The organism is Aeromonas sp. 25-AL00135 (assembly GCF_054052385.1).
This window is the reverse complement of the sequence record NZ_JBSTYQ010000015.1, coordinates 1-57,351: the sequence shown is the minus strand read 5'-3', so window position 1 is coordinate 57,351 and position 57,351 is coordinate 1. Positions and strand designations below refer to the sequence as shown.

At 61.3% G+C, this 57,351-nt stretch carries 50 protein-coding genes and 1 rRNA gene (1 of these 51 only partly in view); 16 read left to right on the top strand and 35 right to left on the bottom strand.

The features are described from left to right. Positions 1-1,186: the 5' portion of a DNA recombination protein RmuC gene (rmuC, locus tag ACW5XC_RS14775; protein WP_042054860.1), read on the bottom strand. Its footprint begins 155 nt before the window's first position; only the first 1,186 of its 1,341 coding nucleotides appear in the window; the start codon lies at positions 1,184-1,186; its stop codon lies off the left edge, out of view. Next, on the bottom strand, positions 1,183-1,398 hold the full coding sequence (locus ACW5XC_RS14770; RefSeq protein WP_005356194.1) for a hypothetical protein: 216 nt from the start codon (positions 1,396-1,398) through the stop codon (positions 1,183-1,185). Before ACW5XC_RS14770 ends, rmuC begins: the two co-directional genes overlap by 4 nt. Before the next feature lie 140 nt (positions 1,399-1,538). Between ACW5XC_RS14770 and ACW5XC_RS14765 the strand changes: the two genes are divergently transcribed. Then, positions 1,539-2,060, top strand: coding sequence for a ferredoxin-type protein NapF (locus tag ACW5XC_RS14765; RefSeq protein WP_005339657.1), 522 nt, complete (start codon positions 1,539-1,541; stop codon positions 2,058-2,060). A gap of 71 nt (positions 2,061-2,131) precedes the next feature. Here the strand turns inward: ACW5XC_RS14765 and ACW5XC_RS14760 are convergent, their stop codons facing one another. The 6 genes from ACW5XC_RS14760 to ACW5XC_RS14735 all read right to left on the bottom strand — a co-directional run bounded on the left by ACW5XC_RS14760 (position 2,132) and on the right by ACW5XC_RS14735 (position 8,763). Beyond that, entirely contained in the window at positions 2,132-2,584 is a 453-nt protein-coding gene (locus tag ACW5XC_RS14760) for an Rrf2 family transcriptional regulator (protein ID WP_042054862.1), read from the bottom strand. Between the two features lie 346 nt (positions 2,585-2,930). Next, positions 2,931-3,770 (bottom strand): PfkB family carbohydrate kinase, encoded by an 840-nt coding sequence (locus tag ACW5XC_RS14755; RefSeq protein ID WP_042054864.1) that lies wholly within the window; start codon positions 3,768-3,770, stop codon positions 2,931-2,933. Positions 3,771-3,876: 106 nt separating this feature from the next. Next, positions 3,877-4,848: a LysR substrate-binding domain-containing protein gene (locus ACW5XC_RS14750; protein WP_005339651.1), complete on the bottom strand. Its 972-nt coding sequence runs from the start codon at positions 4,846-4,848 to the stop codon at positions 3,877-3,879. A gap of 183 nt (positions 4,849-5,031) precedes the next feature. Continuing rightward, positions 5,032-5,760 carry a glutamine amidotransferase-related protein gene (locus ACW5XC_RS14745; RefSeq protein ID WP_005357481.1) on the bottom strand — a complete coding sequence of 243 codons (729 nt, stop codon included), beginning with the start codon at positions 5,758-5,760 and terminating at the stop codon, positions 5,032-5,034. Positions 5,761-5,853: 93 nt separating this feature from the next. Further along, positions 5,854-7,350 carry a CoA-acylating methylmalonate-semialdehyde dehydrogenase gene (locus ACW5XC_RS14740; protein WP_042054865.1) on the bottom strand — a complete coding sequence of 499 codons (1,497 nt, stop codon included), beginning with the start codon at positions 7,348-7,350 and terminating at the stop codon, positions 5,854-5,856. A gap of 81 nt (positions 7,351-7,431) precedes the next feature. Then, a complete protein-coding gene (locus ACW5XC_RS14735) occupies positions 7,432-8,763 on the bottom strand; it encodes an aspartate aminotransferase family protein (RefSeq protein ID WP_042054866.1) in 1,332 nt (443 codons plus the stop codon). A gap of 186 nt (positions 8,764-8,949) precedes the next feature. Between ACW5XC_RS14735 and ACW5XC_RS14730 the strand changes: the two genes are divergently transcribed. The 6 genes from ACW5XC_RS14730 to ACW5XC_RS14705 all read left to right on the top strand — a co-directional run bounded on the left by ACW5XC_RS14730 (position 8,950) and on the right by ACW5XC_RS14705 (position 15,464). Next, positions 8,950-9,492, top strand: coding sequence for a cupin domain-containing protein (locus ACW5XC_RS14730; protein WP_005339643.1), 543 nt, complete (start codon positions 8,950-8,952; stop codon positions 9,490-9,492). 124 nt (positions 9,493-9,616) lie between these two features. Further along, positions 9,617-11,113, top strand: a complete 1,497-nt coding sequence (locus ACW5XC_RS14725; protein ID WP_042054867.1) for an aldehyde dehydrogenase — start codon at positions 9,617-9,619, stop codon at positions 11,111-11,113. A gap of 126 nt (positions 11,114-11,239) precedes the next feature. Then, positions 11,240-11,410 carry a hypothetical protein gene (locus tag ACW5XC_RS14720; protein WP_005341999.1) on the top strand — a complete coding sequence of 57 codons (171 nt, stop codon included), beginning with the start codon at positions 11,240-11,242 and terminating at the stop codon, positions 11,408-11,410. 125 nt (positions 11,411-11,535) lie between these two features. After that, a complete protein-coding gene (gene rarD, locus ACW5XC_RS14715; RefSeq protein ID WP_042054869.1) occupies positions 11,536-12,432 on the top strand; it encodes an EamA family transporter RarD in 897 nt (298 codons plus the stop codon). A gap of 180 nt (positions 12,433-12,612) precedes the next feature. After that, positions 12,613-14,232: a methyl-accepting chemotaxis protein gene (locus tag ACW5XC_RS14710; RefSeq protein WP_074042663.1), complete on the top strand. Its 1,620-nt coding sequence runs from the start codon at positions 12,613-12,615 to the stop codon at positions 14,230-14,232. 122 nt (positions 14,233-14,354) lie between these two features. After that, positions 14,355-15,464 (top strand): YeeE/YedE thiosulfate transporter family protein, encoded by a 1,110-nt coding sequence (locus tag ACW5XC_RS14705; protein ID WP_178378373.1) that lies wholly within the window; start codon positions 14,355-14,357, stop codon positions 15,462-15,464. Between the two features lie 79 nt (positions 15,465-15,543). Here the strand turns inward: ACW5XC_RS14705 and ompA are convergent, their stop codons facing one another. From ompA to ilvG, 6 genes are all read right to left on the bottom strand, one after another. Continuing rightward, the gene (gene ompA / locus ACW5XC_RS14700) at positions 15,544-16,638 is read right to left on the bottom strand and encodes a porin OmpA (protein WP_042055328.1); all 1,095 of its coding nucleotides are present in this window, start codon (positions 16,636-16,638) and stop codon (positions 15,544-15,546) included. Between the two features lie 301 nt (positions 16,639-16,939). Next, on the bottom strand, positions 16,940-18,460 hold the full coding sequence (gene ilvA, locus ACW5XC_RS14695) for a threonine ammonia-lyase, biosynthetic (RefSeq protein WP_042055330.1): 1,521 nt from the start codon (positions 18,458-18,460) through the stop codon (positions 16,940-16,942). A gap of 3 nt (positions 18,461-18,463) precedes the next feature. Then, positions 18,464-20,305, bottom strand: coding sequence for a dihydroxy-acid dehydratase (ilvD, locus tag ACW5XC_RS14690; RefSeq protein ID WP_042055333.1), 1,842 nt, complete (start codon positions 20,303-20,305; stop codon positions 18,464-18,466). A 143-nt stretch (positions 20,306-20,448) separates the two neighbouring features. Further along, positions 20,449-21,393 carry a branched-chain amino acid transaminase gene (locus tag ACW5XC_RS14685; RefSeq protein ID WP_042055335.1) on the bottom strand — a complete coding sequence of 315 codons (945 nt, stop codon included), beginning with the start codon at positions 21,391-21,393 and terminating at the stop codon, positions 20,449-20,451. 12 nt (positions 21,394-21,405) lie between these two features. After that, positions 21,406-21,684, bottom strand: coding sequence for an acetolactate synthase 2 small subunit (gene ilvM / locus ACW5XC_RS14680; protein WP_005342011.1), 279 nt, complete (start codon positions 21,682-21,684; stop codon positions 21,406-21,408). Further along, complete coding sequence (gene ilvG / locus ACW5XC_RS14675; protein ID WP_042055337.1) at positions 21,681-23,327, bottom strand: acetolactate synthase 2 catalytic subunit; 1,647 nt, start codon at positions 23,325-23,327, stop codon at positions 21,681-21,683. The genes ilvM and ilvG overlap by 4 nt, the downstream gene beginning before the upstream one ends. Positions 23,328-23,711: 384 nt before the next feature. Here ilvG and ACW5XC_RS14670 point away from each other — a divergent pair, with 384 nt between their 5' ends. The 3 genes from ACW5XC_RS14670 (at position 23,712) to ACW5XC_RS14660 (ending at position 27,224) form a co-directional block, all read left to right on the top strand. Beyond that, positions 23,712-25,226: a YifB family Mg chelatase-like AAA ATPase gene (locus tag ACW5XC_RS14670; protein WP_042055339.1), complete on the top strand. Its 1,515-nt coding sequence runs from the start codon at positions 23,712-23,714 to the stop codon at positions 25,224-25,226. Positions 25,227-25,352: 126 nt separating this feature from the next. Further along, positions 25,353-26,252 carry an acyltransferase gene (locus ACW5XC_RS14665; RefSeq protein ID WP_042055342.1) on the top strand — a complete coding sequence of 300 codons (900 nt, stop codon included), beginning with the start codon at positions 25,353-25,355 and terminating at the stop codon, positions 26,250-26,252. A gap of 6 nt (positions 26,253-26,258) precedes the next feature. Then, positions 26,259-27,224 carry an acyltransferase gene (locus tag ACW5XC_RS14660; protein WP_042055344.1) on the top strand — a complete coding sequence of 322 codons (966 nt, stop codon included), beginning with the start codon at positions 26,259-26,261 and terminating at the stop codon, positions 27,222-27,224. Here ACW5XC_RS14660 and ACW5XC_RS14655 read toward each other — a convergent pair. Together ACW5XC_RS14655 and ACW5XC_RS14650 are read right to left on the bottom strand one after the other, a co-directional pair. Next, positions 27,149-27,655: a DUF523 domain-containing protein gene (locus ACW5XC_RS14655; protein WP_042055345.1), complete on the bottom strand. Its 507-nt coding sequence runs from the start codon at positions 27,653-27,655 to the stop codon at positions 27,149-27,151. The genes ACW5XC_RS14660 and ACW5XC_RS14655 overlap by 76 nt on opposite strands. After that, on the bottom strand, positions 27,652-28,302 hold the full coding sequence (locus ACW5XC_RS14650; protein ID WP_005339607.1) for an NUDIX hydrolase: 651 nt from the start codon (positions 28,300-28,302) through the stop codon (positions 27,652-27,654). The genes ACW5XC_RS14655 and ACW5XC_RS14650 overlap by 4 nt, the downstream gene beginning before the upstream one ends. Positions 28,303-28,376: 74 nt before the next feature. On the opposite strand from ACW5XC_RS14650, the gene ACW5XC_RS14645 reads away from it, so the two are divergent. Together ACW5XC_RS14645 and pncB are read left to right on the top strand one after the other, a co-directional pair. Then, positions 28,377-29,012 carry a nicotinamidase gene (locus ACW5XC_RS14645; protein ID WP_042055347.1) on the top strand — a complete coding sequence of 212 codons (636 nt, stop codon included), beginning with the start codon at positions 28,377-28,379 and terminating at the stop codon, positions 29,010-29,012. Between the two features lie 101 nt (positions 29,013-29,113). Next, complete coding sequence (gene pncB / locus ACW5XC_RS14640; RefSeq protein ID WP_042055350.1) at positions 29,114-30,292, top strand: nicotinate phosphoribosyltransferase; 1,179 nt, start codon at positions 29,114-29,116, stop codon at positions 30,290-30,292. Positions 30,293-30,365: 73 nt separating this feature from the next. Here the strand turns inward: pncB and ACW5XC_RS14635 are convergent, their stop codons facing one another. The 9 genes from ACW5XC_RS14635 to rph form a co-directional block, all read right to left on the bottom strand. Then, on the bottom strand, positions 30,366-30,974 hold the full coding sequence (locus tag ACW5XC_RS14635; RefSeq protein ID WP_005339604.1) for a thiol:disulfide interchange protein DsbA/DsbL: 609 nt from the start codon (positions 30,972-30,974) through the stop codon (positions 30,366-30,368). Between the two features lie 229 nt (positions 30,975-31,203). Next, complete coding sequence (locus ACW5XC_RS14630) at positions 31,204-32,193, bottom strand: serine/threonine protein kinase (RefSeq protein ID WP_042055352.1); 990 nt, start codon at positions 32,191-32,193, stop codon at positions 31,204-31,206. Between the two features lie 103 nt (positions 32,194-32,296). After that, entirely contained in the window at positions 32,297-33,748 is a 1,452-nt protein-coding gene (ccoG, locus tag ACW5XC_RS14625; protein ID WP_042055355.1) for a cytochrome c oxidase accessory protein CcoG, read from the bottom strand. A 156-nt stretch (positions 33,749-33,904) separates the two neighbouring features. Then, on the bottom strand, positions 33,905-34,168 hold the full coding sequence (locus tag ACW5XC_RS14620; protein WP_005339598.1) for a YihD family protein: 264 nt from the start codon (positions 34,166-34,168) through the stop codon (positions 33,905-33,907). A gap of 30 nt (positions 34,169-34,198) precedes the next feature. After that, positions 34,199-35,353: a GGDEF domain-containing protein gene (locus ACW5XC_RS14615; protein WP_005339596.1), complete on the bottom strand. Its 1,155-nt coding sequence runs from the start codon at positions 35,351-35,353 to the stop codon at positions 34,199-34,201. A 127-nt stretch (positions 35,354-35,480) separates the two neighbouring features. Further along, positions 35,481-35,870: a Cu(I)-responsive transcriptional regulator gene (cueR, locus tag ACW5XC_RS14610; protein ID WP_005356117.1), complete on the bottom strand. Its 390-nt coding sequence runs from the start codon at positions 35,868-35,870 to the stop codon at positions 35,481-35,483. Continuing rightward, a complete protein-coding gene (locus ACW5XC_RS14605; protein ID WP_042055358.1) occupies positions 35,871-38,300 on the bottom strand; it encodes a heavy metal translocating P-type ATPase in 2,430 nt (809 codons plus the stop codon). 180 nt (positions 38,301-38,480) lie between these two features. Continuing rightward, entirely contained in the window at positions 38,481-39,134 is a 654-nt protein-coding gene (gene pyrE / locus ACW5XC_RS14600; protein ID WP_010676102.1) for an orotate phosphoribosyltransferase, read from the bottom strand. Between the two features lie 75 nt (positions 39,135-39,209). Beyond that, entirely contained in the window at positions 39,210-39,926 is a 717-nt protein-coding gene (gene rph, locus ACW5XC_RS14595) for a ribonuclease PH (protein ID WP_005339589.1), read from the bottom strand. A gap of 147 nt (positions 39,927-40,073) precedes the next feature. Here rph and ACW5XC_RS14590 point away from each other — a divergent pair, with 147 nt between their 5' ends. Next, positions 40,074-40,937, top strand: coding sequence for a YicC/YloC family endoribonuclease (locus tag ACW5XC_RS14590; protein WP_042055361.1), 864 nt, complete (start codon positions 40,074-40,076; stop codon positions 40,935-40,937). A gap of 113 nt (positions 40,938-41,050) precedes the next feature. Here the strand turns inward: ACW5XC_RS14590 and ACW5XC_RS14585 are convergent, their stop codons facing one another. Next, positions 41,051-41,956 (bottom strand): LysR substrate-binding domain-containing protein, encoded by a 906-nt coding sequence (locus ACW5XC_RS14585; protein ID WP_042055364.1) that lies wholly within the window; start codon positions 41,954-41,956, stop codon positions 41,051-41,053. Between the two features lie 120 nt (positions 41,957-42,076). On the opposite strand from ACW5XC_RS14585, the gene ACW5XC_RS14580 reads away from it, so the two are divergent. Continuing rightward, positions 42,077-43,204: an S-(hydroxymethyl)glutathione dehydrogenase/class III alcohol dehydrogenase gene (locus ACW5XC_RS14580; protein ID WP_042055367.1), complete on the top strand. Its 1,128-nt coding sequence runs from the start codon at positions 42,077-42,079 to the stop codon at positions 43,202-43,204. 48 nt (positions 43,205-43,252) lie between these two features. After that, the gene (gene fghA / locus ACW5XC_RS14575; RefSeq protein WP_042055369.1) at positions 43,253-44,089 is read left to right on the top strand and encodes an S-formylglutathione hydrolase; all 837 of its coding nucleotides are present in this window, start codon (positions 43,253-43,255) and stop codon (positions 44,087-44,089) included. 50 nt (positions 44,090-44,139) lie between these two features. Here fghA and ACW5XC_RS14570 read toward each other — a convergent pair whose 3' ends face one another. Continuing rightward, positions 44,140-44,862 (bottom strand): head GIN domain-containing protein, encoded by a 723-nt coding sequence (locus ACW5XC_RS14570; RefSeq protein ID WP_042055372.1) that lies wholly within the window; start codon positions 44,860-44,862, stop codon positions 44,140-44,142. A 363-nt stretch (positions 44,863-45,225) separates the two neighbouring features. Between ACW5XC_RS14570 and ovoA the strand changes: the two genes are divergently transcribed. Beyond that, entirely contained in the window at positions 45,226-47,376 is a 2,151-nt protein-coding gene (gene ovoA / locus ACW5XC_RS14565; RefSeq protein WP_042055375.1) for a 5-histidylcysteine sulfoxide synthase, read from the top strand. Between the two features lie 79 nt (positions 47,377-47,455). Here ovoA and ACW5XC_RS14560 read toward each other — a convergent pair whose 3' ends face one another. The 8 genes from ACW5XC_RS14560 to rrf all read right to left on the bottom strand — a co-directional run. Further along, positions 47,456-48,406: a bile acid:sodium symporter family protein gene (locus tag ACW5XC_RS14560; RefSeq protein WP_042055377.1), complete on the bottom strand. Its 951-nt coding sequence runs from the start codon at positions 48,404-48,406 to the stop codon at positions 47,456-47,458. 293 nt (positions 48,407-48,699) lie between these two features. Next, on the bottom strand, positions 48,700-50,145 hold the full coding sequence (locus tag ACW5XC_RS14555; RefSeq protein WP_042055380.1) for an amino acid permease: 1,446 nt from the start codon (positions 50,143-50,145) through the stop codon (positions 48,700-48,702). 166 nt (positions 50,146-50,311) lie between these two features. Beyond that, the gene (locus ACW5XC_RS14550) at positions 50,312-50,650 is read right to left on the bottom strand and encodes a tRNA-binding protein (protein ID WP_005342042.1); all 339 of its coding nucleotides are present in this window, start codon (positions 50,648-50,650) and stop codon (positions 50,312-50,314) included. A gap of 76 nt (positions 50,651-50,726) precedes the next feature. Continuing rightward, positions 50,727-52,172 carry an amino acid permease gene (locus ACW5XC_RS14545; protein ID WP_042055383.1) on the bottom strand — a complete coding sequence of 482 codons (1,446 nt, stop codon included), beginning with the start codon at positions 52,170-52,172 and terminating at the stop codon, positions 50,727-50,729. A gap of 103 nt (positions 52,173-52,275) precedes the next feature. Beyond that, on the bottom strand, positions 52,276-52,731 hold the full coding sequence (locus ACW5XC_RS14540) for a beta-galactosidase subunit beta (RefSeq protein ID WP_042055386.1): 456 nt from the start codon (positions 52,729-52,731) through the stop codon (positions 52,276-52,278). Next, positions 52,728-55,802 (bottom strand): beta-galactosidase subunit alpha, encoded by a 3,075-nt coding sequence (gene ebgA, locus ACW5XC_RS14535; RefSeq protein WP_042055388.1) that lies wholly within the window; start codon positions 55,800-55,802, stop codon positions 52,728-52,730. The genes ACW5XC_RS14540 and ebgA overlap by 4 nt, the downstream gene beginning before the upstream one ends. A gap of 321 nt (positions 55,803-56,123) precedes the next feature. Continuing rightward, positions 56,124-57,089, bottom strand: a complete 966-nt coding sequence (gene ebgR, locus ACW5XC_RS14530; RefSeq protein ID WP_005342046.1) for a transcriptional regulator EbgR — start codon at positions 57,087-57,089, stop codon at positions 56,124-56,126. Positions 57,090-57,254: 165 nt separating this feature from the next. Then, a 5S ribosomal RNA gene (gene rrf, locus ACW5XC_RS14525) occupies positions 57,255-57,351 on the bottom strand; the annotation flags it as partial.

The window sequence follows — 57,351 nt, the reverse complement described above, 5'->3', positions numbered from 1 at the left end:
CCTGCGCCTTGTGCAGGCTGCCGCCCATCTGCTGCATCTCCTCGACAAACAGCCGCAGCTTTTCGTAGAGACGACCGGCCCGCTCGGCAATCTGGCGGGCATTCTGGTTCTGCCGCTCGTAGCGCCACAGATTCTCGATGGTGCGCAGCGCCACCATCAGGTTGGTGGGGCTCACCAGCAGGATGTTGTTGTCGAGGCCGTAACGCACCAGCGAGGGATCGGCTTCCATGGCTGTGAGGAAGGCGGGCTCCACCGCCACGAACATCAGCACATAGTCGAGGGTGCGCACCCCGGGCAGCTGCTGGTAATCCTTGCGGCCCAGCTCGCGGATATGGTTGCGCACCGAGGCGACATGCTCCTTGAGCGCCACCGCCTTCTCCAGCTCGTCATCGGCGTTGTACCAGCGTTCGTAGGCGGTCAGCGACACCTTGGCGTCGATGATGATGTCTTTTTCCTGCGGCAGGTGGACGATGACATCGGGCTGGTAGCGCTTGCCCTTCTCCACCTCGATATTGACCTGGGTGTGGTACTCGTGACCCTCGCGTAGACCGCATTCGCTGAGGATCCGCGCCAACACCACTTCCCCCCAGTTGCCCTGCTGCTTGCTGTCGCCCTTGAGGGCGCGGGTCAGGGCGGCCGCCTCTTCGGTCATGCGGGCATTGAGCTCGGCGAGGCGCTCCAGCTCGAACTTGAGGCTGTGGCGTTGGGCCGTCTCCTGCGCGTGGGTCTCGCCCACCTGACGGCGAAAGCCCTCCAGTTGCTCTTTGAGTGGAGTGAGCAGCAGATCGAGGCTGTTCTGGTTCAATTCGCGGAAGTTGCCGGAGTTTTGCTCGAAGATCCGGTTGGCGAGATTCTCGAACTGCTGGCTGAGGCGCTGCTCCGCCTCCTGTTGCAGTTGCAGCTTCTCGGCGGCGGCCAGCCGTTCGCTGCGCAGGGTCGCTTCCGCATCCTTGAGGCGAGCGGTGAGCTTGATCAGCAGGGTCTGCTGCTGATCCAGCTTCTGCTGACCCTGTATCCGCTCATCCTGCAACTCGTCGAAGCGATCCTGCAGCGCCTGATAACGCTCCTGCGCCAGCATCAGCTCCTGAGCCTGCGCCGTGGCGGTACGCCGCCCGATCAGCCAGCCAAGCCCGAGGGCCAGCACTGCGGCGGGCAACAAGATCCCCCAGAGCCCGGGGTCGATCATTTACGGCTCCGCTGACGCAGGAAGAGTTCGAGATAGCGGTTAACCAGAATCCAGATCACCACGTAGATGAGGTAGGCGGCCAGCACCACCCACTTGTGGGTGTTGACGCCGGTATCGAGCTCGGCGAACTCGATACCCTTGATGCGGCAGTAGGCCCACATCAGCAGGGGAAAGACATAGAGCAGGGACGCACGCCAGAGAAATAGCCACATATGTTTTCATTCAACCACGTAAAAAGACCCGCCTAGCTTACACAAGGGCAACTGCGCTTGCGATCCTGACGGCCGCTATTCTCTGGCCTGCTTCCCGAAACTTCGATAAAATTAACCCCTAATAGGTATCAGGGGCGAGCATGACTCACTATTTCCTCCGTTGGCTGACACAAGGTTGGCAAGCTTCCCGCAAACCCGCCGTGGTTTGCCATGAAGCGCGCCCGCCGTGGGCCATCGAGGAGTCCCAGTACCTCTCCCTCTGCACCCGCTGTGGCGAGTGTTTCAAGGCCTGCCCGCGCGGTCTGCTCAAACCGGCCACCCAGGAGGAGTACGAGGGGAGTCCCATCGCCGGTACGCCAGTGCTCGATCTCGCCTGCGGCCAGTGCAGCTACTGCGGCAGCTGCGCCAGAGCCTGTCCCACCGGCGCACTCGACCTGCAGCTGGGTCGTCAGGTGCAGACCCGGGTACAGATTGAAGAGAGTTGTCAGGCACGGCAGGGCTTCTACTGCCTGCTCTGTGAAGATGCCTGCCCGCAACAGGCGATCAAGGCCACCGCCGACGGCATCAACGTCAACATGGATGCCTGCAATGGCTGCGGTGCCTGTGGCCTCGCCTGTCTGCACGGCGCCATCACCCTGATCCGCCAGCCAGGCAGTCGTTAAAAACCACCTGCGTACAAAAGCAAAAGGGGCCATCAGGCCCCTTTCACATCTTATTCGATATCCACGCCCCGTCAGGCCATGGTCACAATAGTCTCTTGCTCGATACCCAGCAGGTGGCAGAGACGATTGGGATCGCGCACCGCATCGGCCAGAGTGTACTCACCCAGCACTTCGAGGAAGGCGTTCATGGCGCGGCGCAGAATGCCCTGAATGCGGCAGCCACCGGAGAGACGGCAGTTTTCGCGCTTGCAATCGACCGGACAGAGCACATGCTCCATGTCCATCACCACATCCCGCAGGTTGATGGAGACTGCAGAGCGACCGAGGCGGATGCCACCGTGCTTGCCGCGTACCGTCTCGATATACCCCTTGATGCCAAGCTGGTGCACAATTTTGACCACGTGGTTGCGAGAGATGCCAAAGGTATCGGCCACTTCGGTAATGGTCGACAGACGATCCCCCGGCTGAACCGCCTGGAAGGTCAGGGTACGCAGGGCGTAGTCGGTAAATCGTGTCAGTTGCATGGTCGCACTTGCCTCTTACTACAAGCCAGGAATCAGGACGACAACATTGAGCTAAGAGGCAGGAGACAACCGGTTTGCCTCTGTTTGCCCATTGGTTCGCCAGAGGGGGGGCCTGTCTCTTAATCTGAGTTGCGGAGTGACAGGTTAAGAGCAGCACAACCGGGTGTCGATGAAGATGCACATAAATCGACACTTTCTTTGATTGATCGCAAACTTGCCGGGTTAGCCCGGCGTTTACCCGCTTTATAGCGGGTAAATCTCCCGAATAGTCCCCCTCGCCAAGCCCCTTCGACCAGCAGCCAGATGGCCTGCGAACCGCCCCTCAATCGACCGTCAAAGAGATGGTTCAGTGAGGTTGTTTCAGCCAGTTTTTCAGGGCAACCGAGGGGATGGAGCTCTCTGAGGCGACGGCAAATGCGCCCCAGTCCACCGCGCACTGCAACGCATCCTTGATGGCCATGCCTCGCGCCAGCCCATGGATCAATCCGCCAGCGAAGGCATCCCCCGCCCCCGTGGTATCGACCACAGATACTGGCCGGGCGGCGACCCGGATCTGCTCGTCACCATGGATGGCTACCGCCCCCGCTTTGCCTTCGGTCAACACCAGCCATTCAAGCTGCTCCCCCGCCAGCTGGCGGGCATGCTGCCAGGGGTCGCTCACCTCGCCGAGATCGGAGCGGGAGGCCACCAGCACGTGACAGGGGCGGCGCGCTTGGCCGCCCTTGGGATACTGGGCCACCACGAAGCTCTTGCCGAGCATCTGGCGCATGTAGCTGATGATGGCGGTGCCGGGATAGTTCACATAGAGGCAATCCACCCCCTCTAACGGCAGATCGCCCGGCACATCCGGGCGCCGCGGCCGACGCAGTATGGTGCGCTCACCGGTGGAGTCCACCAAAATGAGCAGTTCACCGGTCTCGCCACCAAAGCGTTCCACCTGGCTACAATCCAGTCCGTAACCGGCCGCCTGCTCCAGCAGCCAGTCACCGGTCTCGTCCAGCCCGATGCGGGAGGCGATGGTCACCTCGTGGCCCGCCCATACCAGCCCGATGCCGGTGTTGGCGGCGCCGCCCCCCAGCCTGCGCCCCTGATCCACATATTGCAGCCGGGCCCCCGCCACCAACGGTTCGGAGAGGGAGAGCACATGATCACAGTTGAGATTGGCAAGCAGCAGAATGCGGGACATAGAGACCTCGGACGATGGAGATAGCCCAAAAGAGACAGGCTGAACCCCGAGTAGAGCCCAGCCTGACAGAAGAGACAACCGGCAGCGATCGGGAATCCGATCGGGATCAATAGATGGGCAGTTCCACCCCGGCCAGCAGCTCGTCGATGCGCGCCTGACTCGGCTGCTGCATCACGCTCTGGATCACCTCCTTGGTGAGGTGGGGCGAGAAGGAGCTGATGAAGTCATACATGTAGTTCTGCAGCAAGATGCTCTTGCTGAAACAGATCTGCGCCGGACAGGGCTTGAACAGGTGCTCCAGATTGATGGAGACCAGCCCGGGGCTGTCGGTGTCGTTGGCCACCAGCGAGGAGATGATGCCGATGCCAAAGCCCAGCTCCACGTAGCGTTTGATCACTCCGGCATCCATTACCGTCATGTAGTAACTCGGGGTCAGCCCCGCCGCCTGAAACACCTCGTCCTGCACCTGACGACCGGTGGCGCCGCTCTCGTAACTGAGGATCGGGTAGTGGCAGAGCTGCTCCAACGTCGGCTTCTTCACCTTGGCCAACGGGTGATCCTGCGGCACCACCAGCGAGAGAGTCCAGAGGTAGGCGGGCAGCGCGATCAGCTCCTTGTCGAAGCCAATCTCGTGGGCAACGATGGAAAAATCGGAGTAACCCTTGCTGATCTGCTCCTTGCTCGCCGACATCACCGGATGGAGGTGGAACGAGATCTTGGGGTACTTCTTGGTGAAGTAGGTAACCGATTTGGGCAGCAGATAGCGGGCAATGGTGTGGGTGGTGTGAATATTGAGGGTGCCCACCGTCGGATCCAGATACTCGCGGGAGATCGCCTTGATCTTGCTCTCGATGTTGAGCATCGCCTCGGCACACTTGATGATCTCCTCACCCACCGGGGTGATGCGGTGCAAATGCTTGCCACGGCGCTCGAAGATCCGCACTCCCAGCTCGCTCTCCAGCAGGCCAATCTGTTTGCTGACCCCCGGCTGACTGGTGAAGAGCGCATCGGAAGCCACGGACACATTGAGGTTGTGGTCCCGGATCGCGATCAAATACTTCAATTGCTGTAGTTTCAAGGCGTCACACTCTCACACTGGTTTGGCTCAGACAGGTTTGGCTCAGGCCGGGACGGCAATCAAGCCAGACAAACAGGCCGCCACATGGGCGGCCAGTGTACCATCCGATCCCGACATCTCAGCGCTTGATCCTTCATTTTGCTACAAAATCTAGCATCCGAAGGGGTGGCTGACAAACCGGGCTCAGGCCGCGCCAGCCCGCAGCGGCAGGATCCCCAGAAACTGCAGCAGCCACTGCATCATGGTCGCCGAATCCACCTCCCCCTCCAGCGAGGAAAGGCTGCTCTGGTAGCGCTCGTCGGGCAACAGGCCGCGGCGCCGCTCGATCAGCGCCCGGTTGTACTCCACCGAGAACTCCGGATGCCCCTGAATGGCGACGATGTGATCACCCTGCAAAAACATGAAGTTGGGACAAAAATCGTTGCCCGCCAGTCGGGTCGCCCCCGGCGGCAGCAGGGCCACCTGATCCTGATGACTGGCCAGAATGCGGATCTGATCCCGCGCTGGCGCCATCCAGGGCTCATCTGCCAGCATGGGATGCACCGACACTCCCAGCCCCCATCCCTTGGTGGACTTCACCACCTCGCCACCTAGTGCCTGGGCGATCACCTGATGACCGAAGCAGACACCGGCCAGCTTGACGTCGGCATCGTGCGCCTGACGGATCCACGCCCGCAGTGCCTGAATCCAGGGGATATCGCTGTAAGCATCGTGGCGCGAACCTGTGATAAGCCAGGCATCGCACTCGTGCAGATCCTCCGGCAGCTCCCCATCGAGAGCCGACCAGACCCGAAATTCCAGTTCGGGGGCCAGGGCCGCAAAGCCCCTGATAAACATCTCGGAGTAAACGGGGCCAAAACGATCAGCCAGATCGGGATCGAGCCGGTCACAATCGAGAATTCCCAATCGCATCTGTTGTTCCTTTACAGAGTTCGCCCCCGCCAATCATCGACCGGCGGGGGCAAGAGGTTAGGCCATGAGCACGTGCCAGCACGTGCCAGCACGTCACTTCATGGTCGGCATGGAGAACTCGGCACCACTGCGCAGGCTCTGGGGCCAGCGCGCCGTCACCGTCTTCATCCGGGTATAGAAGCGAACCCCGTCCGGCCCGTGCATGTTGAGCGGCCCGAAGATGGAGCGCTTCCAGCCGCCAAAGCTGTGAAACGCCATCGGCACCGGAATGGGGACGTTCACCCCTACCATACCGACCTGCACCCGCGCCGTGAAGTCCCGCGCGGTGTCGCCGTCGCAGGTAAAGATGGCGGTGCCATTGCCGTACTCATGTTCATTGATGAGTCGCAGCGCCGTCTCGTAGTCCGGCACCCGCACGATGGAGAGCACAGGGCCGAAGATCTCCTCGCGGTAGATGCGCATCTCGGGGGTCACCTCGTCAAACAGGCAGCCCCCGATAAAGTAACCCTCGTCGTGGCTCAGCGTGCGACCATCGACCCGCAGCGCGGCCCCTTCGGCCACCCCCTGATCCACGTAGCCACGCACCTTGGCCAGATGCTCCTTGCTGATGAGCGGCCCCATTTCGTTCTCCGGGCTCTGGCCCAGCCCCGGGCCCACCCGCAGCTGTTCCACCAGCGGCGTCAGTTTGGCCACCAGCGCATCGGCGGTCTCGTCACCCACCACCACGGCCACAGAAATGGCCATGCAGCGCTCGCCCGCTGCCCCATAAGCAGCCCCCATCAGGGCGGAGACCGCCTGATCGAGATCCGCATCCGGCATCACCACCATGTGGTTCTTGGCACCGCCCAGCGCCTGCACTCGCTTGCCGTGGGCCGAGGCGGTGGCATAGATGTACTGGGCGATGGGGGTGGAGCCGACAAACGACACGGCGCCGACCCGCGGGTCGGTCAGCAGCACGTCCACCACCTCCTTGTCACCGTTCACCACGTTGAGCACGCCGTCCGGCAGACCGGCCTCCTTGATCAGCTCGGCCATCCGCAGCGAGAGAGAGGGATCCTTCTCGGAGGGTTTGAGAATGAAGGTGTTGCCGCAGGCAATCGCGACCGGGAACATCCAGAGCGGCACCATGGCCGGGAAGTTGAACGGGGTGATGCCGGCGCAAACCCCGACCGGCTGCATCATGGAGTAGCTGTCTACCCCGCGACCGACGTTGAGGGAGTGCTCCCCCTTGAGCAGATGGGGAATGCCGCAGGCAAACTCCACTACCTCCAGCCCGCGGGTCAGCTCACCCTGCGCATCGGAGAAGACTTTGCCGTGCTCGCGGCTGATGAGCTCGGCCAGCTCGTCCCTGTGCTGCTCCATCAACTCTTTGAAGCGGAAAAAGACCCGAGCCCGCACCAGCGGCGGGGTTTGCGACCAGTCGGCAAAGGCACGCTCGGCAATGGCGATCGCCTCCTGACACTCGGCGGCGCTGGAAAGCCCGACGCTCCCCTGCTGCTTGCCGCAGGCTGGGTTGAAGATGGCGCCCTGGCGCTCGCTACGACTCTCCTGCGGCTGGCCGTTGATGAAGTTGCTGACCCTGTATGTCATGTATCCTCCGTGATAACTGATGTGGTAAATGCGCTGAGCAAACCAACGCAAGGCCCCGCCAGTGCGGGGCCATCAAATGGGTTAAGGTTGTGCCTGCAGGGCATCCTGCAGCAGGGTGAAGAGATCGTCGATCTGGCTGCGCTCGATAATGAGAGGTGGCGAAAGAGCGATGATGTCGCCGGTCACCCGGATCAGAGCCCCCTTCTCGAAGCAGCGAACAAACACCTCATAGGCGCGCTTGCCCGGTGCATCCGGCATCGATTCCAGCTCGATACCCGCCACCAGCCCGTAGTTGCGTACATCCTTCACATGCTTGCAGCCCTTCAGCGCATGGGCCGCCTCCTCCCAGTAGCCAGCCAGATCGGCTGCGCGGCTGAGCAGGTTCTCGTTGCGATAGATCTCGAGGGTCGCGAGCCCCGCAGCCGCAGCCACCGGATGACCGGAATAGGTGTAGCCGTGGAACAGCTCTATGGCCCCCTTGCCTGCCGCCATCATGTCGTCATAAATGTGCTTCTGCACCAGCACCGCGCCCATGGGGATAGCGCCGTTGGTCAGCCCCTTGGCGCAGGTGATCATGTCGGGGATGACATCGAACTCCTGTGCGGCGAAGGGGGAGCCAAGGCGACCGAAACCGGTGATCACCTCGTCAAAAATCAGCAAGATGCCGTGCTTGGTGCAGATCTCCCGCAGCCGCTTGAGGTAGCCTTTGGGGGGCATCAGCACGCCGGTACTGCCAGCGATGGGTTCGACGATCACCGCCGCGATATTGCTGGCATCGTGTAGAAAGACGATCTTCTCCAGCTCGTCGGCCAGCGCCACATCCTCCTCGGGCAGCCCTTTGGTGAAGGCGTTTTTGGCGATGTTGAGGGTGTGGGGCAGATGATCCACCCCGGTCAGCAGGGAGCCGAACCACTTGCGGTTGCCGGGAATCCCCCCCACCGAGATGCCGCCAAAGCCGACCCCGTGATAGCCACGCTCGCGGCCAATCAGCCGGGTGCGGGTGCCCTGACCGCGAGCCCGCTGCCAGGCCAGCGCAATCTTGAGCGCAGTATCGACCGACTCGGAGCCGGAGTTGGTGTAGAAGACGTGACCAAAGCCCTTGGGGGCGATCTCCACCAGCCGGTTGGCCAGCTCAAACGGCAGGGGGTGACCCATCTGGAAGGTGGGGGCAAAATCGAGGTGGGAAATCTGCTGGGAGACCGCCTCGGCAATCTCGCGCCGACCATGGCCCGCGTTGCAACACCAGAGTCCGGCTGTGCCATCCAGTATCTTGCGGCCATCCTCTGAGTGATAATACATCCCCTCTGCCGACTTCAGGATACGCGGCGCCGCCTTGAACTGCTGGTTGGCGGTGAACGGCATCCAGAACGCGGACATGTCGGAGGGCGTATTGATGTCGCTGATCGGTTTCATGGTCACCTCATCCTTAAGGTGTTTAGCAACTGTCGGCCAATGCCTATTAAATTAAACACCTGAATCCATAAAAAAGGGCCCGTTATCGCCCTGTCTGGTGCCACCCCTAGCTAGACGCATCAGCAGGGTGGTATAAGATATTTAACACAATTTTAATAATAGTAAACAGTCAAGGAGTGTCTATAGATGGATATCGGTCACCGCCTCAAGGCGGTTCGCACCAAGGCGGCCCTCTCCCAGCGCGAGCTGGCCAAGCGCTCCGGTGTGACCAACGGATTTATCTCCCAGATCGAGAAAAATCAGGTGAGCCCCTCTGTCGCCTCCCTGCGCAAGGTGCTGGAAGGCATCCCCATGTCGCTGGCCAGCTTCTTCACTGAAGAGACCGAAATGGGCACCGAAGTGATCTTCCGCGCCGCCGATATGCCAGATCTCGGCACGCATCCCATCAGCTACCGGCTGGTTGGGCACAGCCGCGCCAACCGCGCCATCGGCATGTTGCAGGAGGTGCTGCCACCTGGCGCCGACACCGGCGACGACATGCTGAGCCACGAGGGTGAAGAGTGCGGCATCGTCATCAAGGGCGAAGTTGAAGTGACCGTGGGCGAGCAGATCTACCTGCTGGGCGCCGGGGATGGCTACTACTTCGACAGCCGCACCCCCCACCGTTTTCGCAATAGCGGCGAACAGGAGTGCGTGCTGATCTCGGCCAACACCCCCGCCAGTTTCTGACATTCAGACGCGCATCGGCAGGGGAGCAATGTTTAATGAATTGTTACAAGATGGATTTACAAGCGGCAGGATGTTTAGCATATTGATACGCGGAAACTGACTTTTGCCGGTTCAAGGAGTGAACATGAGTGACCTGACCCTGGCCCAGTGGCAACACAAGGCCGCCCATCTGACCCTGCCCTCGCAAGCCTTTATCAACGGCAGCTATCGGGATGCCGTCAATGGCGCCACCTTCGATTGCATCAACCCGGCCAATGGCAAGCTGCTGACCAAGGTGGCTGCCTGCGATGCCGCCGATGCCGAACTGGCGGTACAGGCTGCCCGTGACGCCTTCAACGACAAGCGTTGGAGCGGCCTGCCACCGAAACAGCGCAAACAGATCATGCAGCGCTTCGCCGAGCTGATGCGCCTCAACAAGGTGGAGCTGGCGCTGCTGGAGTCGCTGGATATGGGCAAACCCATCGGCGATGCCATGGGCTATGACGCCCCCGCCGCCGCCAACTGCATCGCCTGGAACGCCGAAGCGATCGACAAGATCTACGATCAGGTCGCCCCGGTGGAGGAGTCAGCACTGGCGCTGGTGACCCGCGAAGCGCTCGGGGTGGTTGCCGCCATAGTGCCATGGAACTTCCCGCTGGTGATGGCCTGCTGGAAGCTGGGCCCGGCGCTCGCTACCGGCAACTCGGTCATTCTCAAGCCTTCCGAAAAATCGCCCCTGACCGCCCTGCGTATCGCCGGTCTGGCCAAGGAGGCGGGTATTCCGGACGGCGTGTTCAACGTGCTGCCGGGCTTTGGTCATACCGTGGGCGAGGCGCTGGCCATGCATATGGATGTGGACTGCATCACCTTCACCGGCTCCACCAAGATCGGCAAACATCTGGTGGAGTGCTCCGGCAAGTCCAACCTCAAGCGCGCCTTTATGGAGTGCGGCGGCAAGAGCCCCAACATCATACTGGCGGATGCGCCGGATCTGGACGCCGCGGCCAAGAGCGCCGCTGGCGCCATCTTCTACAACCAGGGCGAGGTGTGCACCGCCGCCTCCCGCCTGCTGGTGCAAAACAGCATCAAACCGCAATTTATGGAGCGACTGCTGGCCCATGCCCGCGAGTGGATCTCGAGCAACCCGCTCGACCCTGCGACCCGTATCGGCGCCATGGTGGATCACATCCAGATGGAGCAGGTGCTGCGCTATATCGAGATTGGCAAGCAGGAGGGGGCCAAGCTGCTGCTGGGTGGCAACCGCACCAATATGGAGAGTGGCGGCTTCTATATCGAACCCACTATTTTCGACGACGTGACCCCGCAGATGCGCATCTTCCGCGAGGAGATCTTCGGCCCTGTGCTGGCGGTGACCGGCTTCGATACGCTGGAGGAGGCCATTGCGCTGGGCAATGACACCGACTACGGTCTGGCCGCGGCGATCTGGACGGCGGATCTCAACAAGGCGGTGAAAGGCTCCCGCGCCCTGCGCGCCGGTACCGTGTTCGTCAACAACTGGGACGGTGGTGACATGACCATGCCATTTGGCGGCTTCAAACAGTCCGGCAACGGTCGCGACAAGTCACTTCATGCGCTGGAGAAGTACACCGAGCTGAAAAGCACCTGGATTCAGCTGGAATAACACGACAAATCAGCACTATCGGATCAAAAAGGGGGAGAAATCCCCCTTTTGCATTTTTGGCCTTCCATCACCGGGCTCAATCCTTATAATGATAAAAAAGCCAACATGTTAAATATAAAGACAAAAATGCTATTTTTTCTGGGAAGCGTACTTTTTCTGGTGATCGGTTTGCCCCTGCTGTTCTTCGTGCTGGGGCACGGCGAGGCCTACGTGACCTGGGGCCCCTGGATCTCCGCCATCGCCCTGATGCTGTGGCTGTTGATGGATGTCGACAAGATCCGCCGTGGTAAAGGCTGACCGGCCAGCCACACTCCTCTTATCCCTCAAACTTCGTTTATTCGCTTCTTTCCCCGCAAAAGGATCGCTACACTGATTTTTTGCGATGTTTTCCCGCATCCAACGCTTCAGTAAAGGTCATCCGCATGCCGCAACAGCTCCAGCGTCAGGGCGTCATCTACGCCCTGTGCGCCTATACCCTTTGGGGCATAGCCCCCATCTATTTCAAGACCATCTCTGCCGTTCCGGCCGCCGAGATCCTGACCCACCGGATGATCTGGTCCTGCGTGCTGCTGATGGTACTCACCCTGGCAGGCCGTCAGTGGCACAAGGTGCAGGCGGTGCTGCGCCAGCCAAAAGTGTTGCTCACCCTGGCGTTTACCTCGGTTACCGTCGGCGGCAACTGGCTGCTGTTTATCTGGGCCATCAACAACGGTCACATGCTGGATGCCAGCCTCGGCTACTACATCAACCCGCTGTTCAACGTGCTGCTGGGGATGGTGTTTCTGAGCGAGAAGCTGCGCCGCCTGCAGTGGTGGGCGGTGGCGCTGGCCTTTGCCGGGGTGGCGATCCAGCTTATCGCCTTTGGCTCCTTGCCCTGGATTGCGCTGGTGCTGGCGTCGAGCTTTGCCATCTATGGGCTGGTGCGCAAAAAACTGGCCCTCGATGCCCTCACCGGTCTGCTGATCGAAACTATGATCATGCTGCCGCCAGCGGCCATCTATCTGTGGGGCTTTGCCGACAGCCCCACCAGCCATCTCACCCAGAACGATTGGCACCTCAACCTGCTGCTGATCGCCGCAGGCGCCGTCACCACGGCCCCCCTGCTCTGCTTCACTGCCGCCGCGACCCGGCTCAAGCTCTCCACCTTGGGCTTCTTCCAGTACATAGGCCCCAGCCTGATGTTTATCCTCGCAGTCACCCTCTATGGGGAAGCGCTGGCGATGGACAAACTGCTCACCTTTGCCTGCATCTGGAGCGCGCTAGTGCTGTTCAGTCTGGATGGGCTGCGCAGCGGCAAAGCCGCGCCAAGCCGGACCTGACACCGCCTCACCACCAGCGACCCCGGCTCATCAGCCGGGGTTCTTTTTCATGGCACCAGCGGCCTTCAGACTGAGACTTCCCCTTCTCCAGAGCCGACTGACCATCAACAGCCCACACCCGAGTCGCACCATCCCGCCAGAGAGCTATGCTATCCATGAACGGAGCCGAATGGAGGCAACATGCTCAAGCACATTCACGACAGATCCCTGCTTTTTGGTCAGGTTCTGGGGATCATGGTCATTATCACGCTGATCTCCATCAGCTTTTTCGGGCTTTACTCGGTCCGGAGCGCAGCCGATCAGATGGGACAGGGGAAGGATGTGGTAGCCGATATTCTGCCGCCGCCTCTCTACCTCATCGAATCCCAGTTGCAGGTCTACACCCTGCTCCATGCCAAACCGGAGGAGCGGGAGGCCCTGCTGCAAACCCTCGCCCGACTGCAGCAAGAGTTCGAGAGCCGTAACCGCTTCTGGCAAGAGAGCAGCCTGAACGAGCCCCTCAGGGAACTGCTGCTGGGGGAGCAAAAAGTGCAGGGGGAGCTGTTCTGGCAGTTGCTCAACGACAAGTTTGTCCCCGCCATCAAGGCTGGGGATCTGGCGCAGGCGGGCGCGCTTGCAGCACGCCTGCACACCCTCTATAACGCCCACCGGCTAGGGGTAGACGCCACCGTCATCCGCGGTAACGAGTATGCCGCCGAGCAAATGGCCCATCTCGCCAACACCACCCGACTCTGCTACGGCCTGCTGTTGTGCGCTGCAATGCTGGGGGCGGGGCTCATCTTCTGGCTGGGACGCCCCACCCAACAGCGGCTGCTGGCCGCAGGCAAAGCCACCGCCGCCATCGCCGAAGGGGAGTTGAACCGCCCCATGCCGGAGCCGGGCCTCGATGCCATCGGCGAGCTGATCCGCCAGATCGGGGCCATGCGTGACCAACTGGCAACCCTGGTGGAGTCCCTGCAACGCAGCGCCAGTACGCTGGATGATCGCGCCACCAGCCTGACCGCCATGGCACAACGGCACACCGATGACAGTCAGGCTCAGGTCGGGGCAGCCCACCATATCGAACAGGCCATCGAACAGCTCACCCACTCCATTGAACAGGCGGGTAGCCAGCTGCATCAGGTGGGGGAGCAAACCCCGCAGTCAGCAGAGCGGGCACAAGAGGCGACACTCGCCATCCACACGGTGGAACAGGTGATCGGGGAGCAAGTCACGGGAGTGAAGCAGGTCTCCCATACCATTTCGGATCTGGCTGGCCTCTCGCAGCAGATTGCCGGGCTGGCGGGCGCCATTCACGATATTGCGGAGCAGACCAATCTGCTGGCGCTGAACGCCGCCATTGAAGCGGCGCGGGCAGGTGAACAGGGACGCGGTTTTGCCGTGGTGGCGGATGAAGTACGCTCGCTGGCGACCCGCACCGGCAGCGCCACCACCGAGATCAACACCATCATCGGCAAGATCCAGGATGTCAGCCTGCGCGCCGCCAGCGAGATGGATACCGAGCTGGCCCGGGTCGAACAGGCGGTCACTCACACGATGACAGCGCGCCAGAGCGTCGCCCGGATCGCGCAGAGCTGCGAGGAGATCAATCAGCGCATCGCTCAGGTCGATCAGTTGATGAGCGATGAGACCCGGCTGGTGCAGGGGATCCACCATCAGGTCGGGGAGATGTCGCGGTTGGCGGCCGAGGCCAACCAGAGCGCCAGTCAGGCCGCCGAAGAGGCGACCATGGTCGCCCAGCACGCCCGCATCCTGACCAGGCAGACTCACCACTTCCATCTCGACACCACCCGCCATTGATCCCCGGCGCTGACGGGAGTCAGCGCTCCTCTTTTTCTCTGCACTGGTTAAATGGGTAGCATTAGACTCCATGAGGGAATAGGATCCGCCCCTCTGAAAACCAACTGCAAGGAACAACTGACATGACTCGAAAATGGTCGCTCCCCATCGTGGTAATCGCGGGGGGAGCGTTACTCTGGCTTGGCAACACCTTTGGTATGAAATGGGCTCTGATGGCCCTGATCGGATTCGGCTTCGGCTTCACCCTCTCCTTCAGTCGCTTCGGCATCGTATTCGGTTGGCGCGAAATGCTGACCAAACGCAACAGCTACTACGTGCGGGTTCACCTGCTCACCATCGCCATCGAAATTCTGCTGTTCACCACCTTCCTCTCCTTTAGCCACGCCCTCTTTGGCGATGCCATGGTGGGTAACGTGATGGCTATCGGCATTCCTTTCATCGTCGGTGCCTTCCTGTTCGGCATCGGCATGCAGCTGGCAGGCGTCTGCGCCACCGGCACTCTTTACTGCTGCGGCGAGGGGCAACCCCGCTTCTGGCTGGTGCTGATCTGCTACGGCATCGGCACCCTTATCAGCAACCAGTTCCGCCCCGAACTGGAGGCTACCTTCTCCAGCCATGTGGTGCTGGCCAAGGATTTGACCGGCAATATCTGGAGCGGCATGCTGCTCAACCTGGCGCTGGTCGCCGCGCTGTTCCTGCTGTTTCGCAACAGCGAACTCAAGCGCACCGGCGAGCTCAAGCCCCTCTTCAGCGGCAGCAATCTGTTCTGGCGCGATGGCCGCTTCACCGTGCTGACCGGCGGCATCATCATAGCTCTGCTCAACTCGTCCGTGGTCGCTCTGCACGGCTCGGCCTGGACCATCACCGGCGCCGTCTATGACATGGCGCTGCGCGGTGCCTCCCTGTTTGGCCTGTTCGAGGGCAACCCCAAGCTGGCCCAGCCACTCTTTATCAACCCCATGGTCGGCATGTTCTGGCTCGGTATTCTGGGGGCCATGCTGGCGCGCAGCCTGAGCGGTGGCGGCAACTTCGCCCCGATGCGGCTCGGCAACAGTCTGGCCTCCATCATCGGCGGCCTGTTGATGGGGATGGGCGCCATGTACGCCGCCTGCAACCTCGGCGGCTTCTTCGATGGCACCGCCTCTGGCAGCCTGCACGGCTGGGTCTGGATGTTGATGGCCCTCGCTGGCAGCCTCATCGGCATTCGCCTGCGGCCGCTGTTCGGGCTCTGAGGCTCAACATCGTAAACACCCCATAAGAAACGGGAGGCCAAGCCTCCCGTTTTTACATTTATTGCTCCCGTCGCTCTGCTTATTGAACAGGCTGGGAAACCCCTTCCAGATGGATTTCCACTCGGCGATCCGGTGCCAGACAGGCGATCAGCTCCTGCTTGGAGCGACTGGCACAGCTGTTGCCAGTGACCGGATTGGCCTTGCCACGTCCTTCGACCCGTACCTTGTCGGCATACAAGCCTTTGGATACCAGATAGCTGGCCACGCTCTGGGCCCGCTTCTCGGAGAGGGCCAGGTTGTAGTTGTCGGAACCGATGCGGTCGGTATAACCGATGACAGTTGCGACGCCATCTTTCGGATTGGCCGCCACAATCTGGCTGAACAAGGCATCAAGCGCCTGATTGGCAGCCGGCTTCAGGGTCGCCTTGTTGAACTCGAACAGCACATCGGAACTCAGACTGAAGGTCTTGGGCTCCACCACGGCTACAGGTGCCGGTTCGGCTGCCGGAGCGGGAGCCGGTGCTACGACCTCGCCACCTTGCTGACCGAAGCGATAGAGCATCCCGAACGAAATCAGGCCGTTATCCATCTCGATACCGGAGCGATCGAGAGAGGCATCTCCCAGAGGCGTGGTGTACTGGTACTCCAGACGGGCAGCCCAGTCACGATCGATGGCGTATTCGGCACCCAGCGCACCAACGAAGGCGGCGCCATGCTTTTTGCCGGTCTCGCTGGTATTGGCGAAGCTGATCTCGCTATCCGTCCAGGCATAAGCACCGCCCAGTCGGCCATAAAGATCGAGCACGTTCGTTGCCGGGAAGCTGATCTTCATGGTGGCCTGAATCATCTGGCTCTTGGCTTCGGTCTTTAGGGTATTGGCGCCAGTGCCCGAAGTGGTGTCGTATTTGCCAAGCCAGTCATAACCCAGCTCGAAACCCAGGTTGGGGTTGAGCTGGTAACCGGCGAACAGGCCCAGACCCAGATCATCCGTGTTCTCGCTGGTATTACCCAACGTCTGGGCAATCGACTCGGCATACTGGTTGTGGTCAACGCCATAGTAATTGGACCAACCGGCCTTGCCACCGACATACCAGGTATTGTCCTGAGCGGCGGCCTGCACGGCTCCGGCCGCCAGCAAACCACTGACCAATACGGCAAGCATGGATTTATTCATATTTTCGCCTCTGCAATAAGTCATTATGGGCGCCTGAGTGCGCACTTTCCCTGTGTGAAGCCGTCAGGCGGCCTCTCCGCTATTCAGGGTATCCCATCCGAACGCAGCCTCAAATGACCAAGCCATCAGGAGTGTGAGCTTGCCAGCAATATCCGGCGTAAAAATCACCTGTGTACCTATTCACACTGTTTTGCCAGTTAAACCATGACGTTGCGTCGTACGGAGTGGACCTATCCACACGCAGCAATAGAAAAGGGAGGCATAACGCCTCCCTCCCGGTGAGTTGTTGCAGCCCCCTTGCTCAACTGGCTAGGAACAGCCGGTAGGCGGGGTCGTCGCTCACCTCTTTCCAGCCGTAGCCAATCTCGCGCAGGTAGTCGTGGAAGGCGGCCACGTCCTCGTCCGGCAGCTCGAAGGCGCAGAGCACCCGACCGTAGTCAGCACCGTGGTTACGGTAGTGGAACAGGCTGATGTTCCAGCGACAGCCCAGGGTCTCGAGGAAACGCATCAGGGCGCCCGGCTGCTCCGGGAACTTGAAGCTGTAGAGCCGTTCACCGAGGGGCCGGGCCGGGCGGCCGCCAATCATGTAACGCACGTGGTTCTTGGCCAGCTCGCTCTCGGTCATGTTGACCACCGGATAGCCGTTGCCGCCGAGCTGATCGATGATCTGCCCGAGCTCTTCGTCACCACCGGTGAGGCGCACCGAGACGAACAGCGACGCCTGCTCGGCATCGGCGTAACGATAGTTGAACTCGGTCACCATGCGCGGCCCGAGCTGACGGCAGAAGTCGAGGAAGGCCCCTTTGCGCTCGGGGATGGTCACCGCCAGCATGCCCTCGCGCTTCTCGCCAATCTCGCAGCGCTCCGACACGTAGCGCAGGCTGTGGAAGTTGACGTTGGCGCCGGACAGAATGGCTGCCATCCGGCCACCCCTGACCTGCTCCCGCTCGCTGTAGGCTTTGAGGCCAGCCAGCGACAGGGCCCCCGACGGCTCGGCGATGGCGCGGCAGTCATCGAAGATATCTTTCAGCGCGGCACAGATCTGGTCGTTGGAGACGGTCACTACCTCGTCCAGATACTGGTTGCAGAGGCGGAAGGTCTCCTCGCCGATGCGCTTGACCGCTACCCCGTCCGCAAACAGCGAGACCCGCTCCAGATTGACCGGCTCGCCAGCCGCCAGCGCGGCCTTAAGGCAGGCGGAGCCCTCCGCCTCCACCCCGATCACCTTCACATCCGGCAGCAGCTGTTTGATATAGACCGCCACCCCGGCGGCCAGCCCGCCGCCGCCCACCGGCACGAACACGTGGGTGAGATGGGTATCCTGCTCCAGCAGCTCCTTGCCGATGGTGCCCTGCCCGGCGATCACCTCGACATCGTCAAATGGCGGGATCAGGGTGTAGCCCTCAAGCTCGGCGAGGCGGCGGCTCTCGCCGTAGGCCTCATCGAAGCTGTTGCCAAACAGCATGACGTTGCCGCCCTGACGGCGTACCGCGTCGATCTTGATGTCCGGCGTGGTCTTGGGCATCACGATGATCGCCTTGATACCGAGCTTGGCGGCCGACAGGGCGACCCCCTGCGCGTGGTTGCCAGCAGAAGCGGCGATGACGCCGCGCGCCTTCTGCTCCTCGGTCAGGGTAGCGATCTTGTGGTAGGCACCGCGCAGCTTGAAGGAGTGGACCGGTTGCAGATCCTCCCGCTTCAGGCTGACATGGTTGCCGAGCCGCTCGGAAAGTTTCTTCAGGGTTTGCAGGGGGGTCACCCGCGCCGCCTCATAGACGGGGGAGAGCAACACCTTGCGTAGATAATCCGCCGCAGAGACCATGATTTATTCCCCCAGCATCGAGCGATCGCGCACCGCGCCTTTATCGGCGCTGGTGGCGAACATGGCATAGGCGCGCAGGGCAAAGGAGACCTGACGCTGACGATCGAGCGGCTTCCAGCCACGAGCCTCGACGGCGACACGGCGGGCAGCCAGCACGCTGTCGGCCACCTCCAGCACCATGCTGCGGGCCGGGATATTGATGCTGATGATGTCGCCATCCTCCACCAGACCTATGGTGCCGCCGGAAGCGGCCTCCGGCGAGACGTGGCCGATGGAGAGACCCGAGGTGCCGCCGGAGAAGCGGCCATCAGTGATCAGGGCACACGCCTTGCCGAGTCCCATGGATTTCAGATAGGTGGTGGGATAGAGCATCTCCTGCATGCCTGGGCCCCCTTTCGGCCCTTCGTAGCGGATCACCACAACCTCGCCCGCTTTCACGGTGCCGTCGAGGATGCCGCTCACCGCGCTCTCCTGACTCTCGAACACCCGGGCCGGACCACGGAAGGTGAGGTTCTCCTCATCCACCCCGGCGGTCTTTACGATGGCGCCGTTGACCGCGAGGTTGCCGGAAAGCACGGCAAGGCCGCCCTCCTGGCTGTAGGCGTTATCCAGCGAGCGGATGCAGCCTTCGGCTCTGTCCAGATCCAGCTCTGGCCAGCGACAATCCTGACTGAACGCCTTGGTGGTGCGGATACCGGCAGGGCCGGCACGGTAGAAGTCCACCACCTCCTGACTCGGCTGGCGGCTGACGTCATATTCATTGAGCTGTTCGACGAGGGAGCACCCCAGCACGGTGCGAGTATCCCCATGCACCAGACCCGCTTTCTCCAGCTGGCCCAGAATGGCGACCACGCCACCGGCACGGTGCACGTCTTCCATATGGTACTTCTGGGTGGAGGGCGCCACCTTGCAGAGCTGCGGCACCTTGCGCGACATGCGGTCGATATCGGCCATGGTGAAGTCGACGCCCGCCTCCTGCGCCGCCGCCAGCAGGTGCAGCACGGTATTGGTGGATCCGCCCATGGCGATGTCCAGCGCCATGGCGTTCTCGAACGCCGCCTTGGTGGCGATATTGCGCGGCAGTGCCGAGGCATCGTCCTGCTCATACCAGCGCTTGGCCAAAGTCACGATGCGCTGGCCCGCCAGCTTGAACAGCTGCTCGCGATCGGCGTGGGTTGCCAGCAGGGAGCCGTTGCCCGGCTGGGAGAGACCCAGCGCCTCGGTCAGACAGTTCATGGAGTTGGCGGTAAACATGCCGGAACAGGAGCCGCAGGTGGGGCAGGCACTGCGCTCCACCTGTTCGCTCTGGGCGTCCGATACCTTGGGATCGGCGCCCTGGATCATGGCGTCCACCAGATCCAGCTTGATGATCTGGTCGGAGAGCTTGGTCTTGCCCGCTTCCATCGGGCCGCCGGAGACGAAGATCACCGGGATATTGATGCGCAGGGCCGCCATCAGCATCCCCGGGGTGATCTTGTCGCAGTTGGAGATGCAGACCATGGCGTCGGCACAGTGGGCGTTAACCATGTACTCCACCGAATCGGCGATCAGCTCGCGCGATGGCAGGGAGTAGAGCATGCCGCCGTGGCCCATGGCGATGCCGTCATCCACAGCGATGGTGTTGAACTCCTTGGCCACCCCGCCGGCAGCTTCAATCTCGCGCGCCACCAGCTGGCCCAGATCCTTGAGGTGGACGTGACCCGGCACGAACTGGGTGAAGGAGTTGACCACGGCGATGATGGGTTTGCCGAAATCCTGATCGGTCATTCCGGTGGCACGCCACAGGGCGCGGGCCCCGGCCATGTTACGTCCGTGGGTGGTGGTGGCGGATCTCAACTTCGGCATATCTCTACTCCCTGAATGCCCATATGGGCTCGATGCGTTATGCAGTGATGATACGAGTGGATCGGAATCGATCCTGGTGAAGACTCCTCTGGGAAGCGCTCACCGGAAGCGACTCGGGGAGGCATGACGCCTCCCCTCTCTCATCAGTCGTTGACTGGGGTCAGCCAGCCCCACTTGTCTTCGGTCTTGCCATTGAACAGGCCGAAGAAGGCGTTCTGCAGCCGCTCGGTCACCGGGCCACGGCTGCCAGCACCCACCTTCATCCGATCAACGGAGCGCACCGGGGTCACTTCGGCGGCGGTGCCGGTCATAAAGATCTCGTCTGCAACATAGAGCGCCTCGCGGGGCAGCGCCTGCTCGCGTACCTCGTAACCCAAGTCACGCGCGAGCGTCATGATGGTGTCACGGGTAATGCCGGGCAGGATGGCGGCGGTAGCAGGCGGGGTGAACAGCACGCCATTCTTCACCAGAAACAGGTTCTCCCCCGCCCCTTCGCTCAGGTAGCCGTTCACATCCAGCGCCAGCCCCTCGGCGAAGCCGTTGCGCTTGGCCTCGCGGCTGATCAGCTGGGAGGACAAATAGTTGCCGCCCGCCTTGGCGCCGGTGGGAATGGTGTTGGGTGCTAGCCGGTTCCATGAGGTGACGCACACATCCACCCCGTTTTTCAGCCCCTCTTCGCCGAGATAGGCGCCCCATGGCAGAGCAGCCACCATCAGGTCGGCCTTGGCATCCAGCGGCGGATGCAGCCCCAGCCCCACGTTGCCGACAAAGGCCAGCGGGCGCAGGTAGCCGCTCTTCAGGCCGTTCTCGCGCACCACGGTGCGGCAGGCTTCATTCACTTCGGACTCGCTGTAGGGGACGTCCATCCAGTAGATCTTGGCGGAATCGAACAGGCGGCGGGTGTGCTCCTGCAAGCGGAAAATGCAGGTGCCCTTGGGGGTGTCGTAGGCACGTACACCCTCGAACACCGAGGAGCCATAGTGCAGGGCGTGACTCATCACGTGCACCTGGGCATCCTGCCAGGGCACCAGTTTGCCGTTGAACCAGATGTATTGGGGGTGAGTGGCGGATTGGGAAGGCTGCGACATTGGCTTGGCTCCTTAAGCTCTGATCCGGGGTTGCTGTTCCAGTGCATCGACCCGGGAAACGTCCACCAGCTTCACCAGCTGGCTCCACAACTGCTGGATGGGACGCACCGACTCGACAGTAACCGTGATCCGCAGCTGTTGGCAATCCTGCTCCATGTTGAGGGCGCAGAGATTGAAGCCGCGGTGACGCACCACCCGCAGCACCCGCTCCATCACTTCCGGTCTGGGCTGGGCGTGGATATGCAGGGTGTGTTGTGCAAATGCTGGCTGGGCAAGGGTGTGCGGGTTCATGGGCGTTGCTCCATCATCTGGTGGTTGGCGACTCCTGGCGGAACCAGGGGCCAGACGTTTTCTTCCTCTGAAATAGCCACATGCAGCAGGTAGGCACTCTCGCTTGCCAGCAGGCGATCGAGGGCTCCGGCTATCTGCTCCTTGCATGTGATGGTCTCGCCGGGGATGCCGAAAGCAGCAGCCAGGGCGACGAAATCGGGGTTGTCGGAGAGGATGGTCTCGCTGTAGCGGCCGTCGAAGAACAGCTCCTGCCACTGGCGCACCATGCCGAGGCGCTGGTTATCCAGCAGCACCATCTTCACCTTGAGCTGGGCGCGGCGGATGGTGCCAAGCTCCTGCACATTCATCATGAAAGAGCCGTCACCGCTCACCAGCACCACTTCATCCTCCGGGCGCGACATCTTGGCGCCGATGGCGGCCGGCAGACCAAAGCCCATGGTGCCGAGGCCGGCGCTGGAGAGGTGGTTGCGCGGGCTGGTGAAGCGCATGTGCTGGGCTACCCACATCTGGTGCTGACCCACATCGCAGGCCACCACGCTGGTATCAGGCAGCCTGGCGGAGAGCTGTTTGAGCAGGGCCGGGGCATAGATGGCCTGACCCGGATGGTCGTAGCGAAACGCATATTCGCGGGCCATGGCGGCGCAGTGTTCACGCCAGGGGGCGATGTCGAGAGTCATGGCGAGGCGCGGCAGCACCTGTTTGAGATCCGTGGTGATACCCACCTCGGCAGCGCGGCGCTTGCCGAACTCGGCGGCGTCCACATCGAGATGGATCACCTTGGCCTCGGGGGCGAACTCTTCCAGCTTGCCGGTCACCCTGTCGTCGAAACGGGCGCCCACCACCAGCAGCAAATCGCACTGCTGCACCGCGTAGTTGGCCGCCTTGGTGCCGTGCATGCCGAGCATGCCGAGGTAAACGGGGCTATCGGGGTCGAGCGCGCCAATCCCCTTGAGGGTGGTGACCGCTGGCATGCCGGTGGCGGCGGCAAAGTCACGCAGCTGCTGCTCGGCATTGGCCATGCCCACTCCGCCACCGACGTAAAGCACCGGACGCTCGGCGGCAGCCAGCAGGGTGCGGGCTGCGGTCAGCTCCGAGGGGTTGAGCACCTCCGGCTCTTCCACTGCAAACAGCGGGCTCTGGGCAGACACCGCGGCCAGTTGCACATCCTTGGGGAGATCGATCAGCACAGGGCCGGGGCGCCCTTCGGTGGCGATAGCGAACGCTTCTGCCAGCACCCGCCCCAGATCGGCGGCATCAGTCACTATGAAGGAGTGCTTGGTGCAGGAGAGGGACATGCCGAGCACGTCGACCTCCTGAAACGCATCGGTACCGATGGCGGAACAGGGCACCTGACCGCTGATGGCCACCAACGGCACCGAGTCGAGCAGCGCCTCCGCCAGACCAGTCACCAGATTGGTGGCGCCGGGGCCGGAGGTGGCGATGCAGACCCCCACCTGACCGGAGGCGCGGGCGTAGCCCACCGCCGCCATGGCGGCGCCCTGCTCGTGGCGACAGAGCTGATGGGCCAGACCACCGTCATACAGGGCATCGTAGACCGGCATGATGGCCCCGCCTGGGTAACCAAACACCTGGGTCACACCCTGTTTCTTGAGAGCCTGTACCAAAAACTGCGCGCCGTTCATGTGGAAAATCCTGTCCTTTGGTCGAAAAAAAACCCCCGAGCTGTGAGGCTCGGGGGTCGCTTGTTTCGTTCTGTCCGGTGGTGGGTCTATCCCTTGTTCCGTGCAGCTAAACGAGCCCCGAGCGGTGAGATAATAATCACCACTAGGACCACAATAATGCTGACGAAACGGGAGGCCATGTTCATAGTTACAACCGGAAATCCTGTGAAATTGGGGCGGTTTCTACCGCGAATGGCTATTAGAACTAGCACGGTGATTTTTATTGGGCAAGCCTTTTTTCTGTGACAACCCACTGATTTTGGCTATTCCCCAGCCGGAACTCTGGAATAAAAAACTAACAACAAGCAGTTAGTCAGAACATATATCAACTCAAGGACGGGATTTATGTCATTAGCTGTGGTTTATAGCCGTGCCAGCCTCGGGATCGCGGCCCCGCAAGTTACAGTGGAAGTTCACCTCTCCAACGGCCTGCCCGCCTTCAACATGGTCGGCCTGCCGGAAACCTCGGTGAAAGAGTCTCGGGATCGGGTGCGCAGCGCCCTGCTCAACGGCAATTTCGAGTTCCCGAGCAAACACATCACAGTCAATCTGGCCCCCGCCGATCTGCCCAAGGAGGGGGGCCGTTTCGATCTGGCCATCGCCATCGGTATTCTTGCCGCTTCCAAGCAGATACCGGCAAAATATCTGCTCGATCACGAGTTTTTAGGGGAATTGGCCCTGACCGGAGAGATCCGCCCTGTGCTCGGGGTGCTGCCCGCCGTGCTCGCCTGCCGGGATGCGGGGCGCACCCTGCTGGTACCGCGGGAAAACGGCCCGGAAGCTTCCCTCATTCAGGATGCCGAGGTGCGCACCGCCCATCAGCTGCTGGCCGTCACCGCCTGGCTGGCGGGCCAGTACGAACTGCCGCTGCCGGATCCCCAAAACGCGGAGAGCCTGCCCGATGTACCGGATCTGCAGGATGTGATCGGTCAGTCTCAGGCCAAGCGGGCGCTGGAGATCGCCGCCGCCGGCAGCCACAACCTGCTGTTCATCGGCCCGCCCGGCACCGGCAAGAGCATGCTGGCGAGCCGTCTGCCCGGCATTCTGCCGCCGCTGAGCGAGCAGGAGGCGCAGCAGACCGCCGCCATCCACTCCATCGGGGGCCTCACTCCGCGCGCCGGCCACTGGCACCACAGACCATACCGCACGCCGCACCACAGCGCCTCGGCGGTGGCGCTGGTGGGCGGTGGCAGCCACCCGCGGCCCGGCGAAATATCGCTGGCCCACAACGGAGTGCTGTTTCTGGATGAATTGCCCGAGTTCGAGCGCAAGGTGCTCGACTCCCTGCGCGAGCCGCTGGAAACCGGCCACATCACCATCAGCCGGGCCGCCCGTCAGGTGGATTTCCCCGCCCGCTTCCAGTTGGTCGGCGCCATGAATCCCAGCCCCTGCGGCCATTATGGCGATGGCCAGACCCGCTCCAGCCCGGATCAGATCCTGCGCTACCTCGGCAAGCTCTCCGGCCCCTTTCTCGACCGCTTCGACCTGACGGTGGAGGTGCCGCTGCTGCCCAAGGGGAGCCTCACCGGCAAGGCGGAGCGGGGGGAGTCGAGCCAGCAGATCCGCGAGCGGGTACTGGCGGCGCGAGAGCGCATGCTGAGTCGTAACGGCAAGCTCAACAACCTGCTGGATAGCCGTGAGATAGAGGATATTTGCCGCTTATCACCACAAGATGCCGAATTTTTGGAGAACGCCATCCAGAAGCTGGGGCTCAGCATCCGGGCCTGGCATCGCATCCTGCGGGTGTCACGCACCATCGCCGATCTGGCCGGGCAACCCGCCATCGGCAAGGAGCATCTTATCGAGGCGCTCGGTTATCGCGCCATGGACAGGCTGCTGTCGCGATTGCGCAGCAGCTGACAGAAGGGAAAGGGTAAGTCCAACCCCGTAACGGCTCTGAATGGTCTCACGGGCAATCGGCTGATATTATGGCCACAGATCTGACCACTTGATGGCCCTTTATCGACAGCAAGACGGACCCGACTCATGCCCAACAAGCTGACAGAGCGACTGCGCGGCAGCCTCTCCACCCTGCTCTATTTTTTCAACACCCTCTTCTGGTTTGTCCCCATCTTCTCGCTGGGTCTGCTCAAGCTCCTGCTCCCCCTCAAGGGGTGGCGCACCCTCTGCAACTGGCTGCTCGATGGCTGTGCCAGCTGCTGGATCGGTTTCAACAATCTGATCCAGAAAACCATCATCAAAACCCCTTTCGAGGTGGTCGGAGTGGACAAAGGGCACCGGAATGAGTGGTATATGGTGATTGCCAACCATCAATCCTGGGTCGACATACTGGTACTGCAGCGGGTTTTTAACCAAAAAATCCCCTTCCTGAAGTTTTTCCTCAAGAAAGAGCTGATTTGGGTACCTTTTCTCGGTCTGGCATGGTGGGCGCTCGACTTCCCCTTCATGCGGCGATATTCCAGGAAATTTCTGGAAAAGCATCCCCATCTGAAGGGAAAAGATATAGAGACAACCCGTAAAGCCTGTGCCAGGTTCCGCCACATTCCGGTGAGTGTGATGAACTTCGTCGAAGGCACCCGCTTCACCAAGGGCAAACATCAGAAGCAGGGTTCGCCCTATCGTCACCTGCTCCACCCGAAAGCAGGCGGCATCGCCTTTACCCTGGCAGCCATGGGTGACCAGTTGCATCAACTGGTGGATGTCACCATCGCCTATCCGGACGGCATTCCCAGCTACTGGGACTTCATGTGTGGCCGGGTCGGGCAAATCAAGGTTCAGGTCCGCTATTTGCCGATCGACCGCAAGCTGGTGGGGGATTACTTCAATGACCCCGAGTTCCAACAAGAGTTTCAACAGTGGTTGAACGGGATCTGGCACGAAAAGGACCAGACCCTGAGCCAACTGCTGGCAACCAAGGCGCAGTAAACATTCATGCTATCCCTGCTTCCCGGCCCGCTGGTGCTGATCATCAGTGCGGGCCTGACCATCCTTTTCACCGCCTTGTGCGCCAGTCTGATCCTGCTGGTGTCGCTGGCCAAACTGCTGCTGCCGATCCCGGCCTTTAGCCGCGCCTGCAGCCGCCTCAACAACCGCTTCATGCGCCTGTGGCTGGCCTGCAATGCGCTGGTAATCCGCCTCACCACCCGTATTGACTGGCAGGTGGAGGACAATACCAAGCTGCGCAAGGATGGCTGGTATCTCATCATCAGCAACCATATGAGCTGGACCGACATAGTGGTGCTCGGCCACCTGTTCCGGGATCGGCTGCCGGTGCCCAAGTTCTTTATGAAGCACGAGCTGATCTACATCCCGCTGCTGGGGCTCGCCTGCTGGGGGCTCGATATGCCCTTTATGCGCCGCTATTCGCGAGAATTTCTGTTAAGAAATCCCCATCTGCGCGGCAAAGATATAGAAACCACCCGCAACGCCTGCGAGAAGTTTCGCCACATCCCCACTACCGTCATCAACTTCGTGGAAGGGACCCGCTTCACCGAGCAGAAACGGGACGCATCACGCTCCCGCTATCGTCACCTGATGCCCCCCAAGGCGGCAGGATTGGCCTTCACGCTGGCAGCCATGGGCGAACAGTTCGACAGCCTGATCAACGTCACCATCCGCTATCCGGACAACGCCGAGACCCCGTTCAAGGACTTCCTGATGGGACGGGTAAAACGCATTCAGGTGCGGATTGAGGAGCTGCCGGTGAATGAACAACTGATAGGAGATTACTTCAACGACAAGCAGTTCAAACGCGGTTTTCAGGAGTGGCTAAACCAGCGCTGGCAGGAGAAAGACGAGGTGCTGGAGGGGTGGCAGAGCGGTCAGTCACCGCTGCCAGTTGCCGCCAAATCCGGGAATGAATCCAAAGAGAGCGCAGAAGCCAACTCGGCCAACTGATCTTCGGAAAAGACAGCAATCCCGTGGCGGCGCAGCAGGGCGGTGGTCTTGCCCTCGCCCGCCACAGAAACACCTTCGAAGCGGCCGTTATAGATACGGCCGCTGCCACACGAGGGGCTCCCCTCTTTCAGCAGGGCGAAGCGAATGCCCTGCGTCTGACAGATTTCCAGCGCCAGCTCGGCGCCGCGATCAAACTCGTCAGTCACATCCAGTCCGCTCGCCGTCACTACGCGCTCGCCCTGCCGCTCGGCAGGAAGGCGCGGGGTCGGCAGACCGCCCGCCACTTCGGGGCAGAAGGCCAGCGCCCGTCCTTCGGCTCCCAGCGCACTCAGCCAGTCGCTGACGATTCCCTTGCTCTGACCGTCGTAACGCACCGGCTGACCCAGCAAGCAGGCACTCACCAGCACCTTGTGCACGCCGGTCTCACTCATGCTTCCGCTCCATGCATCACCTGATCGAACATCACGCAGCAGGGGCTCTCCAGCCGATAGAGAATGGCGGGGCGCTGTTTGCCGGTGCGTTTGCGGCCGGTATCTACCAGAATGTCGGCGCGATGGATCCGCTTGCGAAATGCCGCCGTATTCATGGGTGTTTGCAGGATGATTTCGAAGGCGCGCTGCACCTCGGAGAGAGTGAACTCGGGCCCCAGCAGTTGCAGCGGCAGGGTGCTGTAGCGGCTCTTGATCCGCAGCCGCTCCAGCCCCTTGGCGATAAGCTGGACATGGTCGAAGGCGAGGCTCAGCCCCGGCAGGTTGGCGAGTGGATGCCAGCAGCCGTGGATCGCTTCCACTTCCGGATCCACAAGGCAGAGATAGACCAGGGTCGTGGACCAGCCGCGGGGATCCCGTTCCAGATTGCCGAGGGTGCAGACCTGCTCGCTGTAGCAGTGACCGAGCCCCCACTCCGCCAAAAGACGGCGCTGGGCGGCATCCAGATCCCGATCCCGGGTCTCGTCGATGCGCAGCGCCGGCAGTTGCCAGCAGTGGGCAAAGGGGGGGCGATCGCGGGTCTCGAGCAGCAGCTCGAGCCGCTCCTCATGCAACCGCAGCACCACCATATCCAGACTCATTCTCAGCATGCCGATCGCCCTGCTCGCCTTCCATTAATGTTTGGTAGATAATATCACACGAATAGTATGTGCAGGAGCCAATCATGGGAACCGTCGCCAGCCTGGATATTGATGCGCAGAAGGGCTTTACCCCCCTCTGCCCGAACGAACTGCCCGTCGCGGGCGGTGATGATATTGTGGCTGCGCTCAACGCTCAGGCCACCCTCGCCACGCTGCGGATCGGCAGCAAAGACTCTCACCCTGCCAATGCCGACTGGGCCGTCTCTGACCCCGCAGGCATGCTGTTGCCGCTGGATCTGCCCAACGCAGACCTCACCTGGCCGGTGCACTGCGTACCGGGTAGCAAAGGCTTCGAGCTGCTCGACGGCCTGCCCGCACCCATCGACTATGACTTCTTCGTCTGGAAGGGGGTCGAGCCTGATCTGCATCCCTACGGCACCTGCTTCCACGACCTGGCCGAACGGCGCAGCACCGGACTCATCGAATTCCTGCAAGCCCGCAAGGTCGATACCGTGCTGGTCGGCGGCCTCGCAACCGACTACTGTGTCAAAACCAGCGTGCTGCAACTTCGCCGCGCCGGTTTCCGGGTGATCGTCCATCTCGATGCCTGCCGTGGCATCGCCCCCGAGACGGTTGCCAGCGCCCACACCCAGATGATCGAAGCTGGCGCCGAACTGGCCCAGACCCTGATCGATGTACAACGCCTGCTGGACGCCTGATATGCCACCAATTCTTACCAGCCTGCTCGACACCGACGCCTGCACGTTACATATGCGGCAGGGGAGCTCCATCGTGCTCACCAGTCTGCGAGGAGCCTGATATGCCCCCAATCCTCACCAGCCTGCTCGACACCGACGCCTACAAGCTGCATATGCAGCAGGCGGTGTTCCATCGCTATCCGGATGCCGAGGTGGTGGCCGAGTTTCACAGCCGCAATGAAGAGGATCTGCTGCCCATGATGGGGCAGATCGAGGAGCAACTGCGCCTCGCCGGCTCCCTGCGACTGACCAAGCCAGAGCTCGATTTTCTGGCCGAACGCCCCTTCTTCACCCCTGACTATCTCGACCACCTGCGCCGCAAGCCGCTCGATGCCTCCCTGCTCAAGGTGTTCGAGCAGGATGGCCGCATCAATGTGCGGGTCGAGGGGCCCTGGCAGGATGTGATCCTGTGGGAGATCCCGGTGCTCGCCATCATCAGCGAGATGCGCAACCGCTTCCGCTACCCCCAGTTCGGCGTCAGCCATGCGCTGGATCGGCTCGATCAGAAGATCGACAAGCTGGAGAAGGAGCTGAGCCGCGACGAGATGAGCGAGTTCAACCTCATCGACTTCGGCACCCGCCGCCGCTTCTCCCATGCGGTACAGGATGCGGTAGTGGGTCGCCTCAAGGAGCGGCTGCCGGCGTTTCGCGGCACCAGCAACTACATGCTGGCCCAGAAGTACAAGCTGCCCGCGGTCGGCACCCAGGCCCATGAGTGGTTCCAGGCGCACCAGCAGCTCGGCTTCCCGCTGGAGCACAGCCAGCGTGCCGCCCTCATCAGCTGGCTGGACGAGTTCACTGACCATCTGGGGATTGCCCTGACCGACTGCATCACCATGGATGCCTTCCTGCGGGACTTCGACTTCGAGCTGGCCAGCAGCTATCAGGGCTTGCGCCACGACTCCGGCGATCCCGTGGTGTGGGGCGAGAAGGCGATCAGCCACTATCAGCGCCTTGGCATCGACCCCACCGACAAGACCCTGGTCTTCTCCGACGGGCTCAACCTCGACAAGGCGGTGCAGCTGTTCCGCCACTTCCGTGGCCGCATCAACACCAGTTTCGGCATCGGCACCAAGCTCACCTGCGATCTGCCCGGTGTCAACCCGATGAACATCGTCTTCAAGCTGATCGAGTGCAATGGCGGCCCGGTTGCCAAGATCTCCGACAGCCCGGGCAAGACCCTCTGCCGGGATGCGGAGTTTATCCGCAACCTCAAACAGGCGTTCCACGTCGGGGTCTGATCTTCCCGACAATCAGAAAACAAAAAGCCCGCCGGTTCACACCGGCGGGCTTTTTTAATCGACTCAAGGGGTATCAGTCTTTCTTGGCCAGCAGGAACTGCACCAGCTTGTTGAACTGCTCTTGAGAGGTGATGGATTCAATCTTCACCATGTACTTGCCGTTCACCAGGAAGGCCGGTACACCGCGAATGTTGTAGCTCTCGGTGTTGCGATCGAACTGGGAGACCATGCCGGAGACGGCGAAGCTGTCGACGGCACCGTCGAACTCTTCAGCCGGAACGCCGTTGTCCACGAAGATCTTCTTCACATCGTCACGGCTCATCGGCGGCTGACGTTGGGTGTGGATCTTGGTGAAGATGGCCGGAGTCAGCTTGGCTTCGGCATTGAGCAGGCTGGCAACAGCGTAGGCACGCTGCATCTCGGGGCCCATTTCGCGGCCGAGAAAGGCAACCGGGTTCTTCTTGAGGGGCACACCCTCTGGCAACCCGGCCTTCAACTGTTCAACGATCGGTTCGAAGGTAGCGCAGTGCGGGCAGTAGTAGGAGAAGAACTCCATCACTTCCGGCTGGGCACTGCCAGTCTGTTTGACCACATCGTAGTTGACGCCTTCCTTGAACTCGGGGGCGGCGTGAACCATGGGGATCATCAGCATGGCAGCAAGGAAAAATAGAACTTTTTTCATGATGTTTCCTGTTAAGGGATCACTGTGAGGCACGCCCGGCGAACCGAAGCAGTGCCAAGCCTATTGTTTCGCCATGCTGACGTCAATGGTCAGGGCCGGAGATCGAGTCCCCCTTGCCGCGCAAGAGCCCTTCTATTTCACCAGTTTGGCATCAGGGTCAACGGTGGCGCCTTGAGCGCCTCCGGCTAATCGTGCCAAAGGTGGGGCTATCTGCTGGCCGCCGGATAAGTTACCACCCCGGCATCAGGGTCAACGGCTGTGCCTTCAGCGTTTCCAGCTGATCGTGCAGGGTCGCAATCTGTTGACGCCAGTAGTGATCGGTATTGAACCAGGGGAAGTGACGGGGGAAGGCGGGATCTTCCCAGCGCCGTGCCAGCCACGCCATGTAGTGGACGATGCGCATCGCCCGCAGCGGCTCGATCAGCGCCAGCTCCCGCGAGTCGAACTCCATAAACTCCTCGTAGCCCGCCAGCAGGGTATCGAGCTGGATCTGCTGCTCGTGGCGCTCGCCGCTCAGCATCATCCAGAGATCCTGAATCGCGGGGCCGGTGCGGCAATCATCGAGGTCGACAAACATGGGACCGTCACGCCAGAGGATGTTGCCCGGGTGGCAGTCGCCATGCAGGGAGATCTGCGCCACATCCAGGGTCATAGCGTCGCTGACATGCTTGATCAGCTCATCGAGCACCCCGAAGAATTGCTTCGCCAGCCCGCTTGGCAGCCATTCGCCAGACGCCAGCAGCTGACGCGGTTCGTGCAGCATGCTCTCCACATCGAGCCGTACCCGATGGTGGAACGGCTTGCTGGCGCCGATCTGATGAATGCGACCGAGGAAACGCCCCACCCACTCAAGCTGGTCGAGATTATCAACTTCGAACTGGCGGCCACCGACGCTCTGCCAGATGGCAAAGGGGTAGCCCTCGTGCTCCAGCAGGGTCTCGCCCTCGAAGGCGAGCGGTGCGGCGACCGGGATCTCAGCCTCGGCGAGACGGGTGGCAAACTCGTGCTCCTCGAGGATCTGGGCCCTGCTCCAGCGGCCGGGACGGTAGAACTTCACCACATAGCGGCGACGATCCTCATCCTGAAACTGGTAGACCCGGTTTTCGTAGCTGTTGAGCTCGATAAGGCCGGAGTCGAGCCGCAGGCCACTGAGATCGAGCGCATCCATGATGAGGTCGGGATTGAGGTCGGAATAGTTGAAACGCATGTCATCCACCATAAGAAAGGGGCGCCGTTGCGCCCCATTCTATCACTACTGACCGGCATTGCCGTGCTCGCTGGTGACCGGACTGGTGTCACGCCCGGCCCGCAGCCACACGCAGTTACAACCGGCTGATAAACTTGCTGCCCTGGCGCAGGTTGCCCTTGCTGTCATCGGGCGCAGCCCCCTCCCGTTTCAGCACAAACTGGATATCCAGCGCCGGCCGTTTCAGGTTGTAGGGATCGACCGCCAGACTGACCGGCAGGGTGTAGATCTCGCCCGCCTTCAGGGTCACTTCACGGGGGCCGAACCACTGATACTCGGGCAAGCCCTCCACATCCAGCTGGTAGGTCTGGGACTGCTGGGTCTTGTTGAGGATCTTGAGGGTGTAGGTGTTCTCGATAAGCCCCTCGCTGTTTTCGCGGAACAGCTGGTTGCGATCCCGCAGGATATCGAGCCCCATCGGCATGATGGACATGGCGTTGTAGACAAATACCCCCAGCATCACCGCCATCACCAGCCCGTAGCCAATCAGCTTGGGCCGTGCCACATGAGTGGAGTCGTTGGCCAGCTTGTGCTCTGTGGTGTAGCTGATGAGCCCTTTCGGGTAGCCCATCCGCTCCATGGTCTGGTCGCAGGCATCGACGCAGGCACCGCAGTTGATGCACTCGTACTGCAGGCCATCGCGGATGTCGATACCGGTCGGGCAGACCTGCACGCAGAGATCGCAGTCGATACAGTCACCCAATCCCATCGCCTTGGGATCCGCCTTGCGGGAGCGGGCGCCACGGGTCTCGCCACGCTTGGTGTCATAGCCGACGATGAAGGTGTCCTTGTCGAACATGGCGGACTGGAAGCGGGCATAGGGGCACATGTGGATACACATGATGGCACGCATCCAGCCAGCGTTGCCGTAGGTAATGATGGTGAAGAAGATCACCCAGAACAGCACCCATCCGCTGGCCTGCAGGGTGAAGAGGTCCGGCACCAGTTCAGTTACATCCTGGAAGTAGGCGACGAAGGTCAGGCCGGTCACCAGCGAGATCGCCAGCCAGGCCAGATGCTTGGCCCCCTTGCGAGCCAGCTTCTCGCCGCTCCAGGGCGCCTCGTCCAGCTTGCGCCGCTTGTTGGCGGGCCCTTCCAGCTTCTCTTCAAACCAGATGAACATGAAGGTCCAGACCGTCTGCGGGCAGAGATAGCCACACCAGACCCGACCGAGGAAGGTGGTAATAAAGAAGAGTCCGAAGGCGGCGATCATGAAGAGCCAGGCGAGCAGGGTCAGATCCTGCGGCCAGATGGTGGCGCCAAAGATATGGAACTGCTGGTGACCGAGGTCGAACAGCACCGCCTGTCGCCCGTCGTAACGCAGCCAGGGCAGCAGCACGAACAGCGCCACAAAGAACCAGCCCATGGCCTTGCGCATCCGCTGCCAATACCCTTTCTGGGCCCGCACATAGATGCGGTTGCCCGGGTTGAATCTGTCGTCGCTGGCTTTGAACGTATTGGGGTTGAAGGTCCCGGTTACGCCCTTGTCGGTGACGTCCTTGATATCGATTTTATCGTGGTCGGCCATTGCAAGACATCGCTCCCTTATTTGTTATGGAGCGGATTATATCTTAAACAGCATGCTAATTGTGTGGATTAGATGTATCTAACATTGGGGGTTGGATCGCAATTTTCGGCAACAAAAAAGCGCATCACCACGAGGTGATGCGCTTCCGCTAAAGATTCACTTGATTCCGCGAGCCTTGAGCAGTGCCTCTTTAAAATCGGGCACATGATCCTTGGCCAGACCGGGGATCATCGCCTGCTTGTCGGATTCCCGCATCTTGAGGTGATAGATCAGCATGTCGTCGGTCAGCTCGGACAGAGGACCTTCAAATCCCGCTTCTTGGGCCAGTTTGGCAACAAACTGCACCAGGCTGAGATCCTGTTCCTTGATCCAGGCAGGCTGCAACAACTCCAGCAGCTCTTCGATACGATGACATTGCATAGACAACCTCTTTAATCTGTCACGTTAAATTCAGGCAACCTTACCCATCAAGGCTACTTCGATTCGATCCCGCCCATTATGCTTGGCCTGATAGAGTGCCGCATCCGCTTTTTGGATCAAATCGGCGATTTTCATGCTGTTGTCCGGTATCAGTGTCGCAACACCAAAACTACATGTGACCCGACCGGAGACCAGTGACTTCTGGTGCGGGATGGCCAGCTCCTTGAGCGCCTGCCGCACATTGTCCGCCACCTGCAATGCCCCCTGCATGCCGGTGCAGGGCAGCAGCAAGGCAAACTCTTCGCCGCCATAACGGGCCGCCAGATCGTCCTCGCGCCGCTCCACCTCGGCCAGCAGCCCCGCCACCTGTTGCAGGCAGTCATCCCCCAGCTGATGGCCGTAGAGATCGTTGAACTGCTTGAAGTAATCCACATCCACCAGCACCAGCGACAACGGCGCCCGGGCGCGGTGACAGCGCCGCCAGGCCCGCTCCAGAGAGTCGTCGAGATGGGCGCGGTTGGCGATGCCGGTCAGGCCGTCGAGGCGGGAGGTGAGACGCAAATGCTCGGAGACCGCCTTCAGCTCGGCCACCAGCTCGGCGTTGGAGAAACGGTGGTGGAGCGAGGCGATCTGATCCCGCCGCATCCGGCGCAACAGGGTCGGCAGAAAGACAAACAGATAGCCCGCCAGCATGCAGGAGACGATCCGCTCCTGCTCGTTGCCATTGCCCAGCTCGAACAGCATCGCCATGCCCAGCGGCAGGGCGGAACCATAGAGGGTACGGCGGCTGCCAAACAGCATGATGGCGCTGCCGGTAAGAATGAGGCTGGAGAGCATCATCATGGCGGCCCGATAGGTATCGGGCAGCTTGTCCATGTAGAGCAACACCCCGAGAGCCCAGATGATGGAGGTGATGGTGGCTCCGATAAAGAGCTCCCGCTCCAGCACCGGCAACGGAGTCTGGTGCAGGCGGGCTCGGCGCCAGCGCAAGTGCCAGCCCCGACCCAGCAGCCACAGGAAAGTGCCTGCCAGCCAACCGAGCGCTTCGATGGCGGGTAGATAGTCGTGAAACAGCAGACTCCAGCCAAATGCCAACACGCCCAAACAGGGGAGACTGAACGATGCATGGGTATAGAGCTGGGCCATAATGGCCTGCTTAACCTGGCGTGTCACACTCTGGGTCAACTGAGTACTCCTGTACAAGAGCCGAGCAGTCTACCATTACCCCCTGACCCGCAACAATAAAGCGCCGCTTATTAAGAAGTTAATCAATCAATAACGATTTCTTCTGCGCTGGCAGGTGAGTCCTTGCTCACCCCTTCTCCAATTCGTCGAGGATCGGGCACTCGGGATTTTCATCCCCGTGGCAGCAGCAAACCAACCCTTCCAGGGAGGTAAGCATGGCCTGCAAACCGGCAATGCGGGCGCGCAGATCGACGATCTTCTCCTGCGCCAGCTTCTTCACCTGGGCGCTGGTTCTGTGTTCGTCCCGATAGAGCGCCAGCAGCTCCTGACACTCTTCCAGATTGAAGCCGGTCTCCCGCGCCCGCTTGACGAAACGCAGCTCCCGCAGCGCCCCCTCGGTGTAACTGCGATAGCCGTTGTCACTGCGTACCGGGGCTGTAATGAGGCCAATGCTCTCGTAATAACGGATGGTCTTGGCGGTCAGCCCAGTGGCCTTGGCAACCTTGCTGATGTTCATTTATGCCTCCTTACTGATCGGGTTGGATGCTGGCCCGTGCGCCGCCCTGGGCTGCCAGCGTTTCAATAACAGGGAATTGCTCAAAACGGTAATGCTGCTCAGGGCCATGGCCGCCCCCGCCAGCTCGGGGCTCAGGTAGCCCAGCGCCGCCAGCGGAATGCCGATGATGTTGAACACGAAGGCCCAGAACAGATTCTGCTGGATAGTGCGCCAGGTCGCCGCCGAGATATCGATGGCATCGGCCACCAACCGCGGGTCAGATCGCATCAGGGTGATGGAGGCGGTCTCCATCGCCACATCGGAGCCGGAGCCCATGGCGATACCGACATCCGCCGCCGCCAGCGCCGGGGCGTCGTTCACCCCGTCCCCCACCATGGCCACCAGCCCATGGGTTTGCGCCCGCAACGCCTCCACTTTCTCCACCTTGCCCGCAGGCAGCACGGAGTCAAAGGCCCCGTCCAGTCCCAGCTTGGCGGCAATATGGGCCACCGGCGCCGGTGCATCGCCGCTCACCAGCCAGCTGGCGATGCCGCGCTGGCGCAGGGTGGCGATGGCTTCCGGGCTCTCGGGGCGCAGGGTATCGGCCAAAGCCGCTATGCCAGCCACAGCACCGTCGATGGCAACCCAAACCCGGGTCGCCCCATCGGCGGCTTGTTCATCCTGTTGCGGCGGTTCAATGCCGAGCTGGGCCAGCAGGGAGCCATTACCGATGGCGACTGTGTGACCCGCTACCTGACCGACAATACCGGCACCGACCCGCACTTCCACCGCCTCCGGCTGAGGCAGTGCCACCCCGCTGCCGACCGCCTCGCGTATGGCCAGCGCCAGCGGGTGTTCACTCGCCTGCTGCAGGGCGGCAGCGAGGCGCAGCTGCTCGTCGTTGCCACTCCAGCTGGCCAGCACCGGCCGGCCCTGGGTCAGGGTGCCGGTCTTGTCGAAGATAAGCGCCTTGATGGCGTGGGCCCTCTGCAGGGTATCCACATCCTTGATCAGAATGCCGTGGCGCGCCGCCACGCCGGTACCGGTGACGATGGCCGCAGGCGTTGCCAGCCCCAGCGCACAGGGGCAGGCGATCACCAGCACCGCTACCGCCGCCAGCAGCGCCTGACCGAAGTCGTTGCTGATGGCGTACCACACCAGCAGGGTGAAAAAGGCGATGGCCATCACCACCGGTACGAACACGGCAGAGACCTTGTCCACCAGCTGTTGCAGCGGGGCCTTGCCCATCTGGGCGCTCTCCACCAGCGCGATGATCTTGTTGAGGCTGGAGTCCTCCCCCACTGTCGTGGCTTCGATCTCCAGCACGCCGGAGCGGTTGATGGCACCGCCCAGCACCTTGCCGCCCACACTGCTCGGCACCGGCAGGCTCTCGCCGGTGAGGATCGATTCGTCCAGTTCGCTGGCGCCGCTCACGATTCTGCCATCCACCGGCACCCGCTCACCCACCAGCACCCGCAGCCGATCGCCACGTAGCACCTCGTCGATAGCGACGCTCTGCCAACTCTCGCCACGCCAGACGGTGGCAGTTTCCGGTCGCAGCGCCATCAGTTCGCGAATGGCGGACTGGGTGCTGCGTCTGGCCCGTGCCTCCAGCAACTTGCCGAGAGAAATCAGGGTGATGATGATGGCGCTCGCCTCGAAATAGAGCTTGCCGCTGGCAGCCATCCCCAGCGTCAACAACAGATAGAGGCTGTAGAAGTAGGCCGCACTGGTGCCGGTGGCCACCAGCACATCCATATTGGCTGCGCGGTTCTTGATGGCGAGCCAGGCGCCGCGATAGAAACGGGCCCCGATCCAGAACTGCACCGGGGTGGCGAGCACCAGCTCCAGCCATGCGGGCAGATGCCAGGGGAACAACCCGGCCATGGCCAGCATCCCCACCAGCAGCGGTAGCGTCAGCAAAGCCGAGACGATGACCCGGGTTTGCGCCTGACGGGCGCTGGCGGCCTCCTGCGCTTCCCGCTCCAGCAACTGCTGGCGGCGGCCGCTGGCCGAGCCTTGCGCCAACTGGGCACCAAAGCCGAGCGCCTCGATCTGCTCGCGCAAAGCGGCCGGGGTCTGCATCCCGGGCACCAGCACGATCCGGGCCTGTTCAATGGAGAAATTGACCTCGGCGGAGATAACGCCGGGCAGCGCGGCCAGCATCTTGTTCAGTCGAGCCGAACAACCTGCACAAGTCATACCGGTAATTTGAAACAAAAAGGTCTCGCTACCGTAGTCATAACCCTGACTCTTGATGCTGTCGAGCACCGCAGGCAGACGGTCGGGGCTGGCCAGCTCGATGGCCGCCTGCTCCAGCGCGAAGTTGACGGTGGCCGATACCCCGTCGAGTTTGTTGAGACTGGCCGCGATACGGCCTGCGCAGTTGGCACAGCTCATGCCGCTGAGCGGCAACTGCAGATGAATCGGTGATTGAAGATGAGTGGTCATGTTGTTCCTCCCCGGAACCCGTCGGCACCACAAAACGCCGACTGGCAAACCCTAACCTTTACTGTAAGGGCAAGCTCAAGCCACATGATCCACTTTTTGCAGATGAAAAAAAACGGCGCCCGTTTGCTGCCAGAGAGCAAACGGGCGCCGCATTCAGCTATTGCGCGGTGTGAGCGGAGCTCAGATACCGTACTGGGCGCGGTAAGCCTTCATAGCCGCCAGTTGCGCCGCCAGCTCCGGCTGCTCGGCCTGTTTCTCTTCCAGATACTGGATCAAGTCGCTCATTTGGATGATGGCGATGATGTGGGCGCCGTAGTCACGCTCCACCTCCTGAATGGCGGAGAGCTCGCCCTTGCCCTTCTCCTGACGATCCAGCGCGATCAGCACGCCCGCCAGCGAGGCGCCGTTGGCCTGGATCAGATCCATGGATTCACGGATGGCGGTGCCGGCGGTGATGACATCGTCCACCAGCATGATGCGCCCCTTGAGCGGACTACCCACCAGATTGCCGCCCTCGCCATGATCCTTGGCCTCCTTGCGGTTGAAGCACCAGGGCACATCCACGTCATGCTGCTCCACCAACTGCACCGCGGTGGCGGAGGCGATGGGGATCCCTTTGTAGGCCGGGCCAAACAGTACATCGAACTCGATACCGGCATCCATCAGGGCGGCGGCATAGAAGCGGCCGAGACGGGCCAGATCGCGACCGCTGTTGAACAGACCGGCGTTGAAGAAGTAGGGGCTTTTACGACCGGATTTCAGGGTAAATTCACCGAATTTGAGAACCTGTTTCTCCAGGGCGAACTCGATAAATTGACGCTGGTAGGCTTTCATTCTGGCTCCTTGCTTGGCTTGTCGTTGTCTTGTGTGGGGGTATAAAAAAACGCGGTCAATGCCGCGTTTTTAAAATCAGGAGAGCGACTGCTTCTGCAGCGCAATGATGTCGGCGATGCCGCCCTTGGCGAGCGCCAGCATCTCCAGCAACTCTTCATGGGTGAAGGGCTCGGCCTCCGCGGTGCCCTGCACCTCGATGATGCGACCATCTTCGGTCATCACCACGTTCATGTCGGTCTCGGCGGCGGAGTCTTCGATGTACTCCAGATCGCAGATGGCTTCACCCTGATACATGCCGACGGAGACGGCGGCGATCATCTGCTTGAGCGGGCTCTGCTTGATCATGCCCTTCTCGACCATCCAGTTCAGCGCATCCACCAGCGCCACGCAGGCACCGGTAATAGAAGCGGTGCGAGTGCCGCCATCGGCTTGCAGCACGTCACAGTCAACGGTGATGGAGTGCTCGCCCAGCGCAGTCAGGTCTACCGCGGCGCGCAGGGAGCGGGCGATCAGACGGGAGATCTCCAGGGTGCGGCCACTCTGCTTGCCGGAGGCCGCTTCGCGGTTCATCCGGGAGTGGGTGGAGCGCGGCAGCATGCCGTATTCGGCAGTCACCCAGCCCTGATTCTTCCCTTTCAGGAAGCGCGGCACGCTGGTGTCGACGCTGGCGGTGCAAAGCACGCGAGTGTTACCGAACTCCACCAGCACTGAGCCTTCTGCATGTTTGGTGAAATTGCGGGTAATGGTAACCGGGCGAAGTTGCGCGGCACTGCGATCGCTTGGACGTGACATGGAACGGACCTCTGGGCTGGCTCAAATTGGCGGGGGATTATAAGTGATCCCGCCCCAAATATCAGCCGCTAAAACCACGGCATCGGCTGACGAGCAGGGCCGGGCTGAGTATACTGGCCGCACACTTCATCAAGCCCGGAACAATCAATGATTCACAGCATGACCGCCTACGCCCGCAAGGAATTCAAGGGCGACTGGGGCACAGCCGTTTGGGAAATTCGTTCGGTAAACCAGCGCTATCTGGAAACCTACATTCGCCTGCCGGAGCAACTGCGCAGCCTGGAGCCGGTACTGCGTGAGCGTTTCCGCGCCAAGCTGCAGCGCGGCAAGGTGGAGTGCAACCTGCGTTTTGAAGCCGCTCAGGCCGCTGCCAGCCAACTCCATATCAATGAAGAGCTGGCCAAGCTGATCATCGACAGTGCCAACTGGGTAATGAAAGAAGCAGGCCAGGGCCAGCTCAACCCGGTCGACGTACTGCGTTGGCCGGGCGTCATGGCTGCCGCCGAACAGGACATGGACGCGGTCGCCACCGAGCTGCTCGGCGGTTTTGACCAGACCATGGAAGATTTCCTCGCCTCCCGCGCCAGCGAAGGGGCCAACCTCAAGGCGCTGATCGAACAGCGTCTGGCCGGCATTCAGGTCGAAGTGAAGAAGGTGCGCGTCCACCTGCCGCAGATCATCGAGTGGCAGCGCCAGAAGCTCACCGACCGGCTGGCCGAAGCCAAGGTTGAGCTGGATCCGGCCCGCATCGAGCAGGAGATCGTGCTGCTGGCCCAGAAGATCGACGTAGCCGAAGAGCTGGATCGTCTGGAGATGCACATCAGCGAGACCAACAAGATCATGAAGAAGGGTGGCGCCTGCGGCCGTCGTCTCGACTTTATGATGCAGGAGTTCAACCGCGAGTCGAACACGCTTGGTTCAAAGTCGATCAACGCCGAAGTGACCCAGTCCGCCGTCGAGCTGAAAGTCCTCATCGAGCAGATGCGCGAGCAAATTCAGAACATCGAGTGATGGATCGCTGACTATCCGGTTGTTACCTGCAAAAGAGCCCTTGATTCCTCAAGGGCTCTTTTATTTTCAGGCCATGGGGTTTGACGCCTGTAAGCCAACGAGCAAGAGAAGCCCTAGCCTATCGGCATCACCAGCGCCGGTTGGTGCGGGTCGCTCAGCCGCTCGGCCAGATAATCCACCAGCAGTCGCACCTTGGGGGAGAGGTGGCGGTTGTGGGGATAGAGGGCCCAGATCCCCTCGGCCGGAGCCCGCAGTTCGGGCAGCAGCTCGATCAATTCGCCTCGGGCCAGATGGTCGCTCACGTAGTAGTCCGGCAGCTGGATAATGCCGATCCCCTTGAGCGCCGCATCCAGCAGGGCGTGGCCACTGTTGCACTGCAGCAAGCCACGCACCCGCACGCTGTGGGGGCGACCGTCCAGAGTGAAGTGCCACTCGTCGCTGTTGCCCACCAGACAGGTGTGGCGAGTCAGCTCGGAGAGGCTGTTGGGCATGCCGTGGCGGGCGGTGTAAGCCGGTGAGGCGCAGACATAGGGCACCCGCTGTGCCAGCTTGCGCGCCACCAGCGTCGAATCCTTGAGATGGCCGAGCCGCAGCGCCAGATCGTAGCCTTCGTGCACCAAATCCAGCAGCTGGTTGGTGAGGTTGAGGGTCACCTCCAGCTGGGGGAAACGCACCATGAAGTCGTTCACCAGCGGGGCGATGCGGCTCTCGCCGTAGGAGACTGGGGCCGTGATGCGCAGGGTGCCTTGCGGCACCGCCTGATGACGCCCCACCGCCAGCTCCGCTTCGTAGAGGTTGTCGAGCAGCTGACGGCAGTGGCGATAGTAGATCTCGCCAAGCTCGGTGAGCCGCACCTGACGGGTGGTGCGCAGCAGCAGCTTGGCCTGCAGCCGATCCTCCAACTGTGCCACCTGACGGCTCACTTGCGCCACCGACACCCCCAGCTTGCGCGCCGCCGGGGTAAAGCCCCCCTGCTCCGCCACGCTGACAAACTCACAGATCCCTTCCCAGCCGAACATTATTACCTGTGTGTAAAAGTGATTTGAGATTTGCCCTCATTATCACCAAATCAGCGGGAAACTACACTGAATGTCCGAACTCATCTCTGTTCACCCTGCTCAACAAGAAGGATGTCATTCATGGCACAGGTTCAAAGCATCAAGTGTAAAGCCGCCATCGCCTGGGGCCCGGGTCAGCCCCTCTCCATCGAAGAGGTGGAAGTCATGCCGCCACAAGCGGGCGAGGTGCGGGTGCGCATCGTCGCCACCGGCGTCTGCCATACCGATGCCTTCACTCTCTCCGGTGAGGATCCGGAAGGGGTCTTCCCCTGCATTCTCGGTCACGAGGGGGGCGGCATCGTCGAATCGGTCGGCGAGGGCGTCACCAGCGTCAAAGTGGGGGATCATGTGATCCCGCTCTACACCCCCGAGTGCGGCGAGTGCAAATTCTGCAAATCCGGCAAGACCAACCTCTGCCAGAAGATCCGCAGCACCCAGGGCAAGGGGCTGATGCCGGACGGCACCACCCGCTTCTCGAAAGATGGCCAGCCCATCTATCACTACATGGGCACCTCCACCTTCAGCGAATACACGGTACTGCCGGAGATCTCCATCGCCAGGGTGGACCCGGCCGCCCCGCTGGAAGAGGTCTGCCTGCTCGGCTGCGGCGTCACCACCGGCATCGGCGCCGTGATGAACACCGCCAAGGTGAAGGAAGGTGAGAGCGTCGCCATCTTCGGGCTGGGTGGCATCGGCCTCTCCGCAGTGATCGGTGCCCGTCTGGCCAAGGCCGGTCGCATCATCGCCATCGATATCAACGAGAGCAAATTCGAACTGGCCCGCAAGCTGGGCGCCACCGACTGCATCAACCCGAACGACTACGACAAACCGATTCAGGAGGTGATCGTCGAGCTGACCGACGGCGGCGTCGACTTCTCCTTCGAGTGCATCGGCAACGTCAAGGTAATGCGTGCGGCGCTGGAGTGCTGCCACAAGGGGTGGGGTGAATCGGTCATTATCGGCGTCGCCGGAGCGGGTCAGGAGATCAGCACCCGTCCGTTCCAGCTGGTGACCGGTCGGGTCTGGCGCGGCAGCGCCTTCGGCGGGGTTCGCGGTCGCAGCGAACTGCCGAGCTATGTGCAGCGCTACATGCAGGGCGAGTTCCGCCTCGATGACTTCATCACCCACACCATGGGGCTTGAGCAGATCAACGACGCATTCGATCTGATGCACCAAGGCAAGAGCATCCGCACCGTCATCCACTACTGAGCATGATCACCCCGCCCGCCACTGCGAGCGGGGTGCAGGAGTCCTTCGATGAATCTGGAGATTATCAGCAGCAACAAGAGCTTCGGCGGCTGGCACAAGCGCTATCGCCACAGCGCCAGCGTGCTCGGCTGCGAGATGAATTTTGCCATCTATCTGCCGCCTCAGGCCCTCACCGGCCAGAAGGTGCCCGTGCTCTACTGGCTCAGCGGCCTCACCTGCACCGATGAAAACTTCATGCAGAAGGCGGGTGCCCAGCGCATTGCCGCCGAGCTCGGCATCGCCCTGGTGGCGCCGGACACCAGCCCCCGCGGCGACGGCGTAGCCGACGATCCCGGTTATGACCTCGGCATGGGAGCAGGCTTTTACGTCAATGCCAGCCAGAGCCCCTGGCAGGCGCACTACCAGATGTATGACTACGTCACCCGCGAGCTGCCTGACTTGATCGAGACCCACTTCCCGGTCTCGACCCGACGCGCCATCAGTGGCCACTCCATGGGCGGTCACGGAGCGCTGATCGCCGCGTTGCGAGAACCCAGTCGCTATCGCTCGGTGTCGGCGTTCAGCCCGATCTGCCACCCGAGCCGCTGCCCCTGGGGCCAGAAGGCGCTCGGCGCCTACCTCGGCAGCAATCCTCTGCTGTGGCAGGAGTGGGATGCCTGCCAGCTGCTGCGCCACCAGCCGGTTACACCGCTACCGACCTTGGTAGATGTGGGGCTGGATGATCCCTTCCTCGCCGAGCAGTTGCATATCGATGCGCTGGCCGAAGTTGCCGCCAGCAAGGAGTGGCCGCTGGAGCTCAACCGCCACGAGGGCTATGACCACAGCTACTACTTCGTGGCGAGCTTTATCGAGGCGCACCTGCGCTTTCACGCCCGCCACCTCTGATCAACACAGGCCCGTTGCGGGCCTGTTTCAGTTGTGGTGATCGGTTGGCTTCAGCTGCCCGCTCGTGTCACTCCGCCGGAGCCTGCGATCTGCTGCTCCACCTTGGGATCGCCCCAGTAGGCGATGTTGCCTGAACCGGCGATGCCGACTTTCAGCGTCTCCTGCGCCCGCACCGCCACATCACCGCTGCCGGCGATATTGACCTCTACCTCGTTGCCGCGCATCCCGCTCCCGAGCACATCGCCAGCACCGGCAATGTTCAGCTCGATGGCCTGTGCCGAACCGCTGCCCAGCTCCAGACTGCCGGTGCCAGCAATATTCCCTTCCAGCCGTTTCAGCTCCAGCTGACTGGCGACGATGTCACCGGTACCGGCCACCGACAGCACCAACGAATCCCCCTTGAAGCCGCTCAGATCGCCGTTGCCGGTCCCGGCCAATGCCAGTTCGTTCAACACCGGCAAGGTGATGGTCAGCTCCAGCGGCTCGGTAGGATCGAGCCGGTAACCCTCCTTCACCTCGATCTCCAGCTTGTCGCCGCTCTCGGTCAGCTCCAGATAGGGCAGCAGGTTCTCCTGCCCCTTGATCAGGATACCGCGCGGCTCCCCCGCAACCAGATGGAGGGTGGCAGGCACCCCCGCCAGCACCCGGGTCACCCCGTCACCAAGCGCCTGCTGGCGCTCGACCACAGCTCCCGTTCCGGTCACTCTGGTCTGATCCAGCCAGTGACAACCACTGAGCCCTGCCATCAACATGACAACCATCATCCATTTCATCGCTACTCTCCTCCTTATGTGTTGGCCATCCAGGGCCAATTGGTTTTCATGCTCTGCAAAGCGTGAGCCAAAAATTAACCTAATGATTCAAAAGGAAATAACCATTTCAACCAGAACAGACAGAAGAATCAAGAGAGCCATTTAGACCATATTTTGGTGAAAATAACCATTCTCGAACGGATATGATTGTGGCTGATTGGCGGGTCGTCCTGCCGGTCACTATGCTGACAGCCCGTGGAAGTTTTTAATTGTCCTGCCGGTCTGTTGAGCCAATAGTGGTACTTCGTGCGTACCAAGCTCTCCATTGCGGTAATGTCATTACCACTGTCTTGTCAGTCTTCACTGCCAACAAGGAGTCAGAGCGTGACCCAAGCAAGCCCTCTCTATGCCACCGCCACCGGTCTGCCGGAACCGACTCGCCCCCCGTTGCTGACCGGCAGCGATCCCGAGCAGAAACGGCGCGAGCTGCTCGCCTACTTCTGCCAGACCTTCGATCTCTACGACTCGCTGTTCGACTGTCTGGCCGATGAGCGGGCCTGGTTCAACAAGGCGATCCCCCTGCGCCACCCGCTCATCTTCTACTACGGCCACACCGCTGCCTTCTTCATCAACAAGCTGCTGGCGGCGCGCCTGATCGATCAGCGGCTGGATGCCCGCATCGAGGCCATGGTCGCCATCGGGGTGGACGAGATGAGCTGGGATGATCTGGACGAAACCCACTACGACTGGCCCAAGGTCACCGAGCTGCGCAGCTATCGGGCCAAAGTCCGTTCGCTGGTGTGCGACTTCATCCGCCAGATGCCGCTCACCCTGCCCATCGACTGGCAGAGCCCGGCCTGGGTGATCCTGATGGGGATAGAGCACGAGCGCATCCACCTCGAGACCTCCAGTGTGCTGATCCGCCAGTTGCCGCTCGCCTGGGTGCGGCCGCAGCCTTATTGGCCCGCCTGCCCCGAAGCCCGCCACCGCATTGACCTGGTGCCAGCCAACAGCCTGCTGCCGGTGGCCGGCGGCAAGGTGCGCCTTGGCAAGCGGGACGCCACCTACGGCTGGGACAACGAATATGGCGAGCGCCAGATCGAGCTGGTCCCGTTTCAGGCCAGCCGCATGCTGGTAAGCAATGCCGAGTACCTCGCCTTCGTCCAGGCGGGCGGCTACGGCCAGCAACAGTGGTGGGATGAGGAAGGCTGGGGTTGGTGTCAGTATGCCAAGGCGCAGATGCCCACCTTCTGGGTGGGTGATTCTACCAAGCCCGAACAACTGCAGCTGCGGCTGATGACCGAGCAGGTCCCTATGCCCTGGGACTGGCCAGTCGAGGTAAACCAGCTGGAGGCGGCTGCCTTCTGTCGCTGGCAGGCGGCCCGGACCGGACTCCCCATCCAGCTGCCGAGCGAGGCGGAATGGATGCTGCTGCGCGAGCAAGTTCCCGGCGATCAGCCGGACTGGACACAGGCCCCCGGCAATATCAATCTGGCCCGTTTTGCCTCCTCCTGCCCGGTGGATGCCTGCCCGCAAGGGGAGTTCTTCGATCTGGTGGGCAATGTCTGGCAGTGGACCAGCACCGCCATCGATGGTTTTGACGGCTTTAAAATCCACCCGCTCTACGACGACTTCTCCACCCCCACCTTTGATGGCAAGCACACCCTGATCAAGGGTGGCAGCTGGATCAGCACGGGCAACGAAGCGCTCAAATCATCCCGTTACGCCTTCCGGCGTCACTTCTTCCAGCATGCGGGTTTCCGCTATCTGGTCTCCCGTTATCAGGAACCCGTTATCGTGAATCCCTATGAAACCGACACGCTCGTCGCTCAGTACCTCGACTTCCAGTACGGCCCGAGCCACTTCGGGGTAGCCAACTACGCCAAGACGCTTGCTGATCTTGCAGGCGAGCTGTGCAGCAACCACCAGCGGGCGCTGGATATCGGCTGTGCCACCGGCCGCGCCAGCTTCGAACTGGCTCGCCACTTCCAGCATGTGGACGGGGTGGACTACTCGGCCCGCTTCATCGATGTGGCGCTGGCCCTCGCCAGCCAGGACAGCTTCCGCTACGCCATTCCGCTGGAGGGTGAACTGGTGGAGTATTGCGAGGCACGCCTGTCGAGCCACGGATTGGGGGCGAGTCAGGCTGAGCGCATCCACTTCAGTCAGGGGGATGCCTGCAACCTCAAGCCCAAATATGACCACTACGATCTGGTGCTCGCCTCCAACCTCATCGACCGACTGCGGGAGCCCGCCCGCTTCCTGCGGGATATCGCACCCCGACTGCGCAGCGGTGGCCTGCTTGTGCTCACCAGCCCCTATACCTGGCTGGCGGAATATACTCCGCCCGCCAACTGGCTCGGCGGCATTCGTGAAAACGGCGAGGCGCTTACCACCTATCAGGCGCTGCAACGGCTGCTGGCGGCGGAGTTCGAGGAGCACTGCCCGCCCCGGGATGTGCCCTTCGTCATCCGCGAGACCGCCCGCAAATACCAGCATACGGTGGCGCAGCTGACCGTCTGGCGCAAACGCTAGCACGCCGGTCGGCATGCAGATGAGAAGAGGGAGGCCAACGGGCCTCCCTCTTGTTATGGCTGTCAAAACGGCGCGAGTATCAATGCCCCTGCTCGTGATAGCGGCGCGCCAGCACGGCGCAGACCATCAGCTGGATCTGGTGGAAGATCATCAGCGGCAGCACCATCACCCCGACGCTGGCGGCCGAGAACATGACGTTGGCCATCGGTACCCCGTTGGCCAGACTCTTTTTCGAGCCGCAGAAAACGATGGTGATCTCGTCTGCCTTGTCGAAGCCGAGGCGACGGCTGATCCAGACGTTCCAGCTGAGCACCAGCGCCAGCAAGACGCAGCTCAGCAGCACAATACTGGCCAGATCGTACCAACTTACTTGACGCCAAATCCCCTGCACCACCGCCTCGCTGAAGGCGACGTAGACCACCAGCAGGATGGAGCTCTGATCCAGCTTGCCGATGAGCGGGCGGTGGCTATCGACCCAGCGACCAATGAGCGGACGCGACAGGTGGCCGACCACGAACGGCAGCATCAGCTGCATCATGATGGACTGGATGGAGTGCCAGGTGTCGATCCCCTCCCCCTGCACGTGGATCATCATCCCCACCAGCACCGGCGAGAGGAAGATGCCGAGGATGCTGGAGGCCGAGGCGCTGCACACCGCCGCCGACACATTGCCCCCCGCCATCGAGGTAAAGGCGATAGCCGACTGCACGGTGGCTGGCAAAGCGCAGAGATAGAGGAAGCCGAGGTAGATAGCCGGGCTCAACCAGCTCGGTACCAGCGGAGTGAGCAGCAGCCCGAGCAGCGGAAACAGCACGAAGGTGCTGAGCATCACCACCAGATGCAGCCGCCAGTGGCCCAGCCCCGCCAGCAGGTTCTGGCGCGACAGCTTGGCGCCATGCATGAAGAACAGGAGCGCCACCGCCAGCTTGGTCAGCAGACCGAACCAGACGGCTGTCTGCCCCGCGCAGGGAAAGAGGGAGGCCAGGGTGACCACCGCAATCAGCACAACAGTAAAGGGATCCAGACGCACGAAAGGTCTCCATCAGAAGGGCATCCTGCAGCCATGGCGGCAGTCAGGATTGGGGAGGACAAGAAACAGAGCGGGAGATGTCTGGCACCTCCCGCTAAAACGAACCTCCAGCTTACCCCGATAACGGAGAGGCGCAACGTTGTGCTGCGGTTAATTGTTCATCAATGCTTAACGCCTTTGCTTTGTCGAATAACGGAAGTTGATGACCCGCGGCCAGATAGCGCCAAACCGGAGCTAAATGGATAAAAAAACGGGCGACCAAGGCCGCCCGTTCCGTTTTTTCACTCAGCCGATCAGCGCTGGCTGGCCAGCGTGCCGTTGCCGCTTTTCTTCTCATTGCCGGCGAGCTTGCGGGTCTGCCGCTTCTCGAAGCGGGAGATCCACCAGTAGGCCAGCGCCGAGAAGACCGCGGTCATAAAGACGTTGATAAAGAAGGCGCGCACCAGATCCACCCCGGCCGGGAAGGCGGAGGCACTCATGCTCACCACGAAGATGGCGATCAGCACCGACACCACGCCCATCCCGAACTTGCGCGACCCCATGCGGAAGTCGCGGGGGGTGTCGTCATGTTTCCAGCGGAACACGAAGTAGGCCACCATGATGAAGATCGGCGGCAACATGGCGGTGCCGGCGGTGAGGTTGATGGCGGTGTTCATCATCTGCTGCACCGACTCGGAGCCGAAGCCGTTGACCACCAGCATCGCGAACACGAAGACAAACTGCCACCAGGCGGCGCGCACCGGCACGCCGTGCTCGTTGAGCTGGGTGGTCTTCTCGCCGTAAACCCCCTGCGGGATCTCGGAGAAGTGGATCTTCACCGGCGCCGAGGTCCACATCATCATGGAACCGAACATGGCGATAAACAGCACCACGCCGACGAAGCGGCCCACCAGTGCCTCGGAGAGCCCGAAGTACTGGGCCATGCCGGTGAAGATCTCCACCATGCCGCCGGCATAGGTGAGGCTCTCGCGCGGCACGAACACGTTCACCAACAGGGAACCGACCGCATACATGGCACCGATGACGATACCCGCACTGATGATCACCTTGATGAAGGACTTCTGGCCGCCCTTCACGTCATTGAGGTAGGCCGCGGCGGTCTCGGCACCGCCCGCCGCCTGGAAGATCCAGCACATGATGCCGAGGGTCGCCCAGTTGACGGTGGGAGTCATCGCCTCTAGCGTGATGGGCTGGGCCGGCACATGATCGCCACTCAGAGCCATCAGGGCACCCAGCACATAGATGGCGAACAGGGCAAACACCCCGTAGGCCACGATCTCGGCAATCTTGCCAAGCCAGCTCGCCCCCTTGGTGGAGATGTGGGTCGCCGCCGCAAACAGCACGATGGAGATGATCGAGGTGACCATGGGCGAGAAGCTGTACTCATAGCCCAGCATGGCGTAGGAGGCGTAGGCGATGACGTTGGGCAGCAGGGAGACGAACCAGAACAGGTTCACGAACCAGTAGAGAAACGACCCCAGATAGGCCATCCGGGTGCCGAGCGGCTTTTTCAGCCAGTCGTACATCCCCGACTCGGAGTTTTTGTTGGCCGAGACGAACTCGGCGATGATGAAGACGAACGGGATGAAGTAGACGATGGTCGCCAGCAGGAAGATAGGGGCGGAGCTGAGCCCCAGCTCGATATTGTTGTTGACGATGTTACGCACGTTGAACACGGCGGCAAAGGTCATCGACAACAGGGCAAACTTGCCTATGGTGCCGCGTACGGATTCAGACATGGTGTCCTCCAGTGGACTCGCGCTCCCTGCGGGTAACGCGGTGACTCTGTGATGTGTTCGGCAAGGGTCTGTCGGCCCCGCGCTTTACTCTCTTGTTATGATCGGGCCGCGTGCACGGCCTCGTTGCTGAACCGGTACCGTCTCCCGCACCGGCTCGCAATACCATTCAGACGATCGGAGTGCCCGGCGCCATCGGCACCCGCGGTTGCAACAGCACGCTCTGGCTCTCGTCCGGGGTCTCAGCGCACAGCAACATGCACTCGGATCGCTCGCCGCGCATCTTGGTGGGCTTGAGGTTGGTCAGCACCACCACCTCGCTGCCCATCAGCTCCTCTTCGCTGTAGTAAGGCACCAGACTGGTGACGGTCTGCAGCGGCCGCTCGCCACCCACGTCGATCTGGACGATGTAGAGTTTGTCGGCCCCGGGGTGACGCACCACCTCCAGCACCTTGCCCACCTTCATCTCGACCCGCTTGAATTCGGCAAACTCGATCGTCTCGCTCATGCTCTTTTCCTTTTCTGGTTCAACGGTTTGCGGGTGGCCAACGGCCACCCGGTTTGATTGGGATTCAATGCCGTGCCTATGGCGTCTGCATGGCAACCTGTGCTGTCGGCTGGGCCTCTTTGGCACGCGCTTCGGCGCTGAGGGAGGCCTCGTATCTGTTGTATTTCCACCAGGCGAAGCCAAGGAAGATCACGATCCCGCCGACGTTGTAGAAGATGATGGTCATGATGTCGGCACCGGTCGGGAAGGTGGAGGCGAGGAAGCCCACCGAGAAAATGGCGATCAGCACCGACACCACGGCGATACCGGTGGTGCGCGAACCCATCCTGAACTCCCGCGGCAGGTGGTCGAGCTTCAGCCGCAGATTGAGGTAGGCCAGCATGATGAACAGCGGCGGCAGCATGGAAGCGGCGGCGGTCATGTTGATGACGGTGTTCATCAGATCCTGCGCGGTGTTGGAGCCCAGAGTCGGGATCACCATCAGCGGCAGCACGATGAGGTACTGGATCCAGGCTGCGCGAGCGGGCACGCCGTTCTCGTTCAGCTCGACCGTCTTCTTGCCGAAGATACCGGCCGGGATCTCGGAGAAGAAGATTTTCACCGGGGTCGCGGTCCACATCAGCAGGGAGCCGAACATGGCGGTGAAGGAGACCAGCCCGACGAAGCGGTTCATCAGGATCTCCGGCAGGCCGAAGTAGGCTGCCAGCCCCTCGAACACCTGCACCGAGCCGCCGGTGTATTTCAGGGTGTCGCTGTGGACGAACACGTTGATCAACAGCGATGCAATGGAGTAGAGCACGCCGATAAAGATCCCGGCGACGATGATCACCTTCACGAAGGACTTGGAGCCACCTTTCACGTCATTGACGTAGACCGCCACCGACTCGGCGCCACCGGCTGCCATAAAGATCCAGGTTGTGATGCCGAGGAAGGCCCAGCTGAAATCGGGGACCATGGCCTCTACCGTGATGGGGTCAGCCGGTTGCACGCCACCCACCAGTGCCGCACCCGCCAGCAGAATGTAGGAGAGGGTCAGCAGCAGCATCAGGGACGAGGTCACCGAGGTGATGGGGCCGAGCATCTTGGCGCCGTTGGTGGAGACGTAGGTGGCAAAGGCAAACAGCACCATGCTCAATGCCGTGGTCGCCACCGGAGTGAGAATGTACTCGTAGCCGAGAAAGGCATAGGAGGCGTAGGCGATGACCCTCGGCAGCAAGGAGGTGAAGAAGAAGAGGTTCACGAACCAGTAGGTGTAGGCGGAGATAAAGGCCCAGCGACCGCCGAGGGAACTCTTCACCCAGGCATACACCCCCGCTTCGGAGTTCTTATTCAGTGACACAAATTCCGCAATGATCAGGCAAAACGGAATGAAGTAGAAAATGGTGGCCAGAAAGAACATCGGGGCCGAGGCCAGACCGATCTCGATGTTGTTGTTGATGACGTTGTTGAAGCTGAATACCGCCGCGAAGGTGAGCGACAGCAGACCAAACTTGCCTATCGTATTGCGTTTGGAATCAGACATGGTGCATCTCCAGACCTGTAGTTATTGCCGCGAAAGAGCGGGGCATGGGTTGTAGGGTGAGCCCCGCCCTTCCGGCTTTTATCAGTGCAGAATCGGCGGCTTGTTATTTGTTCTTGAAGTAGCCGCCTTCGACGGTGACCTTGATGATCACCTTGCGCACCGGCCCGTCGCCGACGAAACGGTAAGCCTCGTCGTTCTCGAAGATCACCACCTGCCCGTTGCCCACCTGCTGGCGCTCACGCACCTCACCGGCCAGCCACTCGCGGTCGGTGGTGTCGTCATAAGCCTGCTCGACCGCCAGCTCCGATTTGGGGGCCCACTCCACCGTCTCTGCTCCTTCCAGGTAGTAATGGACGTCGAAGTAGCGGCGCTGCCCCTCGAACAGTGAGGTGGCCGGGCTGGCCCCCTCCTGCAAGCGGTAGGTGAGGGAGTCACCGATGGAGTGGCAGATGCCGGGCTTGAGGTTCGGCAGGTTGTTGATGGCCTCCACGCAGCGGCCCCACTTCTTGCCCTCCCGGTAGATGTTTTTGAACAGGGTCAGGTTGTCCAGGGTGATCATGCGAGGTTCCTCCCGCCGTTGATGGTGAGATCGAGCCCGGCCAGCGCAGCCGGATTGAGGTTGCCACGGGCGATGGGCAGCAGGGTCAGGCCGAAGCTGAATGGCTCGAAGCGCACCCGCCAGGAGTCCAGCACCTCGGAGCCCCAGGAGTTGGAGCCGAGCCCCAGTACCTTGTGATCCAGATTGAGGGTGAGATAACCGCTCGGTTCCAGCTCGTTGATGTGCTGCGCCGCGTGGATATGCTCCCAGCTGTAGGGCCAGACGCTCAGGTTGATGGGGGCATCGGGTCGCACGTAGAGACCGGCGCCGTGACGGTTGGTCAGGGTCGCCCAGCGCACCTGCTGGCGGTTGCCGTTGTCCTGCGGGAAGGGGTAGTGCTCCCACATCTCGCCCACAGTGCTCTGGAAGCTGTCGATCCAGTTGCTCTGGCGGCTGTCCTGATAGTTTTCGCCCGGCCCCATGCCGTAGTAGTGCACCCGGTCGAGATCCTGACGAATGCCCAGCTCGAAGCCGATCTTGGGGATGATGTCGTCATAACCGCCGTAGGGCTGACCGGACAGTGCCACGTGCAGCTGACCGTTCGGGCTCAGGGTGTAGACGTAGCGGCAGCGCATGCCGAAGTCGAACACCGGCGGCGCGATCAGGCTCTCGACCGTCACCTCGACCGCCTCACCCAGCTGGCGCCAGCTCAGAGTGCGGAAGTGCTCCTGCATGATCTGCAGGTGGTTCGGGTGCCACAGGCTCTCGTACTCCTGCTTGTGGTTGTCGATCATCGGCTTGAAGAAGGTAAGACGCGGCACCCGCTCGATAAGCTCATTGCCATCCTGCTGCCAGCTCACCAGCTTGCCGTCGAGGCGCGAGAAGCGCAGGGCGAAGCCGCTGCCGCTCAAGGTCAGCGCGAGCCGCTCGTCGGCAATCTGCAACGGAGTGGCGTTGGGATTGGCAAAGGGCTGCAGCTGGCGAGTCGACTCTTTCAGCCGGAACTGGTACTGGCCCAGCTCGTGCTCCGCCGCGCTGTAGCGGGTGGCGGTGGCCTTGATGACCCGCAGCTGGACGAAGGTTTCCCGCCCATCGAGCGTGGGCAATTCGAGTTGCAGCTCTGTGGTGGCACCGGGGGCAATCCCTTCCAACCGGATTTGCTGGCTGGCCAGCAGTTCGCCCTCGGCCTTCACTTCGACCAGTAGGCGGATGTCGTCGAGAGTGGAGAACCAGTAGCGGTTTTCCACTGCCAGCTTGCCGCTCGCCAGATCCAGAGCCCGCACCTTGACCGGGCAGATCACCTGTTTGTATTCGCGCAGGCCCGGCCCCGGGGTTTGATCCGGATAGATGAGGCCATCCATGCAGAAGTTGTAGTTGTTGGGGTAGTCGCCGTAGTCGCCGCCGTACTTGTAAACGGGGCGTCCCTGCTCGTCCTGATCCAGAATGCCGTGATCGCACCACTCCCAGATGTAGTGGCCTTGAATGTGGGGATGACGGTCGAACACCTGCTGATATTCGCTGAGGCCACCCGGGCCGTTGCCCATGGCGTGGGCGTACTCGCAGAGGATGCGCGGCTTCTCCATCGGGAACTCGCCGAAGCAGTTCATCTGGGAGACGCGCGAATACATGGTGCTCACCACATCCACCACCTCGGCATCGCGATCCTCTTCGTAATGCACCAGCCGGGTCGGGTCGATCGCCTTGCAGCGCTGGTACATGGCTCTGATGTTGCAGCCGTAGCCGGACTCGTTGCCGAGCGACCAGATGATGATGGAGGGGTGGTTCTTCTGGGCGTGCACGTGGCGCTCGATGCGATCCACGAACACCGGCTCCCAGAAGGGGTCATCGGTGATGCGGCTGAGATCGCCAACGTTGGCAAAACCGTGGGTCTCCACGTCGGTCTCCGCCATCACGAACAGGCCGTACTGGTCGCACAGCTCGTAGAAGCGCGGGTCGTTCGGGTAGTGGGCAGTGCGCACCGAATTGAGGTTGTGCTGCTTCATCAGCACGATATCGCGCTCCACCCGATCCATGCCGACCGCGCGGCTCTTGAGGTGGTCGTTGTCGTGGCGGTTCACCCCGTGCAGCTTGAGGTAGTGGCCGTTGACGTAGAAGAGGCCATCCTTGACCTTGATTTCACGCACCCCGACCCGCTGCGGGATCACTTCCAGCAGCTCGCCCTGACCGTTGTAGAGGGAGAGTTGCAGCTGATAGAGGTAAGGATCTTCGGCGCTCCACAGATGGGGGTTGGCCAGATCCAGCGTGAAGCGGCAGTCACACTTGCCGTCGATGGCGAGATGGTCGAGCGAGCCGCTGGCGATCTCGCTACCCTGATCCAGCAGCGACCAGACCAGACGGTGATCTCGGGCAGCCGACCCCAGATTTTCCAGCTGGATATCGCAGCTCAGGGTAGCGCTCTGGTTATCATCAGCCAGCGCGGTGCGGATGAAGAAGTCCTGCACATGGGCGGCCGGTTTGCCCACCAGGTAGACGTCGCGGAAGATCCCCGCCATCCACCACATGTCCTGATCTTCGATATAGGTGGAGTCAGCCCACTGCATCACCCGCACCGACAGCAGGTTCTCGCCAACCTTGGCGTAGGCACTGATATCGAACTCGGCGGTGAGGCGGCTCCCCTTGCTGAAGCCGACATAGTGGCCGTTCACATAGACCTCGAAGTAGGTTTCTACCCCGTCAAACTTGATGATCACCTGCTCCCCATCCCAGGCCGGGCTCAGCGTGAAGCTGCGCTGATAGGCGCCGGTGGGGTTGTTGGTCGGCACGAAGGGCACGTCGATGGGGAAGGGAAAGCCTTCGTCGGTGTACTGCAGCTGGCCGTGCCCTTCCATCTGCCACATGTTGGGCACGGTGATCTGGCCCCACTCGCTCATGGGGCTGTGATAGAAGGCCTCCGGCACCTGCAGGGGGTGGTCGAAGTAGTGGAACTGCCACTGGCCGCCAAGGCTCAGAAAACGGCGGCTCAGCTCGCGCTGCATGGTGGCCGCCAGCACGTGGTCGGCATAAGAGAAGAAGTAGGCACGCGGGGCCAGCCTGTTTTCACCAACGAATTGGACGTTTTCCCAGTTATTCACATGTCCTCCCGGAACAAGGCAACGTTAACTGGGTAAACTCTAGATAAACATTTACTAAATATCAGCTTTAGGTTGGTAAAGTTTTAACCTGATCACAATGAACAGATGGTTTTGTGAGCGAGATCAGAAGCGGGAGATAAAGGAGGGCAAGATATGGATGAGTGGCATGGATGTTGATAAGAGTTGGCTGATTAGCAATAAAATCAATTATAAAACAATATGATATGAAGTTACTGGATGATATGGGAAAGAGGTTTGCTTGGGAGAGGTGTCGCACCACCGCAAGATGGCGCGACTAAAAAGCAGAATTTTTTACTAAAATCAGCGAGTGGTGCCACGCAGGGTCAACTTGCTCGGTACCAGCACCCGAAGGGGAATATCCCGCTCGTCTCGCAGCCGCTCAACCAGCAAATTGACCCCCTGGGAGCCCATCAACTCGGAGTGGATCCGCACTGTAGAGAGCGGCGGGAAGGTGAACTTGGCGGTTGGAATATCGTTGACGCTGATAAGCTCAATTTGCTGGGGAATCGCCAGTCCCTTCTCATGAATGGCACGCAGCACGCCAATGGCGATGGAGTCGGAGGCAACGAACAGCGCCTTGGGCCAATCCCCTGCCAGCATCTCCTTCGCCAACTGGTAGCCGGAAGCGCTGGAGAAATCTCCACGATAGAGGTCGCTCTCCTGCACCACCCCCAGCCGCTGGCCATAATCCCGGAAGGCCAGTTCGCGCAGATCCGGATTCTCATCCTGGCCACCGATATAACCGATACGCTGGTGCCCCTGCGCGATGAAGTAATCGACTACCTGCTGGCTGATCAGGGCGAGATCCACATCGACCGAGTCGAACTCTCCCTGTGAACGGCAGTCGACAAACACCAGCTGGCTGGAACAAGCCCTTAGCTGGACGAGACGCTCGGCTGTGAGGGTACCGACCACCAGAATGCCATCCACGGCGCTCAGTTCGCGCCCTTCACCGCAGTTGTAGAGATGGGTCAGTTCGATATTGAGGCGGGCACTCTGGGTCTCGATACCATAACGGATAGCGAGATAGTAAGGGTCGTTGACCTCGGTACTCTGGGGATAGGCATAGACCACCAGAAAGTGCAGCTTGCTCTTGTGTACCCCCTTGCGGGCGCTGCTGGTCTTGTACTCCAGCCGTTCGGCAATCTCGAAGATCCGCTGCTTGGTCTCTTCCTTGACGCTCAGGCTGGGATCCTCGTTCAGTACCCGGGATACCGTGGCGAGAGAAACCCCCGCTTCCTGTGCAATTTCCTTCAACGTAGCCATCAATACCTCGCTGGCAGCATCACGTGTTAATCGGCAACGGCTAAAGAGTAACGGGCAATCCCTTGATAGCCCAGCACTTTTACTAAAATCCCGGTGGCATGGCAGATTTTTGGAACGCAGAAATGCAAAAAGGCCTCCCGAATGGGAGGCCTCTTCTAAATAGGTGCCTGACAGTGTCCTACTCTCGCATGGCGAATGCCACACTACCATCGGCGCTACCGCGTTTCACTTCTGAGTTCGGCATGGGATCAGGTGGTTCCAC

Excerpts from the sequence above, each read along its gene's own strand:
- ACW5XC_RS14685 (WP_042055335.1), bottom strand. The coding sequence starts at position 21,393 with ATGTCGCAGCCTTCCCAATCCGCCACTCACCCCCAATACATCTGGTTC.
- ACW5XC_RS14745 (WP_005357481.1), bottom strand. The coding sequence starts at position 5,760 with ATGCGATTGGGAATTCTCGATTGTGACCGGCTCGATCCCGATCTGGCT.
- ACW5XC_RS14735 (WP_042054866.1), bottom strand. The coding sequence starts at position 8,763 with ATGAAACCGATCAGCGACATCAATACGCCCTCCGACATGTCCGCGTTC.
- ilvG (WP_042055337.1), bottom strand. The coding sequence starts at position 23,327 with ATGAACGGCGCGCAGTTTTTGGTACAGGCTCTCAAGAAACAGGGTGTG.
- ACW5XC_RS14570 (WP_042055372.1), bottom strand. The coding sequence starts at position 44,862 with ATGAAATGGATGATGGTTGTCATGTTGATGGCAGGGCTCAGTGGTTGT.
- ompA (WP_042055328.1), bottom strand. The coding sequence starts at position 16,638 with ATGAATAAATCCATGCTTGCCGTATTGGTCAGTGGTTTGCTGGCGGCC.
- cueR (WP_005356117.1), bottom strand. The coding sequence starts at position 35,870 with ATGAACATCAGCAAGGTTGCCAAGGCCACTGGGCTGACCGCCAAGACC.
- fghA (WP_042055369.1), top strand. The coding sequence starts at position 43,253 with ATGAATCTGGAGATTATCAGCAGCAACAAGAGCTTCGGCGGCTGGCAC.
- ACW5XC_RS14645 (WP_042055347.1), top strand. The coding sequence starts at position 28,377 with ATGGGAACCGTCGCCAGCCTGGATATTGATGCGCAGAAGGGCTTTACC.
- ilvD (WP_042055333.1), bottom strand. The coding sequence starts at position 20,305 with ATGCCGAAGTTGAGATCCGCCACCACCACCCACGGACGTAACATGGCC.
- ACW5XC_RS14655 (WP_042055345.1), bottom strand. The coding sequence starts at position 27,655 with ATGAGTGAGACCGGCGTGCACAAGGTGCTGGTGAGTGCCTGCTTGCTG.
- ACW5XC_RS14545 (WP_042055383.1), bottom strand. The coding sequence starts at position 52,172 with ATGTCTGATTCCAAACGCAATACGATAGGCAAGTTTGGTCTGCTGTCG.
- ACW5XC_RS14740 (WP_042054865.1), bottom strand. The coding sequence starts at position 7,350 with ATGACATACAGGGTCAGCAACTTCATCAACGGCCAGCCGCAGGAGAGT.
- ACW5XC_RS14540 (WP_042055386.1), bottom strand. The coding sequence starts at position 52,731 with ATGATCACCCTGGACAACCTGACCCTGTTCAAAAACATCTACCGGGAG.
- pyrE (WP_010676102.1), bottom strand. The coding sequence starts at position 39,134 with ATGAAAGCCTACCAGCGTCAATTTATCGAGTTCGCCCTGGAGAAACAG.
- pncB (WP_042055350.1), top strand. The coding sequence starts at position 29,114 with ATGCCCCCAATCCTCACCAGCCTGCTCGACACCGACGCCTACAAGCTG.
- ACW5XC_RS14550 (WP_005342042.1), bottom strand. The coding sequence starts at position 50,650 with ATGAGCGAGACGATCGAGTTTGCCGAATTCAAGCGGGTCGAGATGAAG.
- ACW5XC_RS14630 (WP_042055352.1), bottom strand. The coding sequence starts at position 32,193 with ATGGTGGATGACATGCGTTTCAACTATTCCGACCTCAATCCCGACCTC.
- ACW5XC_RS14720 (WP_005341999.1), top strand. The coding sequence starts at position 11,240 with ATGCTATTTTTTCTGGGAAGCGTACTTTTTCTGGTGATCGGTTTGCCC.
- ccoG (WP_042055355.1), bottom strand. The coding sequence starts at position 33,748 with ATGGCCGACCACGATAAAATCGATATCAAGGACGTCACCGACAAGGGC.
- ebgR (WP_005342046.1), bottom strand. The coding sequence starts at position 57,089 with ATGGCTACGTTGAAGGAAATTGCACAGGAAGCGGGGGTTTCTCTCGCC.
- ACW5XC_RS14710 (WP_074042663.1), top strand. The coding sequence starts at position 12,613 with ATGCTCAAGCACATTCACGACAGATCCCTGCTTTTTGGTCAGGTTCTG.
- ACW5XC_RS14650 (WP_005339607.1), bottom strand. The coding sequence starts at position 28,302 with ATGCTGAGAATGAGTCTGGATATGGTGGTGCTGCGGTTGCATGAGGAG.
- ACW5XC_RS14665 (WP_042055342.1), top strand. The coding sequence starts at position 25,353 with ATGCCCAACAAGCTGACAGAGCGACTGCGCGGCAGCCTCTCCACCCTG.
- ACW5XC_RS14705 (WP_178378373.1), top strand. The coding sequence starts at position 14,355 with ATGACTCGAAAATGGTCGCTCCCCATCGTGGTAATCGCGGGGGGAGCG.
- ACW5XC_RS14590 (WP_042055361.1), top strand. The coding sequence starts at position 40,074 with ATGATTCACAGCATGACCGCCTACGCCCGCAAGGAATTCAAGGGCGAC.
- ACW5XC_RS14770 (WP_005356194.1), bottom strand. The coding sequence starts at position 1,398 with ATGTGGCTATTTCTCTGGCGTGCGTCCCTGCTCTATGTCTTTCCCCTG.
- ACW5XC_RS14580 (WP_042055367.1), top strand. The coding sequence starts at position 42,077 with ATGGCACAGGTTCAAAGCATCAAGTGTAAAGCCGCCATCGCCTGGGGC.
- ACW5XC_RS14605 (WP_042055358.1), bottom strand. The coding sequence starts at position 38,300 with ATGACCACTCATCTTCAATCACCGATTCATCTGCAGTTGCCGCTCAGC.
- ilvM (WP_005342011.1), bottom strand. The coding sequence starts at position 21,684 with ATGAACCCGCACACCCTTGCCCAGCCAGCATTTGCACAACACACCCTG.
- rph (WP_005339589.1), bottom strand. The coding sequence starts at position 39,926 with ATGTCACGTCCAAGCGATCGCAGTGCCGCGCAACTTCGCCCGGTTACC.
- ACW5XC_RS14585 (WP_042055364.1), bottom strand. The coding sequence starts at position 41,956 with ATGTTCGGCTGGGAAGGGATCTGTGAGTTTGTCAGCGTGGCGGAGCAG.
- ilvA (WP_042055330.1), bottom strand. The coding sequence starts at position 18,460 with ATGGTCTCTGCGGCGGATTATCTACGCAAGGTGTTGCTCTCCCCCGTC.
- ACW5XC_RS14660 (WP_042055344.1), top strand. The coding sequence starts at position 26,259 with ATGCTATCCCTGCTTCCCGGCCCGCTGGTGCTGATCATCAGTGCGGGC.
- ACW5XC_RS14555 (WP_042055380.1), bottom strand. The coding sequence starts at position 50,145 with ATGTCTGAATCCGTACGCGGCACCATAGGCAAGTTTGCCCTGTTGTCG.
- ACW5XC_RS14635 (WP_005339604.1), bottom strand. The coding sequence starts at position 30,974 with ATGAAAAAAGTTCTATTTTTCCTTGCTGCCATGCTGATGATCCCCATG.
- rarD (WP_042054869.1), top strand. The coding sequence starts at position 11,536 with ATGCCGCAACAGCTCCAGCGTCAGGGCGTCATCTACGCCCTGTGCGCC.
- ACW5XC_RS14670 (WP_042055339.1), top strand. The coding sequence starts at position 23,712 with ATGTCATTAGCTGTGGTTTATAGCCGTGCCAGCCTCGGGATCGCGGCC.
- ACW5XC_RS14755 (WP_042054864.1), bottom strand. The coding sequence starts at position 3,770 with ATGTCCCGCATTCTGCTGCTTGCCAATCTCAACTGTGATCATGTGCTC.
- ACW5XC_RS14765 (WP_005339657.1), top strand. The coding sequence starts at position 1,539 with ATGACTCACTATTTCCTCCGTTGGCTGACACAAGGTTGGCAAGCTTCC.
- ACW5XC_RS14725 (WP_042054867.1), top strand. The coding sequence starts at position 9,617 with ATGAGTGACCTGACCCTGGCCCAGTGGCAACACAAGGCCGCCCATCTG.
- ACW5XC_RS14760 (WP_042054862.1), bottom strand. The coding sequence starts at position 2,584 with ATGCAACTGACACGATTTACCGACTACGCCCTGCGTACCCTGACCTTC.
- ACW5XC_RS14730 (WP_005339643.1), top strand. The coding sequence starts at position 8,950 with ATGGATATCGGTCACCGCCTCAAGGCGGTTCGCACCAAGGCGGCCCTC.
- ACW5XC_RS14620 (WP_005339598.1), bottom strand. The coding sequence starts at position 34,168 with ATGCAATGTCATCGTATCGAAGAGCTGCTGGAGTTGTTGCAGCCTGCC.